General features: G+C 63.2%; 54 protein-coding genes and 2 pseudogenes. 33 read left to right on the top strand and 23 right to left on the bottom strand.

All coding sequences use genetic code 11. The features are described from left to right. Positions 1–103: 103 nt before the first annotated feature. On the top strand, positions 104–1,153 hold the full coding sequence (locus tag EJ075_RS14855) for a LacI family transcriptional regulator (protein ID WP_095488321.1): 1,050 nt from the start codon (positions 104–106) through the stop codon (positions 1,151–1,153). A 237-nt stretch (positions 1,154–1,390) separates the two neighbouring features. Here EJ075_RS14855 and EJ075_RS33960 read toward each other — a convergent pair whose 3' ends face one another. Next, positions 1,391–1,516 carry a hypothetical protein gene (locus EJ075_RS33960; RefSeq protein WP_280953389.1) on the bottom strand — a complete coding sequence of 42 codons (126 nt, stop codon included), beginning with the start codon at positions 1,514–1,516 and terminating at the stop codon, positions 1,391–1,393. A 130-nt stretch (positions 1,517–1,646) separates the two neighbouring features. Here EJ075_RS33960 and EJ075_RS14850 point away from each other — a divergent pair, with 130 nt between their 5' ends. The 3 genes from EJ075_RS14850 to EJ075_RS14840 all read left to right on the top strand — a co-directional run bounded on the left by EJ075_RS14850 (position 1,647) and on the right by EJ075_RS14840 (position 4,109). After that, positions 1,647–2,465 carry an oxidoreductase gene (locus EJ075_RS14850; protein ID WP_126104855.1) on the top strand — a complete coding sequence of 273 codons (819 nt, stop codon included), beginning with the start codon at positions 1,647–1,649 and terminating at the stop codon, positions 2,463–2,465. Positions 2,466–2,544: 79 nt separating this feature from the next. Further along, positions 2,545–3,135, top strand: coding sequence for a TetR/AcrR family transcriptional regulator (locus EJ075_RS14845; protein ID WP_126104854.1), 591 nt, complete (start codon positions 2,545–2,547; stop codon positions 3,133–3,135). A 65-nt stretch (positions 3,136–3,200) separates the two neighbouring features. After that, positions 3,201–4,109: an alpha/beta hydrolase gene (locus EJ075_RS14840; protein WP_126104853.1), complete on the top strand. Its 909-nt coding sequence runs from the start codon at positions 3,201–3,203 to the stop codon at positions 4,107–4,109. Positions 4,110–4,310: 201 nt separating this feature from the next. Here EJ075_RS14840 and EJ075_RS14835 read toward each other — a convergent pair whose 3' ends face one another. From EJ075_RS14835 to EJ075_RS14805, 7 genes are all read right to left on the bottom strand, one after another. Beyond that, the gene (locus EJ075_RS14835) at positions 4,311–4,541 is read right to left on the bottom strand and encodes a hypothetical protein (RefSeq protein WP_095488311.1); all 231 of its coding nucleotides are present in this window, start codon (positions 4,539–4,541) and stop codon (positions 4,311–4,313) included. Between the two features lie 187 nt (positions 4,542–4,728). Further along, a complete protein-coding gene (gndA, locus tag EJ075_RS14830; RefSeq protein ID WP_126104852.1) occupies positions 4,729–6,156 on the bottom strand; it encodes an NADP-dependent phosphogluconate dehydrogenase in 1,428 nt (475 codons plus the stop codon). Positions 6,157–6,312: 156 nt separating this feature from the next. Then, a complete protein-coding gene (locus tag EJ075_RS14825; protein WP_126104851.1) occupies positions 6,313–7,950 on the bottom strand; it encodes a copper resistance CopC/CopD family protein in 1,638 nt (545 codons plus the stop codon). 56 nt (positions 7,951–8,006) lie between these two features. Then, positions 8,007–8,525: a YcnI family protein gene (locus tag EJ075_RS14820; RefSeq protein WP_126104850.1), complete on the bottom strand. Its 519-nt coding sequence runs from the start codon at positions 8,523–8,525 to the stop codon at positions 8,007–8,009. A gap of 57 nt (positions 8,526–8,582) precedes the next feature. After that, positions 8,583–9,122 (bottom strand): copper chaperone PCu(A)C, encoded by a 540-nt coding sequence (locus EJ075_RS14815; protein WP_095488303.1) that lies wholly within the window; start codon positions 9,120–9,122, stop codon positions 8,583–8,585. A 104-nt stretch (positions 9,123–9,226) separates the two neighbouring features. Continuing rightward, a complete protein-coding gene (locus EJ075_RS14810) occupies positions 9,227–9,583 on the bottom strand; it encodes a DUF2946 family protein (RefSeq protein ID WP_095488301.1) in 357 nt (118 codons plus the stop codon). Positions 9,584–9,702: 119 nt separating this feature from the next. Then, complete coding sequence (locus EJ075_RS14805) at positions 9,703–10,605, bottom strand: GntR family transcriptional regulator (RefSeq protein ID WP_126104849.1); 903 nt, start codon at positions 10,603–10,605, stop codon at positions 9,703–9,705. A 270-nt stretch (positions 10,606–10,875) separates the two neighbouring features. On the opposite strand from EJ075_RS14805, the gene EJ075_RS14800 reads away from it, so the two are divergent. The 6 genes from EJ075_RS14800 (at position 10,876) to EJ075_RS14775 (ending at position 18,479) form a co-directional block, all read left to right on the top strand. Further along, entirely contained in the window at positions 10,876–12,381 is a 1,506-nt protein-coding gene (locus EJ075_RS14800; protein WP_126104848.1) for an altronate dehydratase family protein, read from the top strand. A gap of 61 nt (positions 12,382–12,442) precedes the next feature. Then, positions 12,443–13,441, top strand: coding sequence for an aldo/keto reductase (locus EJ075_RS14795; protein ID WP_126104847.1), 999 nt, complete (start codon positions 12,443–12,445; stop codon positions 13,439–13,441). A gap of 346 nt (positions 13,442–13,787) precedes the next feature. Next, positions 13,788–14,783 (top strand): ABC transporter substrate-binding protein, encoded by a 996-nt coding sequence (locus tag EJ075_RS14790; protein WP_095488293.1) that lies wholly within the window; start codon positions 13,788–13,790, stop codon positions 14,781–14,783. A gap of 89 nt (positions 14,784–14,872) precedes the next feature. Beyond that, the gene (locus tag EJ075_RS14785; protein ID WP_126104846.1) at positions 14,873–16,426 is read left to right on the top strand and encodes a sugar ABC transporter ATP-binding protein; all 1,554 of its coding nucleotides are present in this window, start codon (positions 14,873–14,875) and stop codon (positions 16,424–16,426) included. Further along, on the top strand, positions 16,423–17,388 hold the full coding sequence (locus EJ075_RS14780) for an ABC transporter permease (protein ID WP_126104845.1): 966 nt from the start codon (positions 16,423–16,425) through the stop codon (positions 17,386–17,388). Before EJ075_RS14785 ends, EJ075_RS14780 begins: the two co-directional genes overlap by 4 nt. Before the next feature lie 71 nt (positions 17,389–17,459). Beyond that, on the top strand, positions 17,460–18,479 hold the full coding sequence (locus EJ075_RS14775; protein WP_126104844.1) for a zinc-binding alcohol dehydrogenase family protein: 1,020 nt from the start codon (positions 17,460–17,462) through the stop codon (positions 18,477–18,479). A gap of 341 nt (positions 18,480–18,820) precedes the next feature. Here the strand turns inward: EJ075_RS14775 and phnF are convergent, their stop codons facing one another. Then, on the bottom strand, positions 18,821–19,564 hold the full coding sequence (gene phnF, locus EJ075_RS14770; protein WP_126104843.1) for a phosphonate metabolism transcriptional regulator PhnF: 744 nt from the start codon (positions 19,562–19,564) through the stop codon (positions 18,821–18,823). A gap of 123 nt (positions 19,565–19,687) precedes the next feature. Between phnF and phnG the strand changes: the two genes are divergently transcribed. The 12 genes from phnG to phnE (EJ075_RS14705) all read left to right on the top strand — a co-directional run bounded on the left by phnG (position 19,688) and on the right by phnE (EJ075_RS14705) (position 30,510). Continuing rightward, positions 19,688–20,149: a phosphonate C-P lyase system protein PhnG gene (phnG, locus tag EJ075_RS14765; protein WP_126104842.1), complete on the top strand. Its 462-nt coding sequence runs from the start codon at positions 19,688–19,690 to the stop codon at positions 20,147–20,149. Continuing rightward, a complete protein-coding gene (gene phnH / locus EJ075_RS14760; RefSeq protein WP_126104841.1) occupies positions 20,149–20,760 on the top strand; it encodes a phosphonate C-P lyase system protein PhnH in 612 nt (203 codons plus the stop codon). Before phnG ends, phnH begins: the two co-directional genes overlap by 1 nt. 1 nt (position 20,761) lies before the next feature. Continuing rightward, positions 20,762–21,874 carry a carbon-phosphorus lyase complex subunit PhnI gene (locus EJ075_RS14755; protein WP_126104840.1) on the top strand — a complete coding sequence of 371 codons (1,113 nt, stop codon included), beginning with the start codon at positions 20,762–20,764 and terminating at the stop codon, positions 21,872–21,874. Beyond that, positions 21,871–22,782: an alpha-D-ribose 1-methylphosphonate 5-phosphate C-P-lyase PhnJ gene (locus EJ075_RS14750; protein ID WP_126104839.1), complete on the top strand. Its 912-nt coding sequence runs from the start codon at positions 21,871–21,873 to the stop codon at positions 22,780–22,782. The genes EJ075_RS14755 and EJ075_RS14750 overlap by 4 nt, the downstream gene beginning before the upstream one ends. After that, entirely contained in the window at positions 22,779–23,555 is a 777-nt protein-coding gene (gene phnK, locus EJ075_RS14745) for a phosphonate C-P lyase system protein PhnK (RefSeq protein ID WP_126104838.1), read from the top strand. The genes EJ075_RS14750 and phnK overlap by 4 nt, the downstream gene beginning before the upstream one ends. A gap of 208 nt (positions 23,556–23,763) precedes the next feature. Further along, positions 23,764–24,471 carry a phosphonate C-P lyase system protein PhnL gene (gene phnL, locus EJ075_RS14735; RefSeq protein ID WP_126104837.1) on the top strand — a complete coding sequence of 236 codons (708 nt, stop codon included), beginning with the start codon at positions 23,764–23,766 and terminating at the stop codon, positions 24,469–24,471. Further along, the gene (locus EJ075_RS14730; RefSeq protein ID WP_126104836.1) at positions 24,468–25,082 is read left to right on the top strand and encodes a DapH/DapD/GlmU-related protein; all 615 of its coding nucleotides are present in this window, start codon (positions 24,468–24,470) and stop codon (positions 25,080–25,082) included. Before phnL ends, EJ075_RS14730 begins: the two co-directional genes overlap by 4 nt. 75 nt (positions 25,083–25,157) lie before the next feature. After that, complete coding sequence (locus EJ075_RS14725; protein WP_206437550.1) at positions 25,158–25,862, top strand: DUF1868 domain-containing protein; 705 nt, start codon at positions 25,158–25,160, stop codon at positions 25,860–25,862. 123 nt (positions 25,863–25,985) lie between these two features. Then, entirely contained in the window at positions 25,986–26,843 is an 858-nt protein-coding gene (gene phnC / locus EJ075_RS14720; RefSeq protein WP_126104834.1) for a phosphonate ABC transporter ATP-binding protein, read from the top strand. 146 nt (positions 26,844–26,989) lie between these two features. After that, positions 26,990–27,898 (top strand): phosphonate ABC transporter substrate-binding protein, encoded by a 909-nt coding sequence (gene phnD, locus EJ075_RS14715; RefSeq protein WP_126104833.1) that lies wholly within the window; start codon positions 26,990–26,992, stop codon positions 27,896–27,898. A 73-nt stretch (positions 27,899–27,971) separates the two neighbouring features. Next, the gene (gene phnE / locus EJ075_RS14710; RefSeq protein WP_126104832.1) at positions 27,972–28,946 is read left to right on the top strand and encodes a phosphonate ABC transporter, permease protein PhnE; all 975 of its coding nucleotides are present in this window, start codon (positions 27,972–27,974) and stop codon (positions 28,944–28,946) included. A gap of 4 nt (positions 28,947–28,950) precedes the next feature. Further along, a complete protein-coding gene (gene phnE, locus EJ075_RS14705) occupies positions 28,951–30,510 on the top strand; it encodes a phosphonate ABC transporter, permease protein PhnE (protein ID WP_126104831.1) in 1,560 nt (519 codons plus the stop codon). 20 nt (positions 30,511–30,530) lie between these two features. Here the strand turns inward: phnE (EJ075_RS14705) and EJ075_RS14700 are convergent, their stop codons facing one another. The 3 genes from EJ075_RS14700 to EJ075_RS14690 all read right to left on the bottom strand — a co-directional run bounded on the left by EJ075_RS14700 (position 30,531) and on the right by EJ075_RS14690 (position 34,007). After that, positions 30,531–31,385, bottom strand: a complete 855-nt coding sequence (locus EJ075_RS14700) for a sugar phosphate isomerase/epimerase (protein WP_126104830.1) — start codon at positions 31,383–31,385, stop codon at positions 30,531–30,533. A gap of 226 nt (positions 31,386–31,611) precedes the next feature. Next, complete coding sequence (locus EJ075_RS14695; RefSeq protein WP_126104829.1) at positions 31,612–32,799, bottom strand: Gfo/Idh/MocA family oxidoreductase; 1,188 nt, start codon at positions 32,797–32,799, stop codon at positions 31,612–31,614. 152 nt (positions 32,800–32,951) lie between these two features. After that, the gene (locus EJ075_RS14690) at positions 32,952–34,007 is read right to left on the bottom strand and encodes a sugar phosphate isomerase/epimerase (protein WP_126104828.1); all 1,056 of its coding nucleotides are present in this window, start codon (positions 34,005–34,007) and stop codon (positions 32,952–32,954) included. A gap of 396 nt (positions 34,008–34,403) precedes the next feature. On the opposite strand from EJ075_RS14690, the pseudogene EJ075_RS14685 reads away from it, so the two are divergent. The 4 genes and pseudogenes from EJ075_RS14685 (at position 34,404) to EJ075_RS14670 (ending at position 38,227) form a co-directional block, all read left to right on the top strand. Further along, positions 34,404–35,290 (top strand): annotated as a pseudogene (locus EJ075_RS14685) (sugar phosphate isomerase/epimerase). Between the two features lie 69 nt (positions 35,291–35,359). Beyond that, positions 35,360–36,529 carry a mandelate racemase/muconate lactonizing enzyme family protein gene (locus EJ075_RS14680; RefSeq protein ID WP_126104827.1) on the top strand — a complete coding sequence of 390 codons (1,170 nt, stop codon included), beginning with the start codon at positions 35,360–35,362 and terminating at the stop codon, positions 36,527–36,529. A gap of 2 nt (positions 36,530–36,531) precedes the next feature. Then, complete coding sequence (locus tag EJ075_RS14675; RefSeq protein ID WP_126104826.1) at positions 36,532–37,245, top strand: FadR/GntR family transcriptional regulator; 714 nt, start codon at positions 36,532–36,534, stop codon at positions 37,243–37,245. Between the two features lies 1 nt (position 37,246). Continuing rightward, complete coding sequence (locus tag EJ075_RS14670; RefSeq protein WP_126104825.1) at positions 37,247–38,227, top strand: hydroxyacid dehydrogenase; 981 nt, start codon at positions 37,247–37,249, stop codon at positions 38,225–38,227. A gap of 441 nt (positions 38,228–38,668) precedes the next feature. On the opposite strand, the gene EJ075_RS14660 is transcribed toward EJ075_RS14670, so the two are convergent. Continuing rightward, complete coding sequence (locus EJ075_RS14660) at positions 38,669–39,964, bottom strand: amidase (RefSeq protein WP_126104824.1); 1,296 nt, start codon at positions 39,962–39,964, stop codon at positions 38,669–38,671. A gap of 120 nt (positions 39,965–40,084) precedes the next feature. On the opposite strand from EJ075_RS14660, the gene EJ075_RS14655 reads away from it, so the two are divergent. Then, positions 40,085–40,432, top strand: coding sequence for a GFA family protein (locus tag EJ075_RS14655; RefSeq protein ID WP_126104823.1), 348 nt, complete (start codon positions 40,085–40,087; stop codon positions 40,430–40,432). A 37-nt stretch (positions 40,433–40,469) separates the two neighbouring features. Here the strand turns inward: EJ075_RS14655 and EJ075_RS14650 are convergent, their stop codons facing one another. Continuing rightward, positions 40,470–41,378: an SDR family oxidoreductase gene (locus tag EJ075_RS14650; protein ID WP_126104822.1), complete on the bottom strand. Its 909-nt coding sequence runs from the start codon at positions 41,376–41,378 to the stop codon at positions 40,470–40,472. 94 nt (positions 41,379–41,472) lie between these two features. Here EJ075_RS14650 and EJ075_RS14645 point away from each other — a divergent pair, with 94 nt between their 5' ends. Further along, positions 41,473–42,042 carry a helix-turn-helix domain-containing protein gene (locus EJ075_RS14645; protein ID WP_126104821.1) on the top strand — a complete coding sequence of 190 codons (570 nt, stop codon included), beginning with the start codon at positions 41,473–41,475 and terminating at the stop codon, positions 42,040–42,042. A gap of 45 nt (positions 42,043–42,087) precedes the next feature. On the opposite strand, the gene EJ075_RS14640 is transcribed toward EJ075_RS14645, so the two are convergent. Then, positions 42,088–43,299, bottom strand: a complete 1,212-nt coding sequence (locus EJ075_RS14640) for an MFS transporter (RefSeq protein ID WP_095488467.1) — start codon at positions 43,297–43,299, stop codon at positions 42,088–42,090. Between the two features lie 92 nt (positions 43,300–43,391). Between EJ075_RS14640 and EJ075_RS14635 the strand changes: the two genes are divergently transcribed. Beyond that, positions 43,392–44,363, top strand: coding sequence for an AraC family transcriptional regulator (locus EJ075_RS14635; protein ID WP_095488245.1), 972 nt, complete (start codon positions 43,392–43,394; stop codon positions 44,361–44,363). Positions 44,364–44,417: 54 nt separating this feature from the next. Here EJ075_RS14635 and EJ075_RS14630 read toward each other — a convergent pair whose 3' ends face one another. From EJ075_RS14630 to EJ075_RS14600, 7 genes are all read right to left on the bottom strand, one after another. Beyond that, positions 44,418–45,503, bottom strand: coding sequence for an ABC transporter ATP-binding protein (locus tag EJ075_RS14630; RefSeq protein WP_126104820.1), 1,086 nt, complete (start codon positions 45,501–45,503; stop codon positions 44,418–44,420). Then, a complete protein-coding gene (locus EJ075_RS14625; protein WP_126104819.1) occupies positions 45,503–46,612 on the bottom strand; it encodes an ABC transporter ATP-binding protein in 1,110 nt (369 codons plus the stop codon). The genes EJ075_RS14630 and EJ075_RS14625 overlap by 1 nt, the downstream gene beginning before the upstream one ends. Then, positions 46,609–46,818 (bottom strand): hypothetical protein, encoded by a 210-nt coding sequence (locus EJ075_RS14620; RefSeq protein WP_126104818.1) that lies wholly within the window; start codon positions 46,816–46,818, stop codon positions 46,609–46,611. The genes EJ075_RS14625 and EJ075_RS14620 overlap by 4 nt, the downstream gene beginning before the upstream one ends. Then, on the bottom strand, positions 46,815–47,774 hold the full coding sequence (locus EJ075_RS14615) for a carbohydrate ABC transporter permease (protein ID WP_095488237.1): 960 nt from the start codon (positions 47,772–47,774) through the stop codon (positions 46,815–46,817). The genes EJ075_RS14620 and EJ075_RS14615 overlap by 4 nt, the downstream gene beginning before the upstream one ends. Before the next feature lies 1 nt (position 47,775). After that, positions 47,776–48,681 (bottom strand): sugar ABC transporter permease, encoded by a 906-nt coding sequence (locus EJ075_RS14610; RefSeq protein ID WP_126104817.1) that lies wholly within the window; start codon positions 48,679–48,681, stop codon positions 47,776–47,778. A 73-nt stretch (positions 48,682–48,754) separates the two neighbouring features. After that, positions 48,755–50,071: an ABC transporter substrate-binding protein gene (locus EJ075_RS14605; RefSeq protein ID WP_095488235.1), complete on the bottom strand. Its 1,317-nt coding sequence runs from the start codon at positions 50,069–50,071 to the stop codon at positions 48,755–48,757. 357 nt (positions 50,072–50,428) lie between these two features. Beyond that, entirely contained in the window at positions 50,429–51,109 is a 681-nt protein-coding gene (locus tag EJ075_RS14600; RefSeq protein WP_126104816.1) for a TetR/AcrR family transcriptional regulator, read from the bottom strand. A gap of 296 nt (positions 51,110–51,405) precedes the next feature. Between EJ075_RS14600 and EJ075_RS14595 the strand changes: the two genes are divergently transcribed. Genes EJ075_RS14595 through EJ075_RS14585 form a run of 3 tightly spaced genes read left to right on the top strand, consistent with a single transcriptional unit; the run spans position 51,406 to position 53,964 of the window. Continuing rightward, on the top strand, positions 51,406–52,602 hold the full coding sequence (locus tag EJ075_RS14595) for a Tm-1-like ATP-binding domain-containing protein (RefSeq protein WP_126104815.1): 1,197 nt from the start codon (positions 51,406–51,408) through the stop codon (positions 52,600–52,602). Between the two features lie 11 nt (positions 52,603–52,613). Further along, a complete protein-coding gene (locus tag EJ075_RS14590; protein WP_095488229.1) occupies positions 52,614–53,540 on the top strand; it encodes a phosphoenolpyruvate hydrolase family protein in 927 nt (308 codons plus the stop codon). A 4-nt stretch (positions 53,541–53,544) separates the two neighbouring features. After that, positions 53,545–53,964: a cupin domain-containing protein gene (locus tag EJ075_RS14585; protein ID WP_095488227.1), complete on the top strand. Its 420-nt coding sequence runs from the start codon at positions 53,545–53,547 to the stop codon at positions 53,962–53,964. Here the strand turns inward: EJ075_RS14585 and EJ075_RS14580 are convergent. After that, positions 53,961–55,151: a Xaa-Pro peptidase family protein gene (locus tag EJ075_RS14580; protein WP_126104814.1), complete on the bottom strand. Its 1,191-nt coding sequence runs from the start codon at positions 55,149–55,151 to the stop codon at positions 53,961–53,963. The genes EJ075_RS14585 and EJ075_RS14580 overlap by 4 nt on opposite strands. A 368-nt stretch (positions 55,152–55,519) precedes the next feature. On the opposite strand from EJ075_RS14580, the pseudogene EJ075_RS14575 reads away from it, so the two are divergent. Next, a pseudogene (locus tag EJ075_RS14575) lies at positions 55,520–55,745 on the top strand (ABC transporter substrate-binding protein); the annotation flags it as partial.

Below are 55,745 nucleotides of genomic sequence, written 5' to 3'. Positions count from 1 at the left end.
TTCAGTGTATAGGATGTTCACCAGGCGGAGAGTCGCTGGCGAGCCGCAATCCGCCGATTGCCGGCCTGCACGGCAACTGCTATGCGCCTGACGGGCGGGGTGAATGGACAGACATCGAACGGAAAAGGACGACGAGGCGTCGGGACAGGGCCGGCCGACGCTGAAGACGCTTGCCTTCATGACCGGGCTGGGCGTCACCACCGTGTCGCGGGCGCTGAAGGACGCGCCCGAAATCGGCGCCGAGACCAGGCGGCGCGTCCAGCTCGTCGCCAAGCAGATCGGCTACCGCCCCAACCGTGCCGGCGTGCGCCTGCGGACCGGAAAGACCAACGTCATCAGTCTCGTGCTCAACACCGAGCACGAGATCATGAGCTTTGTCTCTGATATCATCTACGGTGTCTCGGAAGTCATCGCCGACACGCCCTATCACCTGATCGTCACGCCGTACTCACGCTCGCAGGATCCCCTGGACCCGATACGCTATCTGGTGGAAACCGGCTCCGCCGACGGCGTCATCATTTCGCGAACCCAGCCGAATGACCCCAGGGCCCGTTACCTGCTGGAGCGTGGCATCCCCTTTGCCACGCACGGCCGCACCGATATGGGGTTGATCCACCCCTATCATGATTTCGACAACTACGCGTTCGCGACCGAGGCTGTGCGCCACCTGGCCGGCATCGGCCGCCGCAGGCTGGCTCTGCTGGCACCACCAGTCGAGCTGACCTATCACCGCCATGCGCTGAACGGCTTTACCGATGCGCTGAGCGAGGTCGGCGCCAGCGAGATCCCGTTCAACACCGTTTCGATCGACCACTCGATCGAGCAGATCAGGATGAGGACCGCGCAGCTGATGCGTCGCGACGTCAGGCCGGATGGCTTCGTCAGCAGCGCCGCCGCCGCGACACTCGCCATCGTCGCCGGCATCGAGGACGCCGGCCTCAAGCTCGGCCGGGACGTCGACGTGGTGTCCAAGCAGTCGTCGGACCTGCTGCATCTGTTCCGCAGGGAATTGCTGGTCGTCAACGAGGACTTCCGGCTGGCCGGCGCCGAGCTGGCCCGTTCCGTGCTGGGCTGGATCGGCGGCGCGGCACCTGGCTCACTGCAGAGCCTGAGCGTGCCGACCGAAGTCCTGGCCTATCGCCGTCCCGACTAGAGCGGGATACGTTCAAATTGAACTGGGCATCCGGCTCCATCTATTTGCCTTAGCCGCATTTCTGCGACGCCAGTGATTCCACTTGCCTGCAAAAAACACGCTGCTGACTGGCAGCCTTGGGGCCGAAAGCGCCTGTCTGCTTTTTGGCGTCGAAACGCGGATAGCGGTCACTCCGACGGGACCACCGTTCGGATGGCACACGCACCGGATTGCAAATCAGCTGCAACATCAATGATTTCAACAGAGGCTGCGGCCATCGACGATCAGCCTCGCCAGATAGCCCTCTAGGATCTCGACCACGGTCGCTGGATCGCAGATGCAATCCACGTCGGCCACGAAGGCCGGCTCATGCGAGACCGGCATACCTTCGCCCGTCCGGCCCGCTGTGGTCCTCGTCTCGCCCTCCATGAAAGTACGAGCATAATTTAATCCTTGCTTTGCGACTACCAAACGGCTATTGTCGTACGAACGTAATTCAAAACTTCAGGAGCTCATGATGACAACAACTCCGCAGGTTGCGCTCGTAACAGGTGCCACCTCAGGCATCGGCAAGGCCACAGCGATCGCCTTGGCCGCCGCAGGTTTCCAGGTGATCGGAACCGGCCGCAACACCGCGCAACTCACCGCGCCCGCCGGGGTGACCTACCTCGACCTCGACGTGACCAGCGACGAATCGGTCGCCTCAGCGGTCAAGCAGGTGATCGATCGGCTCGGCCACATCGACGTCCTGGTCAACAACGCCGGCGTTGGCACAACCGGCGCAGCCGAGGAGTTCTCGATTACCCAGACGCAGGACATCTTCGACATTAACGTCTACGGCATCATGCGGACGACCAAGGCGGTCCTGCCGCACATGCGCGTCCAAGGCCGCGGACGCATCATCAATGTCTCCTCCCTCAGCGGATTCGTCCCCAGCCCGTTCATGGCCCTCTACGTCTCGACCAAGCACGCGGTCGAAGGCTACTCCCAATCGCTGGACCACGAGGTTCGCGATTACGGCGTCCGGGTCCTGCTCGTCGAGCCCGGCCCGATCAACACTCCGTTCGCAGGCCACAGCGTGGAGGCCGACACCCCCATGCCGCTCTACGCGGCGGGACGGCGCAACTACGACGAGCTGCTGGAGAAGAACCTCAGCAGCGGCGACGACCCCGCCGTCGTCGCCAAGGTGATCGTCGCGGCGGCCACCGACCGGAACCCAAAACTACGGCGCACCGCCGGTACGACCGCCCGGATCATCAACGCGGTGCACCGCGTCGCCCCGGCCCGGATCTTCGACCGCGTCATCCGCAGATTCAACCGGATGCCGAGCTGATCGCTGCTTAGATCCACTGACAACTGACCAGGACATAGCGGTATCCGGAGCGCGAAACCCGGTTGAGATGGAGGAACGCATGGTGCGTTACACGAAAGAACACAAGCAGGAGACAAGGCAGCGGATCATTGCGACGGCCGGTCGACGGCTCAAGCGGGACGGTATCGACGGCTCCGGAGTCGCGACGCTGATGAAGGACGCGGAGCTGACCAACGGCGCCTTCTACGCCCACTTCGAATCCAAGGACAGCCTCGTCGCGGAGGCGGTCACCGACCAACTGCACACACTGCACGCGAACATCGTCGAGCTGGCGGAGCCCGGCCTGGCCGGCCTCGAACAGATCGTGCGCTGGTACCTGTCGGCCCACCACCGGGACAACCCCGGCGACGGCTGCCCCAACGCCGCCCTGCTCGACGAGATCGGGCGCAGCGCGGACGCAATCAGGCAGGCGTACACCGACGGCGTGCTGGTCGTCATCGACGGCCTCGCTGCCCGCATGGCACCCGAAGATCCGCCCTCGGCCCGCGTGAAGGCGCTCAGCCTCCTCGGCCTGATGGCCGGGACGCTACAACTCTGCCGCGCCCTGACCGACCGACAACTCTCCGACGACCTCCTCGAGCAGGGCCTCCGCAACGCCCTGGCCCTGGTGGACGCCGAGCTCCGACCATGACCCTCATTTCTGTGACAAGCCCCGGCACACCCGGCGACGTCGCCCTCCATCAGACAGGAACCACGATGACCGAGCAACCCTTCAACCCACAACTGCGAGCCGCGCGGTTCCTTCCCCGCACCATCATCACCGCCGGAACGCTTCCCGCGCTCCGTGTCCTCACCAAGCTCACCGGGATCACCCGGCGGCCGGACGCGCAGGTCGTATCCGTGGACGCCAACGTGTCGGTACACGTCTTTCGCCCGGCTTCGGCCCGGCCTCGGACTCCTGCACTGTTGTGGATCCACGGCGGCGGAATGGTGCTCGGCGACGCGGCGCAGGACAGCGCCTTCTGCCGCCTGATCGCCGATCAGCTCAACATCGTCGTCGTCTCGGTGGAGTACCGGCTCGCGCCCGAGCACCCGTTCCCGGCGCCGCTGGAAGACTGCTACACCGCGCTGCAATGGCTCGCCGGCCAACCCGACATCGACCCCGCACGCATCGCCATCGGCGGCGCCAGCGCCGGCGGCGGTCTGGCCGCCGCGTTGGCGCTGCTGGCGAAGGAACGCGGCGAGATCCGTCCGGTCCTGCAACTGCTGTCCTACCCAATGCTGGATGACCGGACCACCACCCGCATCGACATCGACCCGCGGCGGCTCCGCCTCTGGAGCCCGGCCAGCAACCGGTTCGGCTGGCGCTCCTACCTCGGCCCAGCCACCGCGGACGGCAACGTGCCCCCGCTAGCCGCGCCGGCCCGCTATGACGACCTCTCCGGCCTGCCGCCCGCATGGATCGGCGTCGGCACCAACGACCTGTTCCACGACGAGGACGTCACCTACGCCCGGCGACTGCAGCAGGCCGGCGTCGCCAGCACCCTGCACGTAGTGCCCGGCGCCTACCACAACTTCGACGCCATCGAAGCGAAAGCCGCCATCTCCCAGGCCTTCGTCAAGGCCCAGACGACGGCACTGGACGAAGCACTCAACAGCGGCTGAACGGAACTCCGATGACCGCGCCCAAGGCCGGCCATGCCTGCACCACGCTGCATGTCGGCAGGTCACCGGCAGCTTTCACGGCAGCCTCAAGGCGACCCAACCGGCCGAAATGTAGCGCAGTCCCGACGTCCAGATGGCGAACCGCCGGACCGGCCCGAGAACTCCCAACGGCGCGCTTGAGATCACCCGCGCGCGGCTCTACTAGTCCGAAAACCTCACGCTCACGCCGCGCTGCCGAAAATAGGCCTGCATCAACTTGCGCCCCGAGCGGTTGTTCTGCGCCAACTTGGTCGGATCGAACACCGCCTGTTTTATCCCTTCTCGTGTCAGCGCCGCTTTAAGCGTCGCGATATGTGCGTCGATGTCGGCATTGTCCGCCCGGAGGGAGGCATAGATACTTTCGGTCGCCTGGGCCACGGTCGGTTCGCTCACAGGTGTCGTCCTTTGGTTGGTTGAGCGGCGGCTTACCACAGATTCGCGGCTCCGCCGATACCGATGAGACGGTCAATCGTCTCTACCGGCATAGCAGGTTCCTGGCGCGACCCGACACCCAGTTGGTCGCTGGAGATGTCTGCTTTCTGGCAACCGCAAAATTGGACTCTAGGTCCAAGTCGCGGCGCTAACCCGCCGCTCCGCTCCCCCACGGGCCATGGAATGCACCCGGCTCGTCGATGCGCTCGAAGCCGTGCGCTCCGAAGAAATCGCGTTGCGCCTGGATCAGGTTCGAGGTGCCGCGGCCCTGGCGGTAGCTGTCGAAATAGGCCAGCGCGGACGACAGCGCCGGCACTGGCGAGCCAGCCTCCGATGCCCTTGCCACGATGCGCCGAAGCGATGGATGCGCCTCCTGCATCATCGCAATGAAAGCCGGTGCCATCAGCAGATTGGTGGCCGCCCCGCCCGTACCGAAAGCTTCCGCCATCGTGTCCAGCATTTGCGAGCGGATGATGCAGCCGGCCCGCCAGATCTTGGCGATGGTCGGCATCGGCAGGTTCCAGTTGAATTCCTTCGACGCGCCGCTCATCACCGCAAAGCCTTGCGCGTAGGCGGCGATCTTGCCGGCGAACAGCGCCAGTTCGAGATCGTTGAGAAGCGCGTCCTTGTCTCCGGAAATCTTGGTCACACCGCCATTGCCATAGGCCTTTTCGGCGGCCAGGCGCTCGTCCTTTATCGACGACAAGACGCGCGCTGCCACCGCCGCCTCGATCGCGGTGGCGGGAATGCCGAGCTGCTGCGCCTCGATGACCGACCATTTGCCGGTGCCCTTCTGGCCGGCGCGGTCGAGGATGATGTCGACCACCGGCTTGCCGGTCTTCGGATCGTCGGCGGCCAGCACCTTGGCGGTGATCTCGATCAGATAGGAGTTGAGCCGGCCCTTGTTCCAGCCGGCAAACACTTGTGCGATCTCCTTCGGCCCCATGCCTAAGCCGTCGCGCAAGATGCCGTAGATCTCGCCGATCATCTGCATGTCGGCATATTCGATGCCGTTGTGGATGGTCTTGACGAAATGCCCTGCGCCATCGGTGCCAAGCCATGCCGCACAGGGCTCATCCCTGAACTTGGCCGAAATGGCGGTCAGCACCTTCTCGACGCGTTTCCAAGACTCTTCCGTGCCGCCGACCATGATCGACGGTCCGTGGCGCGCGCCCTCCTCGCCGCCGGACACGCCCATGCCGATGAAGGTGAGACCCGAATCGGAAAGCTCGGAAAAGCGCCGCATCGTGTCGCGGAAATTGGCGTTGCCGGCATCGATGACGATGTCGTTGGCCGACAGCACGCCGCGCAGCGCCGCGATCTGCTCGTCGACCGGCTTGCCGGCCAGCACCATGATGATGATCGGACGCGGCGGCCGGATGGCGGCGGCGAGCTCCTCCAGGCTGTAGCAGGGCACGACCATGTTCTTCAGCGCGCCGGCATTCTCGACAAAGGCGTCGGTGCGCGCGGCGGTGCGGTTGAAGACGGCTATGCGGTGCCCCTTCTCGGCGATGTTGAGCGCCAGGTTGGAGCCCATCGTGCCAAGGCCGATCAGGCCGATTTCGGCTTTTTCCATCGTTTCTTCCCTGCTTTCGGATCTTTTGTTGAGGCCGCGATTTGTAGCGATGCCCGTTCTTCTTGGGATGCCATTCTTGTCGAAAATGAATGACGGGCCTTCAAGCCTGCGTCAACCGCCTCGCCGAAATGTGTTGCGCAGACTGCCGGCTGGTCCTCATCGCCTGATATCGATCGGGGCCTCTATCTTCACGATCTCGAAATCCGAGACGAGAATATCGAGCCGCGCCGTCCATCGGCCCGGGACCGGCACGACGAGATCGTCGACACGCCAGGTGCCATCGCCGCGCTTTGTCGCCGCGCGTTTGATCGGCTCGATGCCGGCATCGGGTTTTGACAACACCAACGTCACTTGCTTAGCGTTGAGCGGACCGAAATCGCCGGTCATGATGACGATAGACGCCGCAACCGGCCCAACATGGCCGGGCGTGATGCTGAGGTCGGCCATCGCCTTCGGCGTGTGGATATGGATCGATGCCGGCTGCGCTGCTGCGATCGCCAGGGCGCGTGGCGGCGGCGTGAAGCGCCAGCCGGCGGCAACGCCGAAGATCGCCAGAATGATCAGCATTTCAACGCCGATCGAGCGGACCAGCCTCCTTTGCACTTCCGTCTCTCCCGCTTCGGCCGGAGCGGTGAGTTTCCAGCGGTTGGTCGCAGCGAGCGTGAACAGAAAGAACAGCAGCGCCAGCTTGACCAGCAGCAACCGGCCATAGGCGGTCTCGAGCAAAGCTGCGGGCGCCTGCACCTGGATGATGGCGAGCACGATGCCGGTCGCTGCGAGCATGGCCACGACAGGCAGGATGGCTTGGGAAAACCGGCGCAGGAAAGGCGCGGCCTCGACCGGCTTCCACCTGATGGCGAGACCGAGCGGCGCCAGCGCCCCGGCCCAGAAGGCAATGCCGGCACCGTGCAGAAACACCATCGGCCTTGTCAGCCATTGCGGTTCGGCGGCACTTGCATGCCCGCTGGCGGCGAGAGCGGCACCGACACCGGCCAAGCCGGCAAGGGCAGAGAGTTTTGCCCCGCCGCGCGGCCCGACCAGCGACAGCAGGCCAAGGCCGAGCGCCACCAGCGCGACCAGCACGGTCCAGCCCAAGCTTGTGCCGAGCCCGGCCTGCCAGACGCCGGGCTGCGCCAGCCGGACGAGCGGCGCACCGAGCGCGTCCAGTCCCTGCAAGCCGAGCGACAAGGGTGCCGCGACAAGGCCGCACAGGATTGCGGCGATGACGAAGCGCTGGCCGGAACGCCCGCCCTTCGCCAGCCAGGCGATGGCAAAGGCACCGCCGACGCCGAGAAAGAGGCCGACATAGAGAAAGACCTTGCCGATCCAGATCGCCGACCTCAGACCCCGGTCGACAGCTTCGGGGACGGCCGGCTCAGCACTCGGCGCGCCGATGGAAAACAGCACCGAGCCGCCGACCGGATGGCCATCGGCGGAAATCACCCGCCAGCTCAGCACATGTGTGCCGGATCCAAGCGTCTGCGGATTGTCGATCTCGACCGTCTGGCCATTGAGCCGAAAGGATGTCAGCGGAACCGGCGTCCCGTCAGCCCGCACCAAGGTCAGCACCAGCGGCGAGACCGGCTCGCTGAAAGTCAGCGAGAACTGCGCTGGGCTCTGTGCCAGCGCCGTGCCGTCGGCCGGGTCGGCTGTGACCAGCGCTGCGTGGGCAAAAGCCTGATTTGGCGCGGTAATGACGGCGAGCAGCACGATCGCGGCCAGCAGGCCAATGGCAAGCCAACCGGCGCGCTTGCCGAACCTGCAGGTCGTCCACCGAAAAGATGCCAGGCTCATGTCAATGTCACAAAGGCGGCGGCGCGCTCTTTCGAACAAAGCGCGCCGCCAAAAAATCATTTCTTCGGCGAAAGCTTGAGGCCGGGCGCCGGATATTCCAGCGCATCCTCATCCTGGCCGCCCGCCGGAATCTCGATCCAGCGCTCGGCAACGCCGTCGCATTCCTGCACCACCGGGAAGTAGAGCATTTGGCCGGCCGGCAGGTCTACCGCCAGAGTCCCGCGGAAGACGAATTCGTCGTAGAATTCGTCCGGCAGGCTGCCGCCGCTCCAGTCGACTTCCTTGACGCCGTTGCTCACCTCTTGACCATGGAGCTGATAGGATTTCTCGTATCTGCCTTTCTTGACCTGCAGCGTCCAGCCCGGCTTCGGCATCGGCTTCACCGAAATCACCCCTTCCGGGATCTGCACGCGCACGGCGGTCGTCGCCTTGCCGTCGCAGCCATGCGGCACGCGCAGGACGGCCTTGTAGGTCGAACCGACCGCCGCCTCCTGCGTTTCGAGTGTGATGTGGGCAAAGGCCGCGCTTGTCCCCAAGACAAAAAACGCGCCGGCCGACAAAAGATATCTGTTCATGATGGTCCCTCAAATTTCGAATTATCCGGATCTGACCGCGTCAGTTGGCGTGCCGGATCAGTTAGCGTGATTGTCCATACCGCCCGTTTCGCCGATGCCTTCCACGGCGAAGTCGACGGTGACGGCGCCGGCCTTCTCGAAGGTCAGCGTGGCTGGAAACGCTTCGCCTTGCTTCGGTTGCCGCTTCAGCCCGACGAACATCAGATGATAGCCGCCGGGTGCCAGCGCGACCTTGCCGCCGGCCGGAATCTCAAGGCCACCGGTGACTGGCCGCATGGTCATGACGCCATCGCTCACGCCCATTTCATGCAGTTCGGCCTTGGCCGAAATTTCCGAGGAAATCGACAGCAGCCGGTCCGGCGAACTGCCGGTGTTGGTGACGGTGAAATAGCCGCCAGCCACTTTGGCGCCGGGCGGTGTGGCGCGCGACCAGGGATGCCCGATCTCGAGGTCCCCAACCCTGAACTCATGCGCGAAAACGGCCTGGGCGCTGACGAACAGGAGGGCGAGGACGAACACGGTGATACCGAGCCGCTCCTCGAAGCTGTGCAGGAAGAGGCTGTTGCGGCCGAACCGCGCGCGGAAAGAATGAGACATGATAGCTCCAAGAACTGAGAAATCGCGCCGTCGGCCGGTCGCGAACAGTTTCGATGTTGAATGAATGCGCTTGCGAAGGCTTTCGCAAGGCGATCTGGAACGGATCAGGCCGACGCCGGCGGCGCGCGCGGATTCGACGGCGAGCGGTCGCGGCTGAAATCGAGGTGCCGGAACGCCGGCAGCACAAACGCGACGGTTTCGACGGGAAAATTGCCGGGCACCATCCCGGCAGCGGGCGGCGGCACGTAAGCAGCCGAGGCCACACCGCAGCCAAGCATGCAGCAGGCCGGCATGTGCTGCTGGTGCGGATCGCCGCCCGGAAGCTGGGCGGCGCCCTCCTGAGTGCAGATGACATTGCCGAAAGCGTCGAGTTGCGAGGCATTCGGGCTTAAGCCGAAGGCGAATGCGCCAAGCACCGACTGGAGCACGAGCAAATAGGCCGCGGCGAACGCGGCCGGCATGCTCCATCGTCTCCGCCGGATATTCAAAGACCTGCCTCTTCACCCAGCAACGGCCAGATATCTAGCACGGGCTTAGCAGGTGGAAAATCGCCAAATCATTGCTGCGGCAACGCGGCGCTTTAAGCCCGGTGCGGCTGCTGGCCTTCCGGTATCGATGTCAGCAGCGTATTGCGCGCCGACTTCAGATGCTTGCGGCAGGCGGCGTCGACCTTGCCGAGATCGCGCGATTTGAGCGCCGCGATATAGGCCAGATGCTCCGTGACGGCCACCTCGTTGCGCTCGCGCTCCTGCGCCTTGTTCCATTGGTAGTGGTAGTGGAAAATCATGGCGATGACGTCGTAGAAATCGACGATGAAGCGGTTATGCGATGCGCGGTGGATCAGCCGGTGAAAGCGCTCGTCGAGTTCCGAGAATTCATTGAAGCGCGTGGCGATCTCGCGCGCCAGCAGGCGATGCTCGCCTTCCAGGAGGTCGAGGTCGGCCCAGACCGGGCTGTCTTCGGGCAGGGCGGCGAAGGCGGCGGCCGAGCGCAATTCGAACATCTCGCGGATTTCGGTCAATTCCAGCGCGAAAGCGCGGGTAAAACCTTTCAGCACCCAATGGCTGTTGCGGCGTTTCTCGATCAGCCCGAAGCGGGAAAAGCGGATCAGGAACTCGCGCACGCTGGTGGTGCCGACGCCGATCTCGCGCGCCAGCTCGAGCTCGTTGATCTGCATGCCGGGCTCGGCGCCGCCGGCAAGCAGCCGCCGCATGAAAGAGCGCTCGATGATCTGCGACAGCGTGTCGGTCTCTTCCTCGGGGAAAAAATCGTCCGGTCGCGGCACGCGCAAAACGGTCTTGCTACGCTTGTTCCAGGCGATCAGCCCCGTCTCTTCCATGCGCGCAAGGATGGTGCGGATCGTCGTGCGGCTGACGCCGAGCAGCGTGCCCAGTTCGGGCTCCGACGGCAGACTTTTCGTTTCATCGAGCAGCCGCAGACCGCGATTGTAGGCGTCCTTGTAGACGTTGTTGCTCTTTGACATCCCCTGCCTCATTGCGCCAGCGCTTGCGGCGGCCGGCTTGAAGCGCAATATGGACAACGTTGCTAGCGCAGGCCCCCAAGAAGCGGAAGCGCTTTTCGGAAGTCAGCCCAGGTTCCAGTGTCCGGCCCTCTGCACATCCATTAAGAACGCACGACGCTTTCGCGAAAAAACAATTGACGCAAAACTGTTTTTTCACGATAAAAGACATTATCTTTTAACAGGCGCGTGTCAATCCGCTCGCACATCCCAGGAACACCCAGGAAACTGCCCGTGAACGCCGCAAACAGCATTCTTCTGTCTCCCGCTGACAATGTCGCGGTCGCCAATGGCCGCATTGAGATCGGCGCGGTGCTGCCGGGCGGCGCCGTTGCCACAGCGTTGATCGAACCCGGGCACAAGGTTGCGATCAAGCCGATCGCCGCTGGCGAGGCCGTGGTCAAATACGCTCAGGCGATCGGCCGCGCCACTGAAGCCATCGCGCCTGGCGAGCATGTTCATTCGCACAATCTGGTCTTCGAGTCCGGGCGTTTGCCGGTGGTGCCGCCGAGCGAAGCCGTGCACGCGACCGAGGCCGATCGCACCCGCACCTTCATGGGCTATCGTCGCGCCGACGGCCGTGCCGGCACGCGCAACTTCATCGGCATTCTCGCCAGCGTCAATTGCTCGGCCACCGTTTGCCACGCCATCGCCGATGAGGCGAACCGCACGCTCCTGCCCAGATATCCGGGGATCGACGGCTTTGTCCCTATCGTTCACGGCCAGGGCTGCGGCATGAGCGCCACCGGCGACGGCATGATGGTGCTACACCGCACGCTTGCCGGCTATGCCCGCCATCCGAATTTCGGCGGCGTGCTGATGGTTGGGCTCGGCTGCGAGGTCAATCAGCTCACCCTCTATGGCCAGAAGGGCGTCGCCGCCGGAAAACGCCATTTCAACATCCAGGAAGCCGGCGGCTCGCGCAAATCGGTCGAGAAGGCGATGCTGGTGTTGGCCGAGATCGCCGAGGAGATCGGCAAGCTTGAGCGTGAGCCGATCCCGGTCAGCGAGATCGTCGTCGGCCTGCAATGCGGCGGCTCGGACGGCATGTCCGGCATAACCGCCAATCCGGCGCTGGGCGCCGCGGTCGACATCCTGGCGGGCGTCGGCGGCATCGGCATCCTCTCCGAGACCACGGAAATCTACGGCGCCGAGCATCTGCTCGCCTATCGCGCGGCGACCCCGGAGATCGCAGCCAAGCTGGACGGCTATGTGAAGTGGTGGGAAGACCATGTCGCCAAGCATGGAGCCTCCATCGACAACAATCCCTCGCCCGGCAACAAGCGCGGCGGCCTGACCACCATTTTGGAGAAGTCGCTTGGCGCGGTCGCCAAGGGCGGCCAGACGCCGCTCAACGGCGTCTTCGGCTATGCCGAGAAGGTCACCGGGCACGGGCTGGTGTTCATGGACACGCCCGGCTACGACCCGGTTTCGGCCACCGGCCAGGTTGCGGGCGGCGCCAACGTCATCGTCTTCACCACCGGCCGCGGCTCCTGCTTCGGCTGCCGGCCGACCCCGTCGATCAAGGTCGCCACCAATTCGACCATGTATCATCAGATGGAAGAGGACATGGACGTGAATTGCGGCGTCATCGCCTCGGGCGAAAAGACCATTGCCGGCATGGGCCGCGAGATCTTCGAACTGATCGTCGAGACGGCTTCCGGCCGCAAGACCAAGAGCGAGGAGTTCGGCTACGGCGACAACGAGTTCGTGCCCTGGCACCTCGGCGCGACCCTCTAGACCAGCCACTAACTGACTTACGACATAGACGGCCAGGCAAATGGCCGGTGGGAGGCTTTGCATGAAGAAACGCTGTGTCGGCAGCACCGCGCTGGAAATAACCGAGGTCAGCTTCGGCGGCGCGGCGGTCGGCGGCCTCTACCGAGCTTGCCCGCGCGAGGCGGCGATGCAGACGCTGCAGGTCGCCTGGGACACCGGCTTGCGCTATTTCGATACGGCGCCCTTCTACGGTTTCGGCCTCTCGGAACGCCGCTTCGGCGATTTCCTGCGCGACAAGCCGCGGGACTCCTACGTGCTGTCGACCAAGGTTGGGCGCTTGTTCCGGCCGGTGCCGGAAGACCAGGTTCCGGACCACTCCTATGTCGATCCGCTGCCCTTTGCGCTCGACTACGACTATTCCTACGACGGCATCATGCGCTCGGTCGAGTTCAGCTATGCGCGGCTTGGCCTCAATCGAATCGACATCCTGTTCGTCCACGACATCGGCGTCTACACGCATGGCGTCGAGAAAACGAAGCTGCATTTCCGCCAGTTGATGGACGGCGGGCTGAAGGCGCTGGAACAACTGAAGTCGTCCAAGGTCATTTCCGCCTACGGCTTTGGCGTCAACGAGGTGCAGATCTGTCTCGATGTGCTGCGCCAGGCGCCGCTCGACTGCATCCTGCTTGCCAGCCGCTATTCGCTGCTCGACCGCACCGCCGAAGCCGAATTGCTGCCGTTTTGCCGACAGCGGCAGACCTCGCTGATCATCGGTGGCGTCTTCAATTCCGGCATCTTGGCGACCGGCCCGGTGCCGGGTGCGCATTTCGACTACCTGCCGGCCACCCAGAACATTCTCGACCGCGTCGGCGCCATGGAAAAAATCGCCGCCGAGGGCGGCTACCCGCTTGCCGCGGCGGCGTTCCAGTTTCCACTGCATGAGCCTGTGGTAGCTTCTGTGCTGACGGGCACCGCCAAACCGGCCAATCTGGCGCGAAATCTCCAACTGCTCGACATCCCGGTGCCCGAAACAGAGTTCGCCAAATATGATCCCTACACGGTCGTACAGAAACTTGGCTGATGCGCTGCGGCCTTCGCCGTTCGCCGGTTAAACGGCGGACGGTGCGATCAGGAGGCGTCACAATCGTACGCCTCAAAAAAGAATGAATATTCCATATTGACTGGTTGGTGGAATTAATATTCCATACCTTTCGAAGAGGATCTGTAGGGTTGGAAATGAGGATCGGCAAGGAGGCCCCTTCCGGTCTAACCATCTGGAGACCGATACGAAACACCGCTTGCGCCGGCCCATCCTATGCACTATCAAAATGCGGTAAATGTTTTTTATTGATAAAGTTCCGTTTGGGCAGCGCCTATCCAAACCGAGCTTCCGCAACGTTCACCGGGCGACTTAGGGAGGAAACCTAATGAAATTCGTGACCAGCATTCTCAACCGCCGCGCATTCGTGGCGCTCGCTGCCGCCTCGATGCTTGCCGGCGTGATGCATTCGGCGCCGGCTTCGGCGGCGGACGTGACCATTCCGATCATCGTCAAGGACACCACCTCTTTCTACTGGCAGATCGTTCTGGCCGGCGCCCGCAAGGCCGGCAAGGACCTCGGCGTCAACGTGCCGGAACTCGGTGCCCAGGCGGAGACCGATGTCAACGGCCAGATCTCGATCCTTGAAAACGCCGTCGCCGGCAACCCGGCCGCCGTCGTCATCGCACCGACCGAAGCCAAGGCGCTCGGCAAGCCGATCGATGAGGCTGCCAGCAAGGTCAAAATCATCGGCATCGACTCCGGCGCCGATTCCAAGGCCTTCACCTCGTTCCTGACCACCGACAACATCCAGGGCGGCCGCGTCGCCGCCGACGGCCTGGCGGCAGCCATCGGCGAGGCCAATGGCGGCAAAGTCGAGGGCGACGTCGCCCTGATCACCGCACTTCCGGGTGCCGGGTCGCTCGAACAGCGCGCCCAGGGCTTCAAGGAGCAGCTTGCCGCCAAATATCCGGGCCTCAAGCTCGTCGCCGACAAATATGCCGACGGCCAGGCCACGACCGGCCTCAACATCGCGACCGACCTGATCACCGCCAATCCGAACCTCAAGGGCATCTTCGCCTCCAACCTGATCATGGCGCAGGGCGTCGGTCAGGCGATCGCCGAGAACAGCCTGGCCGGCAAGGTCGGGCTCGTCGGCTTCGACAGCGACGAGAAGCTGATCAAGTTCCTCAACGACGGCGTCATTTCGGCTCTCGTCGTCCAGGATCCGTACCGGATGGGCTATGACGGCATCAAGACGGCGCTCGCCGCCTCGAAGGGCGAGAAGGTCGAGGCCAATGTCGACACCGGCGCCAACCTGGTCACCAAGGCCAATATGAAGGATCCGAAGATCGACGCGCTGCTCAATCCGAAACTCGACTGAGCATCGCCACAGGCGCACTGTTTCCGGGGCTTTGCCCCGGAAACGACCTACACTCGCGTCAATCGTGAGGCCAATCTGGGAGGATTGTCATGACGTCCACGGCGCAGGAATTGCACCCGGCCCCAACGCTGGAGCCCGGGAGGACGATCCTCGAACTCAAGGGGCTGGAAAAGCGCTATCCCGGCACGCACGCGCTGAAGCCGGTGAACCTCGCCTTCAAGGCCGGAGAGATCCACGCCATCGTCGGTGAAAACGGCGCCGGCAAATCGACCCTGATCAAGCTTCTGACCGGTGTCATGCCGCGCACCTCCGGCGACGTCATCTGGGAGGGCAAGCCGGCAGCGCTGGCGACGCCGCATGAGGCGATGGCGCTCGGCATCAATGCCGTGCATCAGGAGGTCGTTCTGTGCCGCCATCTCACTGTCGCGGCCAACATGTTCCTTGGCGAGGAGGATTCCCGCTTCGGTATCCTGCAGCAGCGGGCCATGGTCAGGCAGGCGCAGAACATCATCGACGATCTCGGCTTCGACCTGCCGGCGCATGTCGTGCTCGGCGATCTCACCATCGGTCAGCAGCAACTGATCGCCGCCGCCCGCGCCACGGTGCGCGGCACCAAGTTCCTCATCTTCGATGAGCCGACCGCCTACCTCACCCGGAAGGAAGCCGACCAGCTGTTCACGCTGATCCGCCGGCTGAAGGGCGAAGGCGTCACCATCATCTACATCAGCCACCGCATGGAAGAGGTGTTCGAGCTCGCCGACCGCGTCTCGGTGCTGCGCGACGGCACGCTTGTCGGCACCAGGAACATCGCCGAGACCAACGACGCCGAGCTGGTCAAGATGATGATCAACCGCTCGATCGAGCAAGTCTACCACAAGGAGCATTTTACCCCGGGCGCGACGCTCCTCGAAGCCAGAAATCTCTCCGGCAAGGGCTTCGAAAATGTCTCGATGACGGTCCGGGCCGGCGAAATCGTCGGGCTCTACGGCCTGATCGGTGCCGGGCGCAGCGAGTTCGTCACCACGCTCTACGGCCGTCATCGCAAGTCGGCCGGCCAGATCCTCTGGGAGGGCAAGGAGGTTCAGGTCAACTCCGAGCATGACGCTATCAGGCTCGGCATGGCGCTGGCGCCGGAAAGCCGCCGTGACCAGGGCCTCTGCCTCAACCTGCCGGTCGGCCTCAATCTCAATCTGCCGATCTACAAGCGCATCTCCAGCAATCTGCTGATCTCCAGCGCACAGGAGAAGACCGAGGCGGATCGCCAGATCGCCAATCTCAGGATCAAGACGCCGACGCGCAACGCGCTCGCCTCCAGCCTGTCCGGCGGCAACCAGCAGAAGATCGTCATCGGCAGATGGCTGGCGCACGGCGCCAAGCTGTTCATCTTCGACGAGCCGACAGTTGGCGTCGATGTCGGCACCAAGGCGGAGATCTACCGTCTGTTCGGCGAACTGTTGTCCAAGGGCGCCGGCATCATCCTGATCTCGTCCTATCTGCCCGAGGTCTATGAACTGGCCGACACGCTGCATGTATTCCGGCGCGGCAAGCTGGTGGCCACGCATGGTTTCCGCACCGCCAATCATGAGGACATTCTCAATCAGGCGCTCGCCGAGAAACAAGAAAAACCGGGAGGACAGATATGAGCACCGAGGCGATCCCGGCCGAAAGGCCGAAACGCAACTATAACGCGCTGTTCGGGCTGACGCTGCTGTCGCTGCTGGTTCTTTTGTGGATCATCCTGTCGGTGGCGACGCCGAGCTTCGCCTCCGCCAACAATATCTCGAACCTGCTGCGGCAGGGCTCGATGATAGCCATCCTAGCGGTCGGCCAGACCTTCGTCATCATCACCGGAGGCATCGACCTTTCCGTCGGCGCCGTGGTCGGCTTCGCCACCGTCATCGTGGCGATGCTGATCAACGCCGGGGTGCCGGTCTTCCTCGCCATCCTGGTCACCTTGCTGGTCGGTGTCGCCATCGGCATGTTCCACGGCTTCGGCATCGTCAGGATGGGCCTGCCGCCCTTCATCATCACGCTGGCGACACTGACCTCGCTGCGTGGCATTGGCCTTTTGATGACCAACGGCAACTCGATCTCGATCAACAACGACGCCTTCCAGTTGTTTTCGCGCAGCTCGTTTCTCGGCGTCCCCAATCTGTTCTGGATGGTGATCCTGGTCGGCATCCCCGCCTACATCTTCCTGCATCACAGCCGCTGGGGCCGGTATCTGTTCTCGGTCGGCTCCAACGCCGAGGCCTCGCGTCTGTCCGGCGTCAATGTCCAGCGCACCATCTACATGGCCTATACGCTGTCGGGCCTGTGTGCGGCTTTCGTCGGCGTGCTGCTCGCGTCGCGCATCGGCATCGGCAATCCGACGCAGGCCGAGGGCTGGGAGTTGCAGGCGATCGCCTCGTCGGTGATCGGCGGCACTTCGCTGTTCGGCGCCGTCGGCTCGGTGCACGGACCGCTGCTCGGCGCCTTCATCCTCGCCACCATCAACAACGGCGCCAATCTCTTGAACGTCAACGCCTTCTGGCAGCGCATCATTACCGGCGTGCTGATCATCGTCATCGTCTATTTCGACGGCCTGCGTCGCCGCGGCAAGTAGACTATCTTTAACAACCGCCGGCCCGGCGATAGCCGACGGGCCGCGGTGCCAAGAACCGACTGGATCAAAGCATGAAAGCCGTCGTCTGCCGCTCGCCCGGTGAGCTTGTTCTGGAAGACCGCCCGGCGCCAGGCACTCCGCCCTCTGGCTGGGCGTTGGTCGCGGTCAGCCATGTCGGCATCTGCGGCACCGACTATCATATCTTCGAGGGCAAGCATCCGTTCCTCGCCTATCCCCGCATCATGGGTCATGAGGTTTCCGGCACTGTGATCGAGGCCGGCGAAGGCGTCGATCTGTCCGTCGGCGAACCAGTGATCATCAACCCCTATCTCGCTTGCGGCAAATGCATCGCCTGCCGGCAAGGCAAGCCGAATTGCTGCGTCAGGATCGAGGTGCTCGGCGTACACCGCGACGGCGCCATGTGCGAACGGATCCTGGTGCCGGCGCAAAATCTCTATCCGGCAAACGGCCTGTCGCTGGCGGATGCCGCCGCCGTCGAATTCCTGGCGATCGGGGCGCATGCCGTGCGGCGCTCGCTGGCGCAGCCAGGCGCGCGCACGCTGGTCATCGGCGCTGGGCCGATCGGCCTCGGCACGGCGCTGTTTGCTCGCATCGCCGGTCTCGACGTGACGCTGCTCGACATGAGCGCGGAGAGGCTGGGTTTCGCCGCAAACGAACTCGGCTTCGCGACCCTCGACGGTTCGCAGGCGTCTGCGACCGATCGGGTGCGGGAGGCGACCGGCGGCGAAGGTTTCGACGTTGTCTTCGATGCCACCGGCAACACCCAGTCCGTCCAGTCGGCCTTCGCCCATGTCGCGCATGGCGGGACGCTGGTCCTGGTCAGCGTCGTCAAGGACGACATCGTCTTTTCCGATCCCGAATTCCACAAGCGCGAGATGACGTTGATCGGCAGCCGCAACGCGCTGCGCGCCGATTTCGACCATGTCGCCGCCTCGATCCGCGATGGCGCCGTGCCGCTGGCGAAGCTCGTCACCCATCGCACGACGCTGGGCGAGACGCCGCGCGACCTCGCCCGCTGGGCGCATGAGAAATCCGGCCTGATCAAGGCGGTGATCGAAGTCGGGTCATAACACGGCAGGCGGTGAGCCCGGCCCGAATGACAACGCCCCGCGCAGGTCGACCCCCACTCCGTCTCGGCTTCGCCGAGCCACCTCTCCCCCGAGCGACGGGGTAGAGGAAGGGTGCGAGCCTATTGCAGCCAACGCTCCTCAACCAGACTCCCTACTTCTCTCGCCGTCAGCGGGCTCCCTTCCTCTCCCTCCGGAGGGGGGAGAGGTGGCTCGGCGAAGCCGAGACGGAGTGGGGGAAGGCGGTCCTCAAACGCCAAGCCGCTGACATGTAAGCGCGACCGAGCTGGTATGATATCAGCGTGGGTCAGATAAATCACGGTCTCGTATAAGGCCGGCACTACCTACAGCGCCGACAGTTTGAGCTCGACGCGCTCAGCCGGAAACCGCGTTTCGGCGAACTGGATCGGCTGGCCGTCCGGCGTGACGTTGACGGCGACCGTGACCAGCACGATGGCGCCGGGCTGCAGATCGAGATCGGCAAGGTCGGCGGCATCCGCATGGCGCGCCGACAGCACCGTCGATTGCCTGAGATAGTCACTGATGCCGAAACGCTGGAGCGAGGCGGTGATCGATCCTGTTTCAGCCATGGCAGCATCGATGCCGGCGAAGCGTCCCGCCTCGAACCAGCCGGTGGCACGCGAGACCGGCTGTCCATCGGCTTCGCCGCGTGTCTCAAGGCGTATCACATTCGAACCCTTGGCAAGCCCCAGCCCTTCGGCGACGCGCCGGCTGGCCGGCTCGACCGCCGATTCGAGCAGTACGCTGCGGCGCTCGGACGCCTGCCCCTGCAAGCCCTCCGAAAAACGGGTACGGGCGCCGATCGGATAGGACAGCCGCTTGCGCGAAAGCACGAAAGTGCCGCGCCCCTGCTCGGCCCTGAGCACGCCATCCTGCACCAGTGCTGCGATGGCGCTGCGCACCGTATGGCGGTTGACACCATAGCGCTCGGCCAGTGCGACTTCCGGCGGCAGCGCGGTATTCTCGGCAAAGTCGCCGACGGCGATCGAATGCAGGATCTGGTCGGCGATCTGCCGCCACAGCGAGACGCCGCTGCGCCGCTCTATGCTGCCGGGCTGCCCGATCATGTCTTGCCCCGATCTTTTTCGCCCGTGTCATGCACCCGTCATAGACACGCATTAGATAATAGGTATAATTTGTATAGTTGTCTATATCAATAGACAAACTTTCGATGCAAGGGAATGTTAACCATGCGAGGACAGGAAGCGCGCGATCAGGCTCAGCGCAAGGCCGTTATGGCAACGCTGGCGCAATCGACCGGCGACGATATCGTCCGTCTGTGGAACGAAGCCGGCCTGCCTTCTGAGGCGGAACTCCTGCGCGGCCCCGAAACCGGCTTGGTCACCGTGCGCGGCCGCATGGGCGGCGGCGGCGCGCCGTTCAACGTTGGCGAGGCGACGGTCACCCGCGCTACCGTCCGGCTCGCCTCCGGACAGGTCGGCCACTGCTACGCGCTGGGCCGTGACAGGCAGAAAGCAAAACTGGCGGCGATCGCCGACGCGCTCTGGCAGGACCCTGCCCTGCGCCGTGAGGTCGAGACCAAACTCATTGCGCCGCTGCAGGCCGCACTGGCCAGCGCACGTGAACGGCGTCGCGCCGAGACGGCGGCAACGAAGGTCGATTTCTTCACCATGGTACGCGGAGAAGACTGATGGACATCGTAACGCAAGCGATCGAAGGCGGCTTTGCCGATCCGGTGTTCAACGCCCAGACGGTGTTCCGCGCCGTGATGGATGCGATGGCGCGGCCGGGCACCCTGCAGCCTCTGCCGGTCTTTGCCCGCCCGCCGGCGCCGCTGTCAGCCACCGCGGGCGCCATTGCGCTGGCGCTGTGCGACAACGACACGCCGCTGTGGCTCGACCCCGTTTTGCAGGCCCCGGCAGCGGTGAAATCCTGGCTCGGCTTCCACACCGGCGCGCCCCTGGCCAACACGCCGGCCGATGCGCATTTCGCGCTGATCGCCACGCCGGCCGAAATGATGGCGCTCGACGGCTTCTCACAAGGCACCCAGGATTATCCCGACCGCTCCACGACGCTGATCCTGCAAGTCGGCGATCTCGTTTCAGGTGCCCCTCTGTTGCTCGAAGGTCCCGGCATCGAAAAGACTGCAAGCATCGCGCCGGCGCAGATGCCGCGCCATTTCGTCGAACAGTGGAAGCAGAACAACCAACGCTTTCCGCGTGGCGTCGACATCGTCCTCGCCACCCCGGACGGCGTTGCCTGCCTGCCGCGCACGACGCGCATCAAGACGATGGAGGCGTGATATGTATGTCGCGGTAAAAGGCGGCGAAGCGGCCATCGCCAACGCCCACAGCCTGCTCGCCGACCGCCGGCGCGGCGACCGTTCCGTGCCGGCGCTTCGCCTCGACCAGATCGTCGAGCAACTGGCGCTCGGTGTCGACCGGGTGATGAGCGAAGGCTCGCTCTACGACAGGGAATTGGCGGCGCTCGCCATCGTCCAGGCGCGCGGCGACATGATCGAGGCGATCTTCCTGGTTCGCGCCTATCGCACGACGCTGCCGCGCTTCGGCTACACACGGGCGATCGACACCGGCGCGATGCTGGTCGAGCGGCGTGTCTCGGCGACCTACAAGGATCTTCCCGGCGGCCAGCTTCTCGGCCCGACCTTCGACTACACCCACCGGCTGCTCGATCCCGAGCTTGCCGCGGGCGGCGACGTCGCCGAGCCGCAGCAGCGTGCCAGCGAGGCGGAAGCCATGCCCCGTGTCTCCGCCATCCTCGCCCGCGAAGGCCTGATCGAGCCCGACGGCGACATGCCGCAGGACCATGTCCCCGGCGACATCACCCGCGAGCCGCTAGAATTTCCAATGGCGCGCGACATCCGCCTGCAGGCGCTGTCACGCGGCGACGAGGGTTTTTTGTTGGCGCTCGGCTACTCCACCCAGCGCGGCTATGCCCGCAACCATCCCTTCGTCGGCGAGGTTCGCATCGGCGAGGTCGAGCTGGAACTCGACGTGCCGGAGCTGCCCTTCGCCGTACCGCTCGGCTCCGTGCGTGTCACCGAGTGCCAGATAGTCAACCAATTCAAGGGCTCAGCCAAGGCGCCGCCGCAATTCACCCGCGGCTACGGCCTCGTCTTCGGCCAGAGCGAGCGCAAGGCGATGGCCATGGCGCTGTGCGACCGGGCGTTACGTGCTTCGGAATTCGGCGAAGATGTCGTCGCCGCAGCCCAGGACGAGGAGTTCGTCATCTCGCATTCCGACAATGTCCAGGCGACCGGCTTCGTCGAGCATCTGAAGCTGCCGCACTATGTCGACTTCCAGGCCGAGCTCGACCTGGTGCGCCGCATGCGCGCCGAGCATGATGCTCGCGAAAACGCCGGCAAAGCCGAGGAGAAAAGGGAGGCAGCGGAATGACCGCACAACCGACCGACATCGCCACCTACAACTTCGCCTATCTCGATGAGCAGACCAAGCGGATGATCCGCCGGGCGATCCTCAAGGGCATCGCCATTCCCGGCTACCAGGTGCCGTTTGCCTCACGCGAAATGCCGATGCCCTATGGCTGGGGCACTGGCGGCGTCCAGGTCACCGCTTCGATCATCGGCCCGGACGATGTGCTGAAAGTCATCGACCAGGGCGCCGACGACACCACCAATGCGGTTTCGATCCGTGCCTTCTTCAAGAAGGTCGCCAATGTCGCCGTCACCACCGAGACGGCGAAGGCGACCATCATCCAGACCCGCCACCGCATCCCAGAACATCCGCTGACATCAGGCCAAGTGCTGGTCTTTCAGGTGCCGATTCCCGAACCTTTGCGCTTCCTCGAGCCGCGCGAGACCGAAACGCGGAAAATGCATGCGCTGGAGGAATACGGCCTCATGCATGTGAAGCTCTACGAGGACATTGCCAGGCACGGCCGCATCGCCACCACCTACGCCTATCCGGTCAAGGTCGAGGGCCGCTATGTGATGGATCCCTCGCCGACGCCGAAATTCGACAATCCGAAGATGCATCGTTCGCCGGCTTTGCAGCTATTTGGCGCCGGCCGCGAAAAGCGCATCTATGCGCTGCCGCCTTTCACCGATGTGGTCAGCCTCGACTTCGAGGACCATCCGTTCGAGGTGCAGACCTTCGACCAGCCCTGCGCGTTGTGCGCGGCTGAGAACGTCTATCTCGACGAGGTCATCCTCGACGATCATGGCGGCCACATGTTCGTGTGCTCCGACACCGATCATTGCGAGAAGCGGCGCGAACAAGGCCATCGCGGCCGCCTTGCGCCTGAAACCCCTCTTGCCCTGGAAAAAACGGAGCCGGCGCAATGACCGACGAGCCGCTGCTGCGCGTTTCAGCGCTCTCCAAATTCTATGGCTCGCGCGTCGGCTGCGAGAACGTCACCTTCGACCTGTGGCCGGGCGAGGTGCTGGCGGTGGTCGGCGAATCCGGTTCCGGCAAGACGACGCTGCTCAACTGCCTGTCGACCCGGCTGCTGCCGAGTTCCGGCGCCGCCAGCTACCGCATGCGCGACGGCCAGTTTCGCGAGCTCTACCGGATGAGCGAGGCCGAGCGCCGCTTCCTGATGCGCACCGACTGGGGCTTCGTCCACCAGAACCCCGCCGACGGACTGCGCATGACGGTGTCCGCCGGCGCCAATGTCGGCGAGCGGCTGATGGCGGTGGGCGACCGTCACTATGGAAAAATCCGCGCCACTGCCGTCGACTGGCTGTCGCGCGTCGAGATTGACGAAGACCGCATCGACGACGAGCCGCGCGCCTTCTCCGGCGGCATGCGCCAGCGCCTGCAGATCGCCCGCAACCTGGTCACCGGGCCGCGGCTGGTGTTCATGGACGAGCCGACCGGCGGCCTCGACGTCTCGGTGCAGGCACGCCTGCTCGATTTGTTGCGCGGGCTGGTCACCGATCTTGGCCTCGCGGCCATCGTCGTCACCCACGACCTCGCGGTGGCGCGGCTTTTATCGCAACGCATGATGGTGATGAAGGATGGCCGCGTCGTCGAAAGCGGCCTCACCGACCGCGTGCTCGACGATCCGCGCGCGCCTTATACGCAATTGCTGGTTTCCTCGATTTTGCAGGTTTGACGATGGCGCCAAGTCACCCCCCTCTGGCCTGCCGGCCATCTCCCCCTCAAGGGGGGAGATTAGCAGCTTTCATGCCTCGCCCCTTCTGCAACGCAGGAGAATGGCGAAACCGAATACGACAGCCGATCTCCCCCCTTGAGGGGGAGATGGCCGGCAGGCCAGAGGGGGGTGCTGTCCCGCCAACGAACGACGATTGGAGCACCTTCTGATGGCAACCCCTCTCGTCGTCTCCGATGTCGCCAAGAGCTTCACCATGCATCTGCGCGACGGCATCAAACTGCCTGTCGTCGCCGGCGTCTCGTTCTCGATCAGGAGCGGTGAATGCGCAGTGCTCGGCGGCCCCTCTGGCGCCGGCAAGAGCTCGATCCTGAAGATGCTCTACGGCAACTACGCCGTCGACGCAGGCCAGATCATCGTCCAGCACGAGGATGGGCTCATCGATCTCGCAACGGCCAGCCCGCGCACCGTGCTTGCCGTGCGCCGGCTCACGATCGGCTATGTCAGTCAGTTCCTGCGCACCGTGCCGCGCGTCTCCGCCCTCGACGTTGTCGCCGAACCGCTGGTCGAGCGCGGCGCGGACCGTGAGGTCGCGCGCAATAAGGCGCGCGCCTTGCTGGCGCAGCTCAACCTGCCCGAAAAACTCTGGATGCTGCCGCCGGCGACCTTTTCCGGCGGCGAGCAGCAGCGCGTCAACATCGCGCGCGGCTTCATCACCGAGCATCCGATCCTGCTGCTCGACGAGCCGACCGCCTCGCTCGATGCCAGGAACCGCGACGTGGTGATTGCGCTGATCGCGGCCAAGAAGGCGGCCGGCGTCGCCCTGCTTGGCATCTTCCACGACCACGACGTGCGCGAGGCGGTAGCCGACCGCGTCATCGACGTGACCGCTTTTGCCGCCGGGAAAATCGCCGCATGACCAGAAAACTGTCGGAAGCGCCGCTTGTCCACGAGACGGCGGAAGTCGAGAACTCGACGCTTGGCCGCTGGACCGAGATCGCCGACCGCTGCCGGGTTTCGGAAAGCACGCTGGGCGACTATTCCTACATGATGCAGGACTGCGGCGTCTGGTGCGCGACGATCGGCAAATTTGCCAACATTGCCGCCAATGTGCGCATCAACGCCACCAACCACCCGATCTGGCGGCCGACGCTGCACCATTTCACCTACCGCGCCTCGGACTATTGGGACGACGCCGAGCACGAGAGCGAATTCTTCGCTCAGCGTCGCGCCAAGCGCGTCACCATCGGCCATGACACCTGGCTTGGCCACGGCTCGACCATCCTGCCCGGCGTCACCGTCGGCGATGGCGCGGCGGTCGGCGCCGGCGCCGTGGTGTCGAAGGACGTCGCGCCCTATACCATTGTCGGCGGCGTGCCGGCGAAACCGATCCGCGAACGCTTCGACCGCCGCACGGCGGAACGTTATCAGGCGCTCGCCTGGTGGGATTGGGACCATATCAGGCTGCGCGCCGCGCTCGACGATTTTCGCGCGCTTTCGGCGGAAGCGTTTCTGGAAAAGTACGGCTGACCACAGGACGAACCCGCCCGTTTCACACCTCTGACACATGACTCGGACAAAGGCGGTCTTTCCCTGGAGATCGCCATGCCCATCAAACCTTCGCTCGCCGGATTCTTTGCCGGCTCGAACCCGAACCCTCCCGTGCATCTCGGCACGCGCTACGACACGTCAGGCAATTTCCTGACCGAGCCCGGCAACACGGTCGTCTGCCATCTCGTCAGCGGCTCAGCTTCCGAAACGGCGGTCATCGAAGTGCGTGAGCGGATGCGCGTTATGCCCGATGCCGACAGGCTGGCCTTCACGCCGATCTCCAGCCTGCATATGACGCTGTTCCAGGGCATCATCGAATATCGCCGCCGGCTTCCCTACTGGCCTGAGGATGTGCCCCTCGACACAAGCATCGACGACATGACTCGGCTCTATCTGGAGCGCCTGAATGGCGTCGGGGACCATGGCGCGTTTAAAGTCAGGGTTGTCGATGTCGTGCCGACCGGGCTTACCGTTACCGGCGTGTCGGACCAGGACGAGCGCATCATGCGCGCGTGGCGCGATGCCCTGTCGGTGCCGTTCGGATACCGGCATCCCGATCACGACAGCTACACTTTCCACATAACTTTCGCCTACCAGATCCGGCGCCTCGACGACGAAAGGGCCTCGCAATGGCAACAGCTATTCGATGACTGCCTCTCGCTGCTCGCCCTTCAGGCTCCAGTGATCGAGCTGCGGCCTCCGGCATTTTGCAGCTTCAAGGACATGAAGTATTTCGAGGAGCTTCTTGTCCTGGGCTGACGGCGCGACGTCTCTGCCTGTGGGCAGTAACAAAACTGACATCAATCCGACACCGCAGGTTCATGCGGCTGCGCTAGCGAGGGTCAACGGACCTTCAACTGCGACTGGACTGGAACCTGCCCCATGTCAGCAACCTCAGCCACGCTTGAAATCCGCGGCGTCACCCGCCGGTTTGGCAAGAACACCGCCGTCAGCAATGTCGATATCTCGATCCCGCATGGTCAGATGGTCGGCATCATCGGCCGTTCCGGTGCCGGCAAGTCGACGCTTTTGCGCATGATCAACCGCCTCATCGATCCCAGCCAAGGGTCGATTTTCTTTGACGGCGCCGAAGTCTCCAGCCTGCGCGGCTCGCTGCTCAGGCGCTGGCAGCGCGACTGCGCCATGATCTTCCAGCAGTTCAACCTGGTGCCGCGTCTCGACGTGCTGACCAACGTCTTGCTCGGCCGGCTCAATCACCGCTCGACCGTTGTCAATCTGCTCGGTGTCTTTTCTCGCGACGAACGGGCCCAGGCGATCGCGGCGCTCGAGCGTCTCGACATTGCCCGCACGGCGCTGCAGCCGGCCGGCACCTTGTCCGGCGGCCAGCAGCAGCGCGTTGCGATTGCCCGTGCCATGATGCAGCAGCCGAAGGTGATCCTTGCTGACGAGCCGATCGCCTCGCTCGACCCGCTCAACGCCAAGGTGGTTATGGATTCGCTGCAGGACATCAATCTGCGCGAGGGCATCACCGTCGTCACCAATCTGCACACGCTGGATACCGCGCGCACCTATTGCAACCGCATCATCGGCATGGCCGCCGGCAAGGTCGTGTTCGACGGCCCACCCGAAGACCTCAACCGCGAAGCCGTGCGCATGGTCTACGGCGCCGACAGCAATGGCGGCGAAATCTCCGAGGCCATCACCTCGACCAGCGTCACCATCAAGCAAAAAATCGCCGCATCCGCCGGACCGCTCGAGCCCGCATTTCCGGGCTACTAGTTCCATGATCCCGACAAGTGGATACCGGTATCCGGAAACGATCATGGACAAGCAAAAGAGCGCCTGGATCGCCGGCCCACGTCAAGGGCGCTGTCAAAATTCGAACGCTACCGGCGCGATGCCGGAACCAACAGGAGAGACGCGACATGTTTAGAAAGATGCTTTTCGGTGCTGTTTCCATCATCGCCATGGCGATGGGCGCGGTTCAGGCACAGGACCTGAAGGAATTCCGCGTCGGCATTCTGGGCGGCGAGAACGAAGCCGACCGTCTGCGCAACTACCAGTGCTTCGCCGACCACATCAAGGAAGTGCTGGGCGTCGAGAAAGTCTCGCTGTTCCCGGCCGCCGACTACGACGGCGTCATCCAGGGCCTGCTCGGCGGCACGCTTGACTATGCCGAGCTCGGCGCTTCCGCCTATGCCAAGATCTATCTCGAAAACAAGGACGCGGTTGAGCCTATCCTGACGACGGTCCAGACCGACGGTTCGACCGGCTATCATTCGGTCATGGTCGCCCGTGCCGATTCCGGCATCAAGACGCTCGCCGACATGAAGGGCAAGAAACTCGGTTTCGCCGATCCCGATTCGACGTCGGGTTACCTGATCCCGGTCACTTCACTGCCCAAGGACATCGGCATGGATGTGAAGAGCTACTTCGCGTCGACCGGTTTTGGTGGCGGCCATGAACAGCTCGTCCTCGAGGTCCTGAAGGGCACCTTCGATGCCGGCACCACCTGGGCTTCCGGCGTCGGCGACTTCAAGGACGGCTACAGCTCGGGCAATCTGCGCAAGATGGTCGACAAGGGCGTCCTCAAGATGGACGATCTTGTCGAATTGTGGCAGTCGCCGATGATCCCGAACGGCCCGCTGGTGCTGCGTGCGTCGATCGATGCCGGCGCCAAACAGAAGGTCACCGATTTCCTGACCAAGCTTCCGGAAACCGATCCAGCCTGTTTCTCGGCGATACAGGGCGGCGACTTCAAGGGCTATTCGCCGGTCACCCCGGAATTCTATCAGGCAATCATCGACGCCCGTAAGGCGAAGATCGGCTCGTAAGTAAACTGCCACAACGCCGCCGGGGCCATGTGCCGCCGGCGGCGTTGCCGCATCATGGGCCAAGGATCGATAAATGAGTGCGACCGACGTTTACCGTGCGCCTGCGCTTTCACCGGAGGGAGCCACTGTCGAGCGGCACTGGCGCGACCTCGCCGCCCGCCGGCGCCTTTACACGATCGGAGGCCTGGTTTTCCTGTTTCTCGCGCTCTCTGGCTCGCTCTGGTTCGCCAACGAAACCAACGCCGGAAAGTTCTTCGACCGCCTTCCATATATCGCCGACTTTTTCACGGAATTGAAGCCGCGCGACTGGTTCGATCCGGTGCGCGCGCTGTTCGACCTGCCGTCCCCCTACGACGATGGCAGCCTCAAGTTCGACTACCCCGAAGGCCGGGTCTACCTGACCCAAAGCATCTACGTTCCGGAATACTTCTACCGGATGATCGAGACGCTGAACATTGCCCTGTTTTCGACGCTGGTGGGCTCCACATTCGGTTTCCTGCTCTGCTTCCTGGCTGCGGGCAATATCACGGCCAGCCGCTGGCTCCGTTTCACCACGCGCCGCTTCCTTGAAATTGTCCGCGCCTTTCCGGAAATCGTCATCGCCGGCTTCTTTCTGGCGGTCTTCTCGCTAGGACCCATTCCGGCGATCCTCGCGGTCAGCATCCACACCGTCGGCGCACTCGGAAAAATGTTCTTCGAAGTGGTCGAGAATGCCGACATGAAGCCTGAAGAAGGTTTGCGAGCCGTTGGCGCCAACTGGGTCGAACGCGTGTGGTTCGGCATCGTGCCTCAGGTTCTGCCCAACTTCATGAGCTATTTCCTGCTCCGCTTCGAGATCAATGTGCGCGCTTCGACCATTCTCGGCGCCGTCGGCGCCGGCGGCATCGGCGAATCCCTGCGTCTTTCGATCAGCCGGGGCCATGAGGCCAAGACCATCGCCATCGTCTTCCTGCTGTTCTGCACGATTGTCGCCGTCGATCAGTTTTCGGCGTGGCTGAGACATCGTCTTGTCGGCCGGCAAGCGTTCGCATACGGGCGCGGAGAGTAATGCGATGAACGCCGACGCCATCAACGACATCGCCACTCGCCATCCGAATGCGTTCCGGCGATCCCTATGGAAGCGCTACGCCACCCCGCTCGGTATCGTTCTCTGCATCCTCTACACATTCTATTGCGCGTGGTTCTTCTCGATCGTCACCGTTCTCGAAAAAGCGAACTGGAACCTTGCCGGCGCGTATCTCGCCGACTGGGTGTCTTACGAAATCCGGCCTGACATCGAATTCAAAGACAACCATCTGACGATCGACTACTCCCGCTTTTCCAAGCTGGGATCCAATCCAAATCCCGACTGGGTGGCCAAGCAGATGGCGGTGATCGAGCGGCGGGTCGACGCAGCGCCAGCACCGGCGAGCGCGACCGGCAAGTCGTCGCAGGATTCGTTTATGGCGCCTGGCGCGCCGACCGCCGAGAATCCAGCCGTCCCGTCAGGCCAATCCGCTCCGGCTGTGCCTGAAACGGTGCGCGAAAACGCCGTCGTGGCCGCGACTGTCACTCTTGGCAATGGTCAGATCGCCATCGCGCCAGACCTTGTCACCGTGACGCGCGGCGCCGAAAGCGTCATTTTCGACATTGCCAAGGACAGCTCTGTGACGCCGCGCACACCGCTGCCTGACTGGATCGAGCAGCGCAGGCCAGGCTCGACAGCCTATGTCTCGTTCGGATTTCTCGGTCGCGCTGAAGTCCAAAACGACGAAGTCGTTGCCTGGAGGCGTTTCTTCGGCTGGGCCAATTTCGTGTTCGACACGAACTCGCCATTCTGGGGAAAGCCGTTCGGCGAGGTCGCTTCACTGATTATCTCCGGAGCACGCATCGATCCGTCGCGATCAAACGCGGCGCTCGCCTGGGACAACATCCTCAACAACGCCGAGTGGCAGCACGGCGACGTCTGGCTGAAGCTTTTGCAGACCGTCGTCATGGCTTTCGTCGGCACGGTGCTGGCATCGATCGTCGCCTTTCCGCTCGCCTTCCTGGCTGCGCGCAACGTCACGCCGAGCCGGATTGCCAACCAGGCAACAAAACGCTTCTTCGATCTCCTGCGCTCGGTCGACATGCTGATCTGGGCGCTGTTCTTCACGCGTGGCTTCGGTCCGGGGCCGCTGGCCGGCATGTCGGCGATCTTCTTCACCGACACCGGAACCCTGGGCAAGCTCTATTCCGAGGCGCTGGAAAACATCGACGACAAGCAGCGCGAGGGCATCCGCTCGGTTGGCGCCACGCCGGCAATGGTGCAGCGCTATGGCGTGCTGCCCCAGGTTCTGCCGGTATTCCTTAGCCAATCCCTCTATTTCTGGGAATCGAACACGCGGTCAGCGACGATCATAGGCGCTGTCGGCGCCGGCGGCATCGGCCTGAAATTGTGGGAGGCCATGCGCACCAACACCAATTGGGCCAATGTTTTCTATATGGTTCTGTTGATCCTGGTTGTCGTCTTTATCTTCGACAACATTTCCAGTTTTCTCCGCCGCAAACTGATGGGATCGGTCGGAAACGGCAACGAGGAGCGGCGCGAGCGAGCGCCCGCCGGCCTGCCGCCGGCAGCTCGGGTCGCCTGAGAGGAAGGCTTAGCTGCGTGCTAAGCACCAGCCCTCTTCCAGCCGCTCTTGATGTGCTTGTAGCCGTCGCGATAGACGGCTTCCGGACTTTCCGAAAAGTCGCGCCAGACCTTGGTTGCCGCCGCCAAATCTCTGAGCGAGCGGCCGAAGGCCTCGATCGTCAGCCAGTCGTCATAGCCGCTCTTGCGGATGGCCGAAAACGTCTCCTTCCACGGAATGTGGCCGCGCCCAGGCACGCCGCGATCGTTCTCCGAAATATGGATATGGACGATATTCCTGCGGTTGCGCGTATAGGCGCCGATCGGGTCGGCTTCCTCGATATTGGCGTGGAAGGTGTCGTACATCGCCTTGATGTGCGGCCGGTCGATTGCGTCGACATGCTCCGACAAGTCGTCCATCGTGTTGAGCAGATAGCATTCGAAGCGGTTGAGTGCTTCCAGCCCGATGGTGACGTTCTTGTTGCCGGCATGGTCGCCGATGGCGCGTTGCGAGGCAACGGAGCGCTTCTTCTCCGCCGCCGTCGGCCCACTGCCGGAAAAGGCGCCGAGTGTCGAATGCAGCGGGCCGCTCAGCGTGCTGGCGCCGAGCGCAGCGGAGCAGTCGATCGCCCATCTCATATAATCGATGCCGGCCTTGCGCGTTCCGCCATCGGCCGAGATCAGATTCATCGCCGGATCGCCCATTGCCGAAACCGCGGTGCGCTCCAGTCCGATGCGGTCGAGCAGCGCGCCAAGTTTTGTGTAGTCGTCGGGCGTGCCGGAAAAGACCGGAATCTCGACACCATCAAAGCCGGTCGCCTTGATATCTCTGAGCAATGACTCGTGTTTCTTCGATACGGCCGTCGTCCACAAAAACATGCACATGCCGATTTTCATCGACGCTCCCTCCCCTTTGACAGCCGGCTGGCTCCTCCGCCGACTTCGCCACAAGCCCCCTCATCCGGCCGCTTCGCGGCCACCTTCTCCCCGCTGGGGAGAAGAGGCAGACGCCAGCGCCGGCGATCTCCTCTCCCCTCGGGGAGAGGTCGGATTGCCCCGAATTGCCCTTGCAATTCGGCTGGCAATCCGGGTGAGGGGGCTTCCCGTTAACCGGGCGCAGCGATTAAAGCTTCGTCCAGGCTCCATTCTTCTTCGACGACTTCACGCAGGCCTCGATGAAGGCCATGCCTTCGACGCCATCCTGTATGGTCGGGAAGACGACATCCTTAGCCGGCTTGCCGCCTTTGCGGCGCGCCGCTCGGATGGCGCGGGCGGCCTCCTGGTAGATGTTGGCGAAGCCTTCGAGATAGCCTTCCGGATGGCCTGACGGAACCCGGCTGACGCGCCCGGCGACGGGCAGCGCGCCGGCGCCATTTCGGGTGATCAACTGCTTCGGCTGGCCGAACGGCGTGTACCAGAGATAGTTCGGGTCGGCCTGCACCCATTCAAGACCGCCCTTCGAGCCATAGATGCGCAGCTTCAGCCCGTTCTCGTGGCCGGGCGCCACCTGGCTCGCCCAGATCATGCCCTTGGCCGGGTGCGACTTGCCGACCGGCTTGAAGCGCAGCATCACGTTGACATTGTCGTCGAGCTGCCGCCCCGGCACGAAGGCATCGAGATCTGCCGATAGCGAATCGAGTTCCAGCCCGCAGACGAAGCGCGCGAGATTGTAGGCATGCGTGCCGATGTCGCCCAGCGCACCGCCAGCACCTGCCTGCTTGGGGTCGGAGCGCCAGGACGCCTGCTTCTGGCCGGTGGCGGCGAGGTCTTCGGTCAGCCAGTCCTGCGGATATTCCGACTGCACGATCCGGATGTCGCCGAGCTGCCCCTTGGCCACCATCTCGCGCGCCTGCCGTATCATCGGATAGGCGGTGTAGTTGTGGGTGAGCACAAAGACCTTGCCGGTCTTTTCAACCAGTGCCGCCAGCTTCTTCGCTTCCGCCAACGTCGTCGCCAGCGGCTTGTCGCAAATGACGTGAATGCCGGCTTCGAGAAATGCCTTCGCCGCCGGCACGTGCACATTGTTGGGCGTGACGATGGCTACCGCTTCGATGCCGTCCGGTCGCTTGGCCTCGGCCTTGGCCATCTCAGCGAAAGAGCCGTAGCTGCGCGTAGGATCGAGCCCGAGTTCCGCGGCGGACGCTTTCGCACGCGCCGGATCCGACGATAAGGCACCTGCCACCAGCACGAACTCATTGTCCATGCGCGCCGCGATCCGGTGCACGGCACCGATGAAGGCGCCTTGCCCGCCGCCGACCATGCCGTAGCGGATCGGGCCGCCTCCCGTTTCCGACTTCGATGCGCCGACCATGATTTTCTCCCTCGTCGTTGCTTACCTCCCCCTTGAGGGGAGGTCGATCCGCGCAGCGGATCGGGTGGGGTCGCCGGGCATGGATCTCGGCATGGACCGACCCCACCCGGCCCTTCGGGCCACCCTCCCCTCGAGGGGGAGGGACAGCGGCGTTAAATTCCCATCATGGCGCGCAGCACCTTTTTGTCGGTCGCGCCGCCGGCGAAATCGTCGAAGGCCTTTTCCGTCACCCGGATGATGTGGTGCTCGATGAAGGGCGCGCCTTCGGCCGCGCCGTCCTCCGGATGCTTCAGGCAGCACTCCCATTCCAGCACCGCCCATGAATCATAGTCATATTGAGCAAGCTTGGAGAAGATGCCGCCGAAATCCACCTGCCCGTCGCCGAGCGAGCGGAAACGCCCGGCCCGGTTTGTCCAACTCTGATAGCCGGAGTAGACGCCTTGCCGGCCGGTCGGATTGAACTCGGCATCCTTGACGTGGAACGCCTTGATCCGCTCGTGATAGATGTCGATGAATTCGAGGTAGTCGAGCTGCTGCAGCAGGAAATGCGACGGGTCGTAATTGATGTTGCAGCGCTTGTGGCCGCCCACCGCGTCGAGGAACATCTCGAACGTCGCGCCGTCGAACACGTCTTCGCCCGGATGGATCTCGTAGCCAAGGTCGACGCTATTGTCCTCATAGACATCGAGGATCGGCTTCCAGCGTTTGCCGAGTTCAGAAAATGCTTCCTCGATCAATCCCGCCGGCCGTTGCGGCCACGGATAAAGGTAGGGGAAGGCCAACGCTCCACAGAATGACACCGACGCCTTGAGCCCAAGATTTTTCGAAGCCTTGGCGCCGAACTTCATCTGTTCGACCGCCCACTGCTGCCTGGCCTTCGGATTGTTGTGAACCGCAGGCGGCGCGAAGCCGTCGAACTGCGCGTCATAGGCCGGATGCACTGCCACCAGCTGCCCCTGCAGGTGGGTCGACAGCTCGGTGATCTCGACGCCGGCCTCGGCGCAGATGCCCTTCACCTCGTCGCAATACGCCTGGGAAGACGCCGCTTTCTCGAGGTCGAACAGCCGGCTGTCCCAGGTCGGGATCTGCACGCCCTTGTAGCCCAGGCCGGCCGCCCATCTGGTGATCGACGGCAGCGAGTTGAACGGCGCGGCATCGCCCGCGAACTGCGCCAGAAACAGCCCAGGCCCCTTCATTGTCGACGGCATCGGCATCCTCCCTAATTTTTCCACGACCAAGCATAGCGCCGATTGAAAGCAGGGCCAGCCTCTTTGGTCTTTTCGCACAGTGCGTTACGCACCGCTATTCTGGTATTACCAAATGTCGAAATCTCGTCAAGCCACCTTGCTTGCCGTCCGAAGCCTGCAACCATGCCGAGTTTCGCGACATATTGCAATGTAATCAATGAGGTAAACCGGCCACCAGAGCGAAAATCCTGCACTTCTTGCCGTTCAGATCAAATTGCTGTAGACCTCGCTTCAGGCCCAATTGGTCGAACCAGTTCACGAAGAACGCTGGAGCGCCTTGGGGAGGAATCGTGCTGCGCGCTCCGATGGGTGCGTTGCAGGCGAGCTGTTACAGGCGAATTCTGGGAAGGACAGACCATGCATCTTTCGACGCACAACTGGATGCGGGCGGAACCATTGGAGACGACGCTCAAGCGCATCAAGAAATTCGGCTATGAGTCGATCGAGATTTCCGGCGAGCCCGAGCAATACAAGACCAACGAGACGCGTGCGCTCCTGAAGGAGCACAGCATCCGCTGCTGGGGGCGGTGACGTTGATGCTGGGCGAGCGCAACCTCGCCGCCAAGGACCAGGGCCAGCGCGAGCGCTCCGTGCAGTACGTCAAGGACGTGCTGACCATGGTCAGCGAGCTCAATGGCGAGATCATCACGCTCGTTCCCGCCACCGTCGGCAAGGTGGTGCCTGATGGAACCGAGGAAGAAGAATGGAAATGGGTGGTCGACGCCACCAGAGAATGCTTCACCCATGCCAAGAAGGTCGGCGTCAAGATCGCGGTCGAGCCGCTCAACCGCTTCGAGACCTATCTGTTCAACCGCGGCGCCCAAGCGCTGGCGCTGGCCGATGCGGTCAGCCCCGAATGCGGTGTCTGCCTCGACGCCTACCACATCCATATGGAAGAGTTTAACGTCTATGATGCCATCCGGCAGGTCGGCAAGCGCCTGTTCGACTTCCATGTCGCCGACAACAACCGTTTCGCCGCCGGACTCGGGCAGATCGACTGGCCGAAGATCGTCGGCACGCTGAAGGAAGTCGGTTACGACGGCGCGCTGACCAACGAGTTCGTCGCCCCTGTCGACCGCACGCCGGCCGCTCCCTATCCCGACATGGTCGAGCGCAATCCGGTCGACATCTCGCCGGAGCAGCTCAAGTTCATTCAGGACCATGGTTCCAGCGTGCTGACGGAGAAATTCTACACCGACCAGATGCGCATCAACGCTGAAACGCTGCTGCCGCTGATCAAGTAATCGATCGTCTGGAAATGAGCCTTTCCGCCCTGACGGCGGCCCCTAACGGCGGCAAGGCAGAGGATGAACATGCGCATCAAGACGGTCCAAGCCTGGTGGGTCCGCGTACCGATCGAAGCCGCGAAGCAGCACCGCAGCGACTTCGGTCAGGTGACGACGTTCGACGCCGCCATCCTGCGCATCGAGACCGACGATGGGCTGGTCGGTTGGGGTGAAGGCAAGAATGCCGCCGGCAGCACCGGCAGCTATGGCGCCCTCGTCCACATGCTGAACCACGAGGTCGGCCCGCAGCTGATTGGCTGCGATCCGGCTGACATCGGGGTGATCTGGGAGATGCTCTACAATGGCGTGCGCCACGACAGCGCCGCGCAAAACGGCCACGCCATGCCGCAACTGGCGCGGCGCGGCATCAGTGTCGCGGCGATCAGTGCCGTCGACATCGCATTGTGGGATATTCTGGGCAAGTCGCTGGGGGTGCCGGTCTGGCGGCTGCTCGGCGGCCGCAAGCTCGAACGCATGCCGGCCTACGCTTCCGGCGGCTGGGCCTCCACCGAAGCGATCGGCGACCAGTTGAAATCCTATATCGCCAAGGGCGGCTTCAAGGCGCTGAAGATGCGGATCGGCGCGATGGACGGCACCCCGCACAATTCCGCCGCCCGCGTCCGCGCCGCCAGACAGGCGCTCGGCCCCGAAGTCGACCTGATGGTCGATGCGCATGGCACCTACACTGTGGCGGAGGCCAAGCGCTTCATCCATCTTGCCAGCGATCTCGATCTGGCCTGGTTCGAAGAGCCGGTCATCGCCGACGATAAGCCTGGGATGGCCGAAGTGCGGGCGTCCGGCTCCATCCCGATCGCCACCGGCGAAAGCGAAGCGACGCGCTACGCGTTCCGCGACCTCGCCATGCTCAAAGCGGCCGATATTTTCCAGCCGGATCCCGCCTTCTGCGGCGGCATCAGCGAGGCGATGAAGATCGGCACCATCGCCAGCGCCTTCAATTTGCGCTTCGCGCCGCATCTGTGGGCCGGCGCCCCTTGCTTCTTTGCCGGGCTGCATGTCTGCGCTGCTTCGCCGGCTAGCTTTACCGTCGAATATTCGCTCGGCGCCAACCCGATGATCCACGATCTTATCGAAGAGACTGTCGAAGCAAAGGACGGTATGATAGCGATCCCCGAGAAGCCCGGACTGGGATTCACCCTTTCGGAACGGTTCCTGGAGGCGCACGCGCTACGCGGCTGATCATGAAAGAAAAGAACCTCCTCGCGGAACTCGCCGCCTATCTGTTCTCCCATTCCGACAAGGCGACGGGCCGAACGCCGTCTGAGCGTGAACTGGCGGAGCATTTCGCCGTCAGTCGCGGCCAGATCCGCGAGGCGCTGGCCATCCTCGAAGCCATGCGCATCGTCGAGCGCCGGGCCAAATCCGGCATCTATATCGACACCAAGCAGCCCAGCGTCGAGGCGATGGCCCTGTTTGCGCGGGCCGGCCTGCCGCTCGACCCGATCATGATCTACGAGACGGTCGAGTTGCGCAAGATCCACGAAATCAAGGCCGCTGAGCTTGCCTGCTCGCGTGCCACCGAGGAAAATTTCGAGCGGCTGCGCGAAATCCTGAAGGCTTCGGAGGATCGCATTGCTGCGGGCGAAGGCCTCGCCAAGGAGGACCGCGAGTTTCACCTTGAGATCGTGCGAGCAACCAAGAACAGCGTTTTTCACAACATATGCAGCGTCTACTACATGATGGGCGAGCAACGCCTGCCGATCTATTTCAACGATCCCGAACGCAGCGTGCGCTCGCATGCGGAGCACATCCAGATCTATGAGGCGCTGCTGCGCCGCGACGGCAACCTCGCCCAGGCGCTGATGAGCGCCCATTTGCAAGGCGCGGAGAGCTACTGGAAAGGCCTGATCGAAGGCCGCGAAGAAACTCAAAGCCCAGCGCTCGAACAGGTCTGATATGCCTAGAATCCTGTCGACGCACACGCTGCACCCGCGCGCCTCCGCCATGCTGACCGGTGCCGGTGAACTCGTTGTCGCCTCCGCCCTCGATGCGCACACGCTGGCGACTGAGGCGAGGGACGCCGATATCATCATCGTTCGCGCTCCGCTGCCATCAGCGCTTTTCGAGGGCACGACGAAGCTCCGGGCCGCAATCCGCCACGGTGCCGGGCTCGACATGGTCCCCATGGAAGCGGCCACTGCAGCCGGCGTGCTGGTCGCCAACGTGCCCGCGGTCAATGCACGGTCGGTCGCCGAATACGTGATGTTCGCGGCCCTGGCGCTGCTTCGGCGTTTCCGCCTGGTGGACCGCGACTTGCGGGCGAAGGGCTGGCTGGCCGGCCGCGACCACACCACTCTCGCCAGCGAGCTCGCCGGCAAGACGATCGGCATTGTCGGCTTTGGCGCCATCGGACAGGCAGTCGGCCACATAGCGGCGCATGGTTTCGACCTGAACGTGGTGGCGACGACGCGCAGCATGGGGCCGGCGCTGGACAGGGTAGGCTTTCTGTCGATCGACGCGCTGGTCGAGCAGAGCGACATCATCGTTCTGTGCTGCCCGCTGACACCGGAGACGCGCGGCCTGATCAACCGCGAGCGCATCGCCCGCATGAAGCCACATGCGCTGCTGATCAATATTTCGCGCGGGCCGGTGATCGACGACGACGCGCTGATCGAAGCGCTGCAAAAGGGCCGTATCGGCGGTGCCGCGCTCGACGTCTTCGCGACGCAGCCGCTGCCTTCCAATCATCCCTATTTCGGCTTCGACAATGTCATCGTCACCCCGCATATGGCAGGGATCACCGAGCAGTCGATGATGCGCATGGGCGTGGGGTCGGCTGATGAAACCTTGCTGGTGCTGGCCAACAAATTGCCGGTCAACCTGCGCAATCCCGAAGTGGTCGAGCACTACCGGCGGCGGTTTCCGGCCGACGCGTAGCGTCACCGCCGTTTCGCCCTATTTCTCCACGACGCTGGACCCATGCTCGTTCTTCGCCGCATGGCGCTGCTTGCTGCCATCTTTTCGATCTGCGTCCTGCCCTCGCTCGCTGTGGCGGAGAGCAGTTATGTCTATTGCGACAACGGCTTGCGCTGCGTGATGGCGCCCTGTCCATCGAACAGCGCGCTCGATCTTGCCACGGGTAAGATCATCAAGGGCGTGTCGATCGACATCGATGAATTGCCGCGGGGAGGACAAGGCGCTCGATCTCTCGGACAAACTCTACGCCGGCAAGGTCGTGGTTTTCGGCTCGATCGAGAACCGGACCCAGACCCTCAACGGCAAGCGATACACTCTGCCATGGCTGGTCGCGACCGGTATCGAACGCGCCTCCAGGGACAGCGAACGCGGCCACTGTTCGTCGCATTTACGTTCATATCTTCAACGGCCAAGCAGTGCCTCGACCCCCGCAGCGATGCGCAGGAGACGGTGGTCGTGGCCGTTGCGCGCCACCAGCATCAGCCCGGCCGGGCGCGCCATTCCCGGCATCGGCAGCGAGATCGCGCAGAGGTCGAACTGGTTTGCGACTTGCGTGTTGCGCAGCAGAAGGCCTTCCGTACGTTCACATAGAACTTCGTCGCTGGTCATCGACACGATGGTCGGGGCGGTGACCGGCGTGGTCGGCAGGGCCAGCACATCGACAGACGCCAGCCGCTCGTCCATGGCGGCGACAAGCGCCGTGCGGCGGCGGATGGCCCTTATATAGGCTGTGGCCGGAACGGCGGCAGCGCGCGACAGCGGCTCGCTCGCCCGCGGATCGACCGGTGTCGTCGCACCTGCCGCCAGCCAATCTGCATGGACCTCGGCGCCCTCCATTGCCGCGATCGAGGCCCGCTTGGTTACCGCGCGCAAATCGGCAAGGAGGTCATCGATGGACAGATCGGCGAGACGCGCGCCCGCAAGCTCTACCTTGCCAACACATCGGTCGAACGCCGCCGCGACCTCTTCTTCCATATCCTCGAAGAGCACGCCGCGCGGAACGCCGATGCGCAGCCCGGCAAGCGGAAGCGGAACCAGTGCCACAGGCTCCTCGCCCGCCATCACCGCGTCGGCTGCGGCACATTCGGCAACGGTGCGCGCGAGTGGGCCGATGGAGTCGAGCGTGTTGGACAGCGGGAAAACGCCATCGCGTGGCACACGCCGTGCGGTCGGCTTGAAGCCGACGACACCGTTCAGCGACGCCGGAATGCGGACCGAACCGCCGGTGTCGGAACCGATCGAGATCTCGCTCGTGCCTTCGCCGACCGAAACGCCGGCGCCTGAGGACGAGCCGCCCGCAATCCGGCTGGTGTCGGTCGCATTGCCAGGCGTGCCGTAATGCGGATTGACGCCGATCGCGGTGAAGGCAAATTCGGTCATGTTGGTCTTGCCTAAGATAACGGCACCCGCCTGCCGCAATCGTTGCACGATGACGGCATCCCGCAGCGCCGGCGCCGCGGTGCCGAGCAACAACGAACCGGCTGTGGTCGGCTCGCCGGCGACGTCGAACAGATCCTTGATCGACACAATCGCTCCGTCGAGCGGTCCAAGTGTGACGCCAGCCCTGCGCCTGATATCGGCGGCATCGGCGGCTGGCCGCCCGGCTTCCGGATAGAGTTTTACGAATACGCTTTCATTGTCCGCGCGGACGGCGAGACGCGAAAGGACGACTTCGAGGCGGTCGCGGGCAGATTGCATTTTCGGTGTCGGACTCCGGACGCCTGCAACGTCTTACAGGCAACGACTGGTGCGTGACCTGCAGAGACATAACCCGGCACAAGCACATTTGCACCCTGTCGAACGGAAGGAGGAGACCTGATGCTCTACAAAGGCAGCTGCCACTGCGGGAAGATCGCCTTCGAGGTCGAAGGCGATCTGACCGGAGCCGTGCGATGCAATTGCTCGATCTGCTCGCGCAAGGGCGCGCTGCTATGGGCCGTGCCGCATGAGGCATTGCGGGTGCTTGCCTGGGGTGACGATCTTGGCCGGTACACTTTCGGCAACCATGTCATCGCCCACCGGTTCTGCCGGACCTGCGGCATCCATCCCTTCGCCGAGGATGTCAGCGAAGGGAGCGAACGAAGCGCCTACGTCAACATCCATTGCATAGACGATCTCGATCTGGACGCTGTGTCGATTTTCGACTTCGACGGCCGCGCGGCCTGAAACCGAAACTATTGCCGGCTCCCAGCGTTCGAGCGGTCTAACGGTACCCCGTCACATCGGCTGGTTTGCCGGCGTCCTGAACCTCGGGAACGTAGCGCCACGCGTCGGGCCGTGAGCCGTCGAGATCGGTAAAACCGTAGACCTGCGCCAGGCCGCCACTTGACAGCGACTGTCCGTTCCAGCCCGAACGATCCGGGTCCGCCGCAAGCGCCGCCACCGCGCGGCCGACGAAGCGCGGCGTCTCCGAGATGGCAAAATGCGGCACTTTCGCTGTCGCATCACGCCAGTTATCCTCCGTCACCCCAAAAGCTTCCAACATCATTTCCGAACGCAGCCAGCCGGGTGTCAGCGAAATCGAGGTGGCACCGTGCGGGGCAAGGTCCTGGGCATGGGCCCAGGCCATGCGGGTCACCGACACTTTGGCGAGGTCGTAGAACGGGGAAAGCCGATAGTGGTCTGCATTATACTCGGCTGTGCCGTCGGTGACTTCGACAAGCAGCCCGCCCGGGCGCTCAATCAGAAGCGGCAGCGCGTAATGCGCGGTGATCAGATGCGTGTCGATGCCGAGCCGCAGCATGCGCAAACCATTCGTGAGATCATGCCCCCAAACCGGCTTGTTCCACTCGAACAGTTTCTCCCCGCCCCAGATGTCGTTGACCAGTATATCGAGACGGCCCTGCTCCGCACGGATTCGGTCGACCAATTTGCGCACGTCTTCCGAAATCAGATGATCGACCTGCACGGCAATGCCCTTGCCGCCAAGCGCCGAAACCAGTTCCGCCGTTTCCTCGATGGTTTCAGGACGCGCATATTCGGACGGATGCCCGCGCGTCGACCTGCCGGTGACGTAAACAGTCGCGCCGGCAGCGCCCAGTTCGACTGCAATGCCTCGGCCGGCGCCACGCGTGGCGCCCGCGACCAGAGCGACTTTTCCACGAAGCCTCATTAGGCTCTCCCAAAGCTCGATTCGACCAGGAGGTGCTGGCCTCTGCCGGTGCCATAATATATAAATGATCATTCAGTTATAAATGGATGTCAAGATGCCCCGGCCAAAAACCCAGTCCGACGAAGACGTGCTCGAAGCGGCGAACCGGCTGATCCACGCGCATGGCCCGGAAGCGCTCACCTTTGAGCGGCTGTCCGTAGCCTGCGGGCTGTCCGGCTCGACGCTGGTGCAGCGTTTCAAAAGCAAGGCCACTCTGAAGCAGAGGGCTCTGTTGCAGGCATGGGACCGGCTTGATGAGAAGACGGCGAGGCTGTCGAAGACGATCCCAAGAACCCCTGGTGGAGCGATCGGGCTGATGGTGGCGCTGTCGCAGGACTACGGGGGCATCGAATCCTATGCCGAAGGCCTTCTGGTGCTGCGCGAGGATCTGCGCGATCCGCTGCTTCGCGCACGCGGCGCGTCGTGGAAAGCTTCGCTGTGTACCGTGCTCGACGCCTGTTTTGCCTCAGCAGCCGATGCGCCCGAAGGCGTCGGACTGCTCATGGCTTCGCACTGGCAGGGCTCGCTGCTGTGGTGGAGCTTCGACCCCAAGGTCGAAGTGGCCGCTTATGTCGAAAACAGCCTGACCCGTTTCGTAACGGCGATAACGGCCCGAAGAGCGTAACCGATCTCCGGGCCGATCAAAGATGAATCCGCAAGGGCGGACGGGCTAGTCTGCGTGCTTCGGACCAAGCAGGAACGCCGCCAAGGCCGCCAGCAACGTCGCGATTCCGCAATAGGCGAACGCACTGGCAACGCCGGCGTTGTCGACCAGCAGGCCGCCGAAAACGGCCCCCAGCGCGATGGCCACCTGGAACGTGGCGACCATCAGCCCGCCGGCGCTTTCAGCCTGGTCGGGAGCGGCTCGCACCAGCCAGGTTTGCAGTCCGACCGGCACCGCGCCGAAGGCAAAGCCCCAGGCGGCAACCGCTATCGCCGCAACGACTGGCGAGGCTCCGAGAGTGAGCAGCAAGGCGGCTGCCACAGCAATCAGCAGAGGCGCCAGGCCGACGGCGGTTTTGAGGCTGCGCTCGGCCATGAAGCCACCGGCAAAATTGCCGAAAAACCCGCCGATGCCATAGGCGAGCAGCACCAGAGAGATCGTCTCGATGTCCAGCGCAGGCACCTTCTCAAGAAACGGGCGGACATAGGTGAAGCCGGCAAAGTGTCCCGAAGCGACCAGCAGGACCACCAGAAGCGCAATCCTGATCATCGGGCGCTTCATCACGTCCAGCAAGGTCCGAACGCTTGCCACGCCCGCCGGCGGCAGCTTCGGAAGGGTGGCGATCTGCACGAGCAGCGCCAGGGCGCCGACAACAGCTGCGATCATGAAGGCCGTCCGCCATCCCCAGATGTCGCCGACATAGGCACCGACCGGGGCGGCGCAGACCGTCGCCACCGAAACGCCGGTGAGGATGATCGACATGGCGCGCGGCATCAGCCGCATCGGTACAAGCCGCATCGCCATGGCCGCCGACATCGACCAGAAGCCGCCGAGACTGATCCCGAGCATGATGCGAGCGATCAGAAGAACGGGAAGCGAGGAGGCAAACGCCGCCACCAGGTTCGACAGGATCAGCAGCACCGTCAGTCCCCACATGACCAGCCTGCGGTCCAGGCGTTTGGTGATGATGGCCATGGTCGGAGCGGCTATCGCGCCGACAACGGCCGTCGCTGTCACCGCTTGGCCCGCAGTCCCTTCCGTCACGCCGAGGTCCTGCGCCAGCGGCGTCAGCAGACTGGCAGGCAGGAATTCTGCGGTCACCAGCCCAAACACCCCAAGCGCAAGGGACACGACCGCCCCCCACGCCGGCTCGGCTCGTTCGTCGGTTTCCGCGGGATCAAGAACGGCGTCCATGACGCCTGTCGCGGGTTCGGTCATGATGGAATCTCCGGTCTGGTTGCAGCGCAGCATTTGGCTGCAATGCAACATAGGGAGTGACCGCCTGGAGTTTCCATGCTAGAAACACCATCATGCTTGACTATTCGTCCAAAGTTCCGATCACCGGCGATCCGCTGACAGACATATTGCGCGGGTTACGGCTCGACGGCGTCGAATACGGCCGCTGTGAAATGCAGGAGCCCTGGGGCCTCCAGTTTCCGGCCCAGACGGCGGCACGGTTTCATTTCATCGGCCGCAAGGGATGTTGGCTGCTGCAGCCGTCCGGCGAATGGGTGGAGCTCAAGGCGGGCGACGCGGTGCTGCTGCCGCGTGGTGCAGCACACGTCCTGGCGAGCGAGCCGGGTATCGAGGCTTCGCCGATCCAGGGCTACAAGGTCGCCGAGGTCTGCAAGGACGTTTACTGCATGTCCAATGAAGGTCGCCGGCCGGGGACGCTGCTTTTTTTCGGCAGCATGTATTTCAATCTCGACGGTTTGCACCCATTGCTCGGCATGATGCCGGACGTGATGCGCGCGCACGAGTTGGAAGCCTATGAACCCGGCATCCCGCATCTGCTGGAGGCCATGGCCCGCGAAGTGACGATGGAGCGCGTCGGATCCGGCGGCATCCTTGCACGGCTTGCCGATGTGCTCGCCGCCACCGTCATCCGCTCGTGGGTCGAGCGCGGCTGCGGCGACTCGTCCGGATGGATCGCGGCGGTGAGAGACCGCGAGATCGGCCGCGTGCTGGCGGCAATCCACCTCGAACCGGACCGCGATTGGACCGTGGAAACGCTCGCCAGGATGATGGGCGCCTCGCGATCGGGTTTTGCGGAACGCTTCGCGACGATCGTCGGCGAAACCCCGGCCAGATATGTCACCCAGGTGAGAATGCACCAGGCACGGCAATGGCTGGTCCGCGACCGGCTGAAGATTTCCGTCGTCGCCGCTCGCCTGGGCTATGAATCCGACGCGTCCTTCAGTCGGGCGTTCAAGCGCGTCATCGGATCGGCTCCCAGCCATTTCCGGGCCGAAGAACAGGCCGAGACCCGTCAAGCCGGCTAAGCCTGGCCAGAGGCTTCAAGCCGCGTAGTATCTCCTCCGCCGAACAGACGCGCTCTAGCCCGCGTGACGGAGGCTTATCCCGCTAGCCTTGTCGAACAGCACCACCTTGTCCGGATCCCAGGCAAAGCGCACCGGCTGCTCGATCTCGACATCGGTTCTGGCCGGCACCGTGGCCCGCAGCATGGCGTCGCCGACGCGCAGCGTCAGGATCTTTTCGACGCCATGGTTCTCGACATCGTGGACGCGCGCCTCCACCGGCGCCCCGCTCTCGAGATAGACATCCTCGGGACGAATACCGAAGACGAGCGGGCGACCGTCGGTCGCACCGCTCGTCTTGGCCCCCCCCGTAAAAGGCAGTTCGAAATTCAGCGGTGCCATCACCGCGCGGCCGTTGACGAGCTTGCCGTCGATGAGGTTCATCGGCGGCGAGCCGACGAAGCTCGCCACATAGGTGTCGCGCGGATTGTTGTAGATCTCATACGGCGTGCCGGTCTGGACGATGCGGCCATGGTTGAGCACGCCGACCTTGTCGCCCATCGACATCGCCTCGATCTGGTCGTGCGTCACGAACAGGAAGGTCTGACCAAGGTTCATCTGGATGTTCTTCAGCTCGGTGCGCAGCGCCTCGCGCAGCTTGGCATCGAGCGCCGAAAGGGGCTCATCCATCAGGAATACGCGGGGCTTCCTGACGATGGCGCGACCAATCGAGACGCGCTGCATCTCGCCGCCAGAGAGGCGATCCGTCTTGCGCTCGAGCAGATGCTCGATGCGCAAGGTCTTGGCAACGCGGTCGACGCGCGTCTTGATCTCGTCCGGCTCGATGCGGCGGATTTTTGGCTTCAGCGGGAATTCGAGGTTTTCGCGCACCGTGTAGCGCGGATAAAGCGAATATTGCTGCAGCACCAGCGCCACGTCGCGCTCGGCCGCACCCCAGTCAGCGACGTCAGCGCCGTCGATGAGTATTTGCCCCTCGTCCGGCTTTTCCAGGCCGGCGATCATGCGCAGCGTCGTCGTCTTGCCGGCTCCGGTCTCGCCGAGCAGGACGAAGAACTCGCCGTCGGCAATGTCGAGATTAAGCCCGGTCAATGCGGTGTGATTGCCGAATGTCTTCGAGATGTTCTTGAGCTGGATATGGGCCATCAGAGTCTCACCCCCAGCGAATTGCCGTTTGTCGTGTCGAAGAAGTGCGCCTGCGCCGGGTCGAGCTTGGCGAAGACCTGGACCCCGGGCTTGCCGACGAAACCGGAACGGGTGCGGGCACGCAACATCTGTGCCCCGACCTTGAGGTCGACAATGTCGTAGGAGCCAAGCGGTTCGATGATGTGCGCCTCGACCGGCAGATAACCGTCCGCTGCCTCGCGCGAGACCATCACTCCTTCGGGGCGGATGCCGAGCGCAAGACGGTCCTGCCCGACGTTCGCGGCGTTGAGCTGGCCGACCAGCTCGGACGGGAAAAGGAACCCTTCCGCGGCCCCGTCGACGGTGACCCTGGCGCCGGAGCCGTTCATCGTCACCGCCGCGTTGGCGACGTTCATCACAGGCGAGCCAACGAATTGCGCGACGAACAAATTGGCCGGGTGCGTATACACGTCCGATGGGCTGCCTACCTGTTGCAGAACGCCCTCATGCATAATGACGATGCGGTCGGCTAGGCTCATCGCCTCGATCTGGTCGTGGGTGACGTAGATGGTGGTCGAGCCCTGCTTGATGTGCAGCCGCTTGATCTCCGCGCGCATCTCCTCGCGCAGCTTGGCGTCGAGCGCGCCGATCGGCTCGTCCATCAGCATCGCTTTCGGCCGCCGCACCAGCGCCCGGCCGATGGCCACGCGCTGCATGTCGCCGCCCGACAGCGCCGACGGCTTCTTGCCGAGCAGGTCGGTGATCTGCAGCACTTTGGCGACCGAGCGCACCTCGCCGTCGATCTCCGCCTTGCTCTTGCGCATGGCGCGCAACGGAAAAGCGATGTTCTCGTAGACGCTCATATGCGGATAGAGCGAGAACGATTGGAACACCATGGCGATGTCGCGGTCGGCAGCCTTGAGATGCTGAACCGGCTTGCCGTCGATGAGGACATCGCCGCCGTCGATCGTCTCCAGCCCGGCGATGGCGCGAAGCGTCGTCGTCTTGCCGCAGCCCGACTGTCCGAGCAGCACGATGAACTCGTTGTCGTCGATCTTGAGATTGAGGTCCTTGATGACCTGAACGGCGCCAAAGAATTTCTGGACGCCACGAAGCTCGATCTGGGTCATGCGTGACCTTCTTTTTCCGGGGTGCCGGTCGCCTGCGGCTTCTGCCTTGGACCGATCCAGCCGGTGATCATGAACGTCACCAGCCCGACGATGATGATCGTCAGCCCGTAGCGATGCAGGAAGAGATTCCACGGCTGGCAGAGCGCGATGATGCCGCACACCATCACGATCTCGGCCGTGCGTTGGATTGTAGCATGGCGGATCATTTGCGGATCGCTCCGAAGGACATGCCGCGCAAGAGGTGGTTGCGGAGCAGGAAGGTGAAGATCGCGACAGGCAGCAGGAACAGGAAGGTTCCGGCGGCGATCACCGTCCAGTCCGACAGGCCGGAGCCGACCTGGCTGGGAATGAAGGGCGGTGCCGTCTGGGCGCGTCGGTTGGTCATGATCAGCGCGAAGGCATATTCGTTCCACGCCGTGATGAAGCAGAACACGGCGGTGGCGGCGATGCCGGTGGCGGCCTCAGGCAGCACGATCTTGAAGAAGGCTTCCATGCGCGTGTAGCCGTCGACGAGCGCCGCCTCCTCGTACTCCTTCGGAATTTCGTCCATGAACCCCTTCATCAGCCATACAGAGAAGCTGAGGTTGAAGGCGGTGTAGAGGATGATCAGGCCCCAATGCGTGTCGTTGAGGCCGACGACCCGGTACATCAGGAACATCGGGATCGCCACCACCACCGGCGGCAGCATGCGCGTCGACAGGATGAAGAACAGCAGGTCCTGTTCCCCCTTTATCTTGAAGCGCGAGAACCCGTAAGCCGTGAAGGTGCCCATGCCGACGGCCAGGATCGTCGAGGTGATGGCGACGATCAGCGAGTTCATGAAGCGGCTCGGATAACCGGACCACTGCACCTCGCCCCTGCCCGAGCGCACCACCTTCTCGCCGCCGTCAAACACCAGCCGCTCCCACCACGGGGCGGCGGCGTATTGTTCCGGCGTCGGCGCAGTGCGCAACTGCGACCGCTTGGTGAAGAGCTTTACGAAGGGTGATATCTCAGGCTGGAACATCACCGTCGGTGGAATGGTGGTGGCAAGGTTGCGCGGCTTGAAGGCCGTCGAGGCTATCCAGTAGATCGGCGCCAGGAAGATCATTGTGATGATCAGCACGCCGACGATGGCGAGCTTGTTAAGCGAACGCTCGGTAGAGGTGGTGACAGCGGCCATTCTAGCGCTCCTTCACCTTGTTCAGGTATTTGACGTAGATGTTGGTGATCGCCAGGATCATGATCAGCACGATGTAGGCGAGCGCGCAGGAGCGCCCGGTCTGCCATTCCTGGAACGCCATCTTGTAGAGCCGGATCGAGATCACCTCGGTGGTTGGCTGGCTGGTCAGGATGTAGGCAAGGTCGAAGGTCTTGAACGCCTCCATGGTGCGAAAGATGATCGCGATCATCAGGATCGGCGCGACCAAGGGCAGCGTGATGCGAAAGAAGGTATAGAACGAGCCGGCGCGGTCGATCGCCGCCGCCTCGTAGAGGTGCTTCGGCACTGCCGACAGGCCGGCGAGCGACAGCAGCATCACGAAGGGCGACCACATCCAGATGTCGGTGATGGCAACCGCGTAGAGCGCCATGTCGGGGTTGGACAGCCACTCGAAGGAGCCAAGGCCGAGCGTATAGTTGATGATGCCGAAGGACGGATCGTAGAGCAGTTTCCAGAACAGGCCGACGACGGCCATCGACAGCATCATTGGCAACAGCAGCAGTGTCGTCAGCAGGCCCTTCAACGGGATATCGCGGTTGAGCAGCAACGCCACGCCGAAGCCGACGATGACCTGGCCGACGACGGAGACGACGACATACTTGGCGGTGATGGCGAAGTTCGACCAGATGAACGGGTCGTTGAGCAACTCGCGGTAATTCTGCAGTCCGACGAAATTGGCCGCCGCCGGGCTCGACGCGCGAAAGTCGGTGAACGAATAGCCGAGCGAATAGATCAGCGGAAAGATGTTGAAGACGATCAGGAAAACGATCGTCGGAATGATGAAGAGATTGCGGATCGTGAGATCGCTCATGCCGCGGGCGGCGGAGCGCGAGTTGGGATCCAGGGTGGTCATGACTGCAGTGGCCAAGGCCCGTTCCTTCCTTGTCCGGAAAAGAAAACGGAAGGGGCAGGCTACCGCCCCCTCCGAGCGTTAATGCCGTTTACTTCACGCGGTTGTATTTCTTGAACGTCGCGTTCCAATCCGCGGCGAGCGAATCGAGCACTTCCTTGGCCGTGCCCTGATTGCCGGTGATGTACGGATAGACGCGCTGGTTCATCTGGATGAGCAGCTCGGCATATTCCGGCGTCGCCCAGAAGTCCTTCACCTTGAACATGGTTTCGTAGAAGGCCTTGTTGTAAGGCGTGGCGTTTTGGAATTCAGGCGACTCGAGCACCTTGGCGCTTGCCGTGTAACCGCCGAGTTCCGCCCATTTCTTCTGCGTATCTTCCTTGATGAACCATTCCAGGAACTTCATCGCCTCTTCCTGATTCTGGGAATAGGAGATGACGGAGATGCCCTGGCCGCCGAGCGCGGCGAACTGGTCGCCGTTCGGTCCTGGAGGGTTGGCGAAGAAGCCGGTGGCCTTTGCATTCGGGTTCGAGGCTTCGTTGATGAGCGCCGGGAAGAAGGCGAAATAGTTCATGCTCATCGCCGCCAGGTTTTCGGTGATCGCCTGGTTGTCCTCGATGAAGAAGCTCTTGGCCCAACCAGGAGGAGTGAAGGAGTAGAGCTCCTTGTAAGCCTCGAGCGCCTTGACGTTCTGCTCGGAGTTGATGATCCCGTCGACCTTGTAACTGGCATAGTCGCCAAGTTCGCCGCCGAAGGAGAAGATGGCGTTCTCGACGCCCATCACCAGAGCGTCATACGAGTTATCGGTATAGATGGCGACGCCGTAGCGCTTCTCGTCGGGACGGTGGAAGAATTCGGCGATGTCGCGCAGCTGCTTCCAGTCCTTCGGTATGCCGAGATCGTAGCCGTACTTGGCCTTGAAGGCCTCCATCTCCTTCGGATCCTCGAACCAGTCCTTGCGATAGGACCAGCCGACCGCGTCGCCCTCGGCCGGGATCGACCAGTATTTGCCGGAGTTGGACGGATATTCGGCGTAGTATTTCACCGTCGCCGGCGCCATCACTTCCTTCAGATTGTGCTTGTTGAAGAAGTCGGTGAGGTCGACATAGTGGCCGGCCTCAGAGGCGGCGCCGATCCACTGGGAGTCGCCGACCACCATGTCGTAGGCGCTGCCCTTGGCGTTGAACTCGGTGAACGCCTTGGTCTGGAAGTCGGGCCAAGGCGTGGTTTCGACCGTGACCTTCACGCCGCTTTCGGCCTCGTAAAGGTTGACGAGTTCCTGCAAATAGTTTGCCGGATCCCATTCAGCCCAGAATATGGTGAGTTCCTTATCCTGCGCGTAGACGGACGTTCCGCAGGCGAGCACTAAGCCGATACCAGCAAGCATACTGGTCATTGTCTTGCGCATAATGATTTCCTCCCTTGTGCGCATTCTACCGTATCATGCGAGCCGGCGGCGAGCCGACCCTGGTAGTTCCTCCCGTGACGGCAGCGTTCCGGTTTTGAGCCTCCTCGCCCAGCCAGAAATGGCTCGCAGCCCTCACTTTTAATCCGCTTTATTGTCCTGATCTGGTATTACCAATTTCCGGCGCACGTCAAGCTCTTTCTTGGACGATGGCAGGCCCTCAGACAAGCGGATTCCAGCAACATCTGCCTGTTTTTCTTAAATTTTCCTACTCCTTGATACGCAAGAGCCTTGTTTTGGCTACGGCGCTACGATAATTGTCGGTACTTGACATCCCAATCTGGTCGAACCAGATCGATACTATTTCGTGGCTATCGCCGGCGCGCTTCTGTCTCCTTTGGCCATCGATTCCACCACTGCAGCTCGTACCAGGGCGCCGGCTGCCCATTGTGCTACCGACATCCTCTTGCGGCTGTCCAGCCCCCATATATCCTTCAGCACAATGAGCACTTCAACGCCGAAGATCAGCGACAGGGCCTGGGCCAGGCGCTTGAATTCGCGTGGCGGCAGCCGGTCCTTGAGCGGTGCGATCGCGTCCTTGAGCAGATCGACGCGGTGGCCGCGCGTAAAGGCCGGCTCGCCGCCCAGCGTGCCCGCCTGCCGGCGCGCCCACTGGTCGAGCGACAGCTTCAGCGCCGCCTTGAAGGTTGCCTCGAAGGCCTCGATGCGAGGCATGGCCGTATCGAACAGTTCGACGACGCGGCGCTCGGGATCGGTCGAGGCTGATTTCCAGGTGAGGATCGGCCCGAGGCCTTCGTTGACCACCGCTTGCACCAGCGCCGCCTGGCTTGGAAAATACCGATAGGCAGTGGCGCGCGAGACTTCCGCCGCTTCGGCGACCTCGCTGACCGAGGGCGTGGCGCCCGCCTGCATCAGCCTTGTCGCCGTCTCCAGCATCAACCGCCTTGTGCGCGCCCGCGGTCCGCGCGCGGCAGAGCCGGCGTCCTCGGACACTGCCGCTTGTTGACGTGAGACATTCATGTCAATACGATACGCGCGTCTCAAAAAATTGCAATGGCCATCCCTCTGGTTACGTTGAAGCCCTACGGCGCCCCCCTCTGTCCTGCCGGACATCTCCCCCACGAGGGGGGAGATTGGCTGTCATCTGCACCTTCGCCAATCTCCAACATCGCATGGAAGGCGCCGATCGAGCGAACTGCCGATCTCCCCCCAAGTGGGGGAGATGTCCGGCAGGACAGAGGGGGGCGCCGTAGAGCACTCCGTTCTCATGTACTGAACGCGGCCACCGTTCAGCCAGCCCCCAGGGAGGCACGCCCATGAAGCGCGTCTATGTGGTGGGCACCGCCGACACCAAGGGTGAGGAACTAGCTTTTCTGGCCGATGCGGTCGCTGCCACCGGTGCTGCTGTCGCCCGTGTCGATGTCGGAACGCGCGATGCCACCGTGCCGGTCGATGTCCCGGCCGAAGAGGTCGCCGGCCACCATCCCGGTGGCAGCAGTGCCGTGTTGGGCATCGACGACCGCGGCACCGCGGTCGCGGCAATGGCCATCGCCTTCACCCGGTTTATCCAATCGCGCACCGATATATCAGGTGTGATCGGCATCGGCGGTGGTGGCGGCACTTCGATCATCACATCAGGCATGCGCGCTCTGCCGCTCGGCCTGCCCAAGATCATGGTCTCGACGCTCGCCTCGGGCGACACCGCGCCTTACGTCGATGTCTCCGACATCGTCATGATGCCGTCGGTGACCGACATGGCCGGCCTGAACCGGCTTTCTCGTGTCGTGCTGCACAATGCCGCCCAGGCGATATCAGGCATGGCTGCAAAACCGGCGGCGCCGCCCGACGGCAAGCCGTCGATCGGGCTCACCATGTTCGGCGTCACCACGCCATGCGTGACGTCCATCGCCGAGCAGCTTCGCTCGACCTATGACTGCCTGGTCTTCCACGCCACCGGCACCGGCGGCCGCACCATGGAAAAGCTGGCCGACAGCGGCTTGCTGTCCGGCGTCATCGACATCACCACGACCGAGGTCTGCGACCTCTTGTTCGGCGGCGTGCTGCCTGCAACCGAAGACCGCTTCGGCGCGATCGCCCGCACGAAACTGCCCTATGTCGGCTCGGTCGGCGCGCTCGACATGGTGAATTTCTGGGCGCCGCCGACCATTCCGGAACGCTATAGCGGGCGGCTGTTTTACGAGCACAATCCGAACGTGACGCTGATGCGCACGACACCTGACGAAAGCCGCAAGATCGGCGAATGGATCGGCGCAAGGCTGAGCCTCTGTCAGGGACCGGTCCGGTTCCTCATTCCCGAAAAGGGCGTCTCGGCGCTCGATATCGAAGGCGGCGCCTTCTTCGACCCCGAGGCCGATGCAGCACTCTTCGAGGCCATCGAGCGCACGATCATGCCGAACAGCATGCGCCGAGTGACGCGCCTGCCGCTGCACATCAACGATCCCGAATTCGCCAAGGCGGCAACAGCGGCCTTTCTCGACATCGCCGGACAGTGAGAGAAGAAAACATGGCCGCCATACCGCGCAAAAAAATCCTGGAAAAATTCCGCAAGATGATTGCCGGCGGCGTGCCGATCGTCGGCGGCGGCGCCGGCACCGGCCTGTCGGCCAAGGCCGAGGAGGCCGGCGGCATCGACCTGATCATCATCTACAACTCCGGCCGCTACCGCATGGCCGGCCGCGGCTCGGCCGCCGGCCTTCTCGCCTATGGCAACGCCAATGAGATCGTCAAGGAAATGGCCTACGAGGTGCTGCCGGTGGTCAAGAAGACGCCGGTGCTGGCCGGCGTCAACGGCACCGATCCCTTCGTCATCATGCCGCTGCTGCTGGCCGAGCTGAAAACGATGGGCTTTTCCGGCGTGCAGAACTTTCCGACCATCGGCCTGTTCGACGGCCAGATGCGGCAGAGTTTTGAAGAAACCGGTATGGGCTTCGGGCTCGAGGTCGACATGATCGCCGCGGCACACGAGCTCGACCTCCTGACCACGCCCTATGTGTTCAACTCCGACGAGGCGCGCGCCATGACCAAGGCCGGCGCCGACATCGTTGTCGCCCATATGGGGGTGACCACCGGCGGCTCGATTGGCGCCACGTCGGCCAAGTCGCTGGACGACTGCGTGACGGAGATCGACGCGATCGCAGCCGCTGCGCGCTCGGTGCGCAAGGACGTTATCCTGCTTTGCCATGGCGGGCCGATCTCGATGCCGGACGACGCCCGATACATCCTCGAACGCTGCAAGGGCCTGCATGGCTTCTATGGCGCGAGCTCCATGGAACGGCTGCCGGCAGAAGCGGCGATCGCCAGGCAGACCGCCGATTTCAAGGCGGTCACGCTGGAGCATCGGACCCAAAAGTGGGAACCGGTTTTGGGAAAATCCGATGCGCAAACGAAAAAAAGCGGTGCCAAAACGACTGCGAAGAAAAAGAAGGGATGAGACGATGACCGACAAAAGCAAGGTGTTTGTCTATCCGAAGGATGTCAGCGCCTTCGGCTTCGACTGGGGCAGGCTGTCGTTGACGGTGGCGCCCGAGGTGAACGGCGCGACACGCTTTTCCGGCGGCGTCGTCGACCTTCCATCCGGCAAGGGCCACACGCGCCACAACCATCCGGGCGCGGAGGAGATCATCTTCGTCATATCGGGCAATGGCGAGCAGATGGTCGAGGACGAGAACGGCAATCCAGTTGTTGCGAAGGTCGGCCCCGGCTGCACCATCTATGTGCCGGAAAGCCGCTTCCACTCAACGCTGAACACCGGCGATGCGCCCATGCAGCTCTTCGTCGTCTATTCGCCAGCCGGACCGGAACTGACGCTGCGCGACCTGCCGGATTTCAGGCTGCTGCCGCCGGGTAGCGGCTAAGCCACCCCACCTCTATTCCAACCCCTGCCCCGGTCGCCGAACATGACGTAGCCGCTATCGGTGACCGCCACGGTGTCTTCCAGCTTGATGAAGCCGCGCGTCGGGTGAAGCATCGTCGTCTCGACCGAGAGCACCATGTTTTTCTCCAGCGGCTTTTCGGCATAGGTGCCTTCATATGTCACCGGATGGTTGGTCATCAGGAACGGCGCTTCATGCGTGATCAGTCCCATGCCGTGGGCGAAGAAATCGGTGTAGGGCGCGACCTTGGATTTCTTCAGCACGCCCTCCGCATAGGAGATCATATCACCACCAAGAGTGCCCGCCCTGACCTTGGAAAAAGCGGCCTGCTGCACCGTCTCGACTTCGGCCAGTAAATCCTCCAGTTCGGCGTCTGGCTCGCCCAGAATACCCATGCGGCAAAGGTCGCCGATATAGCCGTGATAGTTGCCGCCGGAATCGATCGACATCACCTCGCCCTTCTTCCACGCCTGTGACGAGCCGGCGCGGTTGTGGCTGGAGCCGAGCGTCAGCAGGCAATATTCGAAATGCGCGCCGCGATTGGTCTCCTCGCGCCGAAGTTGCTCGATGATCTCGGTCTTGGTCGTGCCTTCGCGCGCCCAGGCAATGGTCGCCAGCATGGAATCGGTGATCAGTTCGGAGGCGATGCGCAGCTTCTCCAGCTCAGCTTCCGTCTTGATGGCACGCATCCGCTCCAGCATATCAGTCGCGTCGATCAGCTTGGCGTCCGGCAACGCCTTGCGGATCAGGGTGTAGGCATCCGACGGCAGGAAAGCCGGCTCGATGCCGATGCGGGCGTTGCCCTTGCCGATTTTCGTCAGGTGCTCAACCGCAAGATTGGCAGCGTCGAGCGTGCCCCAGCACGCGGCGTGCAAGGTCGGCGTCCAGAACGGGTTGTTCTGGTGCTCGCCGCCCTCCATGCGGTTGCCGATATAGGCGGCATGCTCCGGCCCACCCTTCTCGTAGACGACAACAGGCAGATAGCGGCTGTGGCCGATCGCATCCATGGCGGCGAAGAAGATGAACTTGTAGCCGCCAAGCAGATATTGCGTGTTGTGCTTGGAGGTGGCGAGCAGCACATCGATGCCGGCCTCCTCCATCAGCCGATCGACCCTCGCATGATCGAACGGAATGGTGCTGACGGCATTCTTGCCCGGGGCGACGTTCATCTTTCTCTCTCCCTGAATTCCCTGGCCGGCCGGTCGCATCGCCGGCTGTTTTGGTCATGATCGGTCAAATCTGCACTATTTTGTCCAGTCTGGTCCAGCCAGAATAGGTGAAACGGCCGTTTCGGCACAGTTCGTCGTCGTATATCTCGATGCCTAAACCTGATCTGGTCCTACCAGATAAGCTCGGATTGAACCGCTTCCCGGTAACTGGTCCAGCGGACGAAATTTTCAAAGCCACGCCAGGATGCGCCAATTCCCTCTCTGGCGAAACCCTCGACAAGGCTCATAATCAGCCTTGCAAGGATGCCGTCGGCGTCCGAGGGTATTGGCCCACCCGGCCGGGTGGCTGAGAGGGACGGAGTTCGATCATGTCAGATGTCACGATTTCCAGACGCACCGTGCTTGCGGGTTCGGCATTGCTTCTGGCCTCGACGGCGCTGCCGACCATCGGTCTGGCACAGACGCCCAGGAAAGGCGGACGGCTGGTCGTCGCCGCCGATTCCGAGCCGCGCAACCTCAACCCGGCGATCGTCGCTTCCAACGGCGTGTTCTTCATCTCAAGCAAGGTCGTGGAGACGCTGGCCGAGGCATCCT

It is taken from the genome of Mesorhizobium sp. M6A.T.Cr.TU.016.01.1.1 (assembly GCF_003952585.1).
Classification (GTDB): Bacteria; Pseudomonadota; Alphaproteobacteria; order Rhizobiales; family Rhizobiaceae; genus Mesorhizobium; species Mesorhizobium mediterraneum.
The sequence above is the reverse complement of the archived record's forward strand: the minus strand, read 5'-3'. Positions and strand labels throughout refer to the sequence as shown.

Excerpts from the sequence above, each read along its gene's own strand:
- EJ075_RS14855 (WP_095488321.1), top strand. The coding sequence starts at position 104 with ATGGACAGACATCGAACGGAAAAGGACGACGAGGCGTCGGGACAGGGC.
- EJ075_RS33960 (WP_280953389.1), bottom strand. The coding sequence starts at position 1,516 with ATGCCGGTCTCGCATGAGCCGGCCTTCGTGGCCGACGTGGATTGCATC.
- EJ075_RS14850 (WP_126104855.1), top strand. The coding sequence starts at position 1,647 with ATGATGACAACAACTCCGCAGGTTGCGCTCGTAACAGGTGCCACCTCA.
- EJ075_RS14845 (WP_126104854.1), top strand. The coding sequence starts at position 2,545 with ATGGTGCGTTACACGAAAGAACACAAGCAGGAGACAAGGCAGCGGATC.
- EJ075_RS14840 (WP_126104853.1), top strand. The coding sequence starts at position 3,201 with ATGACCGAGCAACCCTTCAACCCACAACTGCGAGCCGCGCGGTTCCTT.
- gndA (WP_126104852.1), bottom strand. The coding sequence starts at position 6,156 with ATGGAAAAAGCCGAAATCGGCCTGATCGGCCTTGGCACGATGGGCTCC.
- EJ075_RS14825 (WP_126104851.1), bottom strand. The coding sequence starts at position 7,950 with ATGAGCCTGGCATCTTTTCGGTGGACGACCTGCAGGTTCGGCAAGCGC.
- EJ075_RS14820 (WP_126104850.1), bottom strand. The coding sequence starts at position 8,525 with ATGAACAGATATCTTTTGTCGGCCGGCGCGTTTTTTGTCTTGGGGACA.
- EJ075_RS14815 (WP_095488303.1), bottom strand. The coding sequence starts at position 9,122 with ATGTCTCATTCTTTCCGCGCGCGGTTCGGCCGCAACAGCCTCTTCCTG.
- EJ075_RS14810 (WP_095488301.1), bottom strand. The coding sequence starts at position 9,583 with ATGCCGGCCGCGTTCGCCGCGGCCTATTTGCTCGTGCTCCAGTCGGTG.
- EJ075_RS14805 (WP_126104849.1), bottom strand. The coding sequence starts at position 10,605 with ATGTCAAAGAGCAACAACGTCTACAAGGACGCCTACAATCGCGGTCTG.
- EJ075_RS14795 (WP_126104847.1), top strand. The coding sequence starts at position 12,443 with ATGAAGAAACGCTGTGTCGGCAGCACCGCGCTGGAAATAACCGAGGTC.
- EJ075_RS14790 (WP_095488293.1), top strand. The coding sequence starts at position 13,788 with ATGAAATTCGTGACCAGCATTCTCAACCGCCGCGCATTCGTGGCGCTC.
- EJ075_RS14785 (WP_126104846.1), top strand. The coding sequence starts at position 14,873 with ATGACGTCCACGGCGCAGGAATTGCACCCGGCCCCAACGCTGGAGCCC.
- EJ075_RS14780 (WP_126104845.1), top strand. The coding sequence starts at position 16,423 with ATGAGCACCGAGGCGATCCCGGCCGAAAGGCCGAAACGCAACTATAAC.
- EJ075_RS14775 (WP_126104844.1), top strand. The coding sequence starts at position 17,460 with ATGAAAGCCGTCGTCTGCCGCTCGCCCGGTGAGCTTGTTCTGGAAGAC.
- phnF (WP_126104843.1), bottom strand. The coding sequence starts at position 19,564 with ATGATCGGGCAGCCCGGCAGCATAGAGCGGCGCAGCGGCGTCTCGCTG.
- phnG (WP_126104842.1), top strand. The coding sequence starts at position 19,688 with ATGCGAGGACAGGAAGCGCGCGATCAGGCTCAGCGCAAGGCCGTTATG.
- phnH (WP_126104841.1), top strand. The coding sequence starts at position 20,149 with ATGGACATCGTAACGCAAGCGATCGAAGGCGGCTTTGCCGATCCGGTG.
- EJ075_RS14755 (WP_126104840.1), top strand. The coding sequence starts at position 20,762 with ATGTATGTCGCGGTAAAAGGCGGCGAAGCGGCCATCGCCAACGCCCAC.
- EJ075_RS14750 (WP_126104839.1), top strand. The coding sequence starts at position 21,871 with ATGACCGCACAACCGACCGACATCGCCACCTACAACTTCGCCTATCTC.
- phnK (WP_126104838.1), top strand. The coding sequence starts at position 22,779 with ATGACCGACGAGCCGCTGCTGCGCGTTTCAGCGCTCTCCAAATTCTAT.
- phnL (WP_126104837.1), top strand. The coding sequence starts at position 23,764 with ATGGCAACCCCTCTCGTCGTCTCCGATGTCGCCAAGAGCTTCACCATG.
- EJ075_RS14730 (WP_126104836.1), top strand. The coding sequence starts at position 24,468 with ATGACCAGAAAACTGTCGGAAGCGCCGCTTGTCCACGAGACGGCGGAA.
- EJ075_RS14725 (WP_206437550.1), top strand. The coding sequence starts at position 25,158 with ATGCCCATCAAACCTTCGCTCGCCGGATTCTTTGCCGGCTCGAACCCG.
- phnC (WP_126104834.1), top strand. The coding sequence starts at position 25,986 with ATGTCAGCAACCTCAGCCACGCTTGAAATCCGCGGCGTCACCCGCCGG.
- phnD (WP_126104833.1), top strand. The coding sequence starts at position 26,990 with ATGTTTAGAAAGATGCTTTTCGGTGCTGTTTCCATCATCGCCATGGCG.
- phnE (WP_126104832.1), top strand. The coding sequence starts at position 27,972 with ATGAGTGCGACCGACGTTTACCGTGCGCCTGCGCTTTCACCGGAGGGA.
- phnE (WP_126104831.1), top strand. The coding sequence starts at position 28,951 with ATGAACGCCGACGCCATCAACGACATCGCCACTCGCCATCCGAATGCG.
- EJ075_RS14700 (WP_126104830.1), bottom strand. The coding sequence starts at position 31,385 with ATGAAAATCGGCATGTGCATGTTTTTGTGGACGACGGCCGTATCGAAG.
- EJ075_RS14695 (WP_126104829.1), bottom strand. The coding sequence starts at position 32,799 with ATGGTCGGCGCATCGAAGTCGGAAACGGGAGGCGGCCCGATCCGCTAC.
- EJ075_RS14690 (WP_126104828.1), bottom strand. The coding sequence starts at position 34,007 with ATGCCGTCGACAATGAAGGGGCCTGGGCTGTTTCTGGCGCAGTTCGCG.
- EJ075_RS14680 (WP_126104827.1), top strand. The coding sequence starts at position 35,360 with ATGCGCATCAAGACGGTCCAAGCCTGGTGGGTCCGCGTACCGATCGAA.
- EJ075_RS14675 (WP_126104826.1), top strand. The coding sequence starts at position 36,532 with ATGAAAGAAAAGAACCTCCTCGCGGAACTCGCCGCCTATCTGTTCTCC.
- EJ075_RS14670 (WP_126104825.1), top strand. The coding sequence starts at position 37,247 with ATGCCTAGAATCCTGTCGACGCACACGCTGCACCCGCGCGCCTCCGCC.
- EJ075_RS14660 (WP_126104824.1), bottom strand. The coding sequence starts at position 39,964 with ATGCAATCTGCCCGCGACCGCCTCGAAGTCGTCCTTTCGCGTCTCGCC.
- EJ075_RS14655 (WP_126104823.1), top strand. The coding sequence starts at position 40,085 with ATGCTCTACAAAGGCAGCTGCCACTGCGGGAAGATCGCCTTCGAGGTC.
- EJ075_RS14650 (WP_126104822.1), bottom strand. The coding sequence starts at position 41,378 with ATGAGGCTTCGTGGAAAAGTCGCTCTGGTCGCGGGCGCCACGCGTGGC.
- EJ075_RS14645 (WP_126104821.1), top strand. The coding sequence starts at position 41,473 with ATGCCCCGGCCAAAAACCCAGTCCGACGAAGACGTGCTCGAAGCGGCG.
- EJ075_RS14640 (WP_095488467.1), bottom strand. The coding sequence starts at position 43,299 with ATGACCGAACCCGCGACAGGCGTCATGGACGCCGTTCTTGATCCCGCG.
- EJ075_RS14635 (WP_095488245.1), top strand. The coding sequence starts at position 43,392 with ATGCTTGACTATTCGTCCAAAGTTCCGATCACCGGCGATCCGCTGACA.
- EJ075_RS14630 (WP_126104820.1), bottom strand. The coding sequence starts at position 45,503 with ATGGCCCATATCCAGCTCAAGAACATCTCGAAGACATTCGGCAATCAC.
- EJ075_RS14625 (WP_126104819.1), bottom strand. The coding sequence starts at position 46,612 with ATGACCCAGATCGAGCTTCGTGGCGTCCAGAAATTCTTTGGCGCCGTT.
- EJ075_RS14620 (WP_126104818.1), bottom strand. The coding sequence starts at position 46,818 with ATGATCCGCCATGCTACAATCCAACGCACGGCCGAGATCGTGATGGTG.
- EJ075_RS14615 (WP_095488237.1), bottom strand. The coding sequence starts at position 47,774 with ATGGCCGCTGTCACCACCTCTACCGAGCGTTCGCTTAACAAGCTCGCC.
- EJ075_RS14605 (WP_095488235.1), bottom strand. The coding sequence starts at position 50,071 with ATGCGCAAGACAATGACCAGTATGCTTGCTGGTATCGGCTTAGTGCTC.
- EJ075_RS14600 (WP_126104816.1), bottom strand. The coding sequence starts at position 51,109 with ATGAATGTCTCACGTCAACAAGCGGCAGTGTCCGAGGACGCCGGCTCT.
- EJ075_RS14595 (WP_126104815.1), top strand. The coding sequence starts at position 51,406 with ATGAAGCGCGTCTATGTGGTGGGCACCGCCGACACCAAGGGTGAGGAA.
- EJ075_RS14590 (WP_095488229.1), top strand. The coding sequence starts at position 52,614 with ATGGCCGCCATACCGCGCAAAAAAATCCTGGAAAAATTCCGCAAGATG.
- EJ075_RS14585 (WP_095488227.1), top strand. The coding sequence starts at position 53,545 with ATGACCGACAAAAGCAAGGTGTTTGTCTATCCGAAGGATGTCAGCGCC.
- EJ075_RS14580 (WP_126104814.1), bottom strand. The coding sequence starts at position 55,151 with ATGAACGTCGCCCCGGGCAAGAATGCCGTCAGCACCATTCCGTTCGAT.